57 protein-coding genes and 1 pseudogene (2 of these 58 only partly in view) are annotated in these 54,892 nt (G+C 67.7%); 23 read left to right on the forward strand and 35 right to left on the reverse strand.

Translation table 11 applies throughout. The features are described from left to right. Positions 1–1,052, reverse strand: partial view of an efflux transporter outer membrane subunit gene (locus tag C5O79_RS07115; RefSeq protein ID WP_131931299.1) — the 5' portion only. It extends 448 nt beyond the left edge of the window; the window shows 1,052 of its 1,500 coding nt (coding positions 1–1,052); its start codon is at positions 1,050–1,052; its stop codon lies beyond the left edge, outside the window. Positions 1,053–1,155: 103 nt separating this feature from the next. Between C5O79_RS07115 and C5O79_RS07120 the strand changes: the two genes are divergently transcribed. Together C5O79_RS07120 and C5O79_RS07125 are read left to right on the forward strand one after the other, a co-directional pair. After that, complete coding sequence (locus tag C5O79_RS07120; protein ID WP_039364066.1) at positions 1,156–1,992, forward strand: helix-turn-helix transcriptional regulator; 837 nt, start codon at positions 1,156–1,158, stop codon at positions 1,990–1,992. A 125-nt stretch (positions 1,993–2,117) separates the two neighbouring features. Continuing rightward, positions 2,118–3,485: a glutamate--cysteine ligase gene (locus C5O79_RS07125; protein WP_122473952.1), complete on the forward strand. Its 1,368-nt coding sequence runs from the start codon at positions 2,118–2,120 to the stop codon at positions 3,483–3,485. 19 nt (positions 3,486–3,504) lie between these two features. Here the strand turns inward: C5O79_RS07125 and C5O79_RS07130 are convergent, their stop codons facing one another. After that, positions 3,505–4,617 (reverse strand): 3-deoxy-7-phosphoheptulonate synthase, encoded by a 1,113-nt coding sequence (locus C5O79_RS07130; protein WP_122473951.1) that lies wholly within the window; start codon positions 4,615–4,617, stop codon positions 3,505–3,507. Between the two features lie 382 nt (positions 4,618–4,999). On the opposite strand from C5O79_RS07130, the gene C5O79_RS07135 reads away from it, so the two are divergent. Genes C5O79_RS07135 through C5O79_RS07145 form a run of 3 tightly spaced genes read left to right on the forward strand, consistent with a single transcriptional unit; the run spans position 5,000 to position 6,646 of the window. Then, a complete protein-coding gene (locus C5O79_RS07135) occupies positions 5,000–5,410 on the forward strand; it encodes an acyl-CoA thioesterase (protein WP_039354887.1) in 411 nt (136 codons plus the stop codon). Between the two features lie 28 nt (positions 5,411–5,438). Next, on the forward strand, positions 5,439–6,086 hold the full coding sequence (locus C5O79_RS07140; RefSeq protein WP_122473950.1) for a hypothetical protein: 648 nt from the start codon (positions 5,439–5,441) through the stop codon (positions 6,084–6,086). Further along, positions 6,083–6,646 carry a shikimate kinase gene (locus C5O79_RS07145; RefSeq protein ID WP_236862285.1) on the forward strand — a complete coding sequence of 188 codons (564 nt, stop codon included), beginning with the start codon at positions 6,083–6,085 and terminating at the stop codon, positions 6,644–6,646. The genes C5O79_RS07140 and C5O79_RS07145 overlap by 4 nt, the downstream gene beginning before the upstream one ends. Positions 6,647–6,785: 139 nt before the next feature. On the opposite strand, the gene C5O79_RS07150 is transcribed toward C5O79_RS07145, so the two are convergent. Next, complete coding sequence (locus C5O79_RS07150) at positions 6,786–7,064, reverse strand: hypothetical protein (protein ID WP_131931302.1); 279 nt, start codon at positions 7,062–7,064, stop codon at positions 6,786–6,788. 183 nt (positions 7,065–7,247) lie between these two features. Here C5O79_RS07150 and C5O79_RS07155 point away from each other — a divergent pair, with 183 nt between their 5' ends. Beyond that, on the forward strand, positions 7,248–7,955 hold the full coding sequence (locus tag C5O79_RS07155) for an SDR family NAD(P)-dependent oxidoreductase (protein ID WP_047850859.1): 708 nt from the start codon (positions 7,248–7,250) through the stop codon (positions 7,953–7,955). A 30-nt stretch (positions 7,956–7,985) separates the two neighbouring features. On the opposite strand, the gene C5O79_RS07160 is transcribed toward C5O79_RS07155, so the two are convergent. Then, complete coding sequence (locus C5O79_RS07160) at positions 7,986–8,951, reverse strand: LysR family transcriptional regulator (RefSeq protein ID WP_046545757.1); 966 nt, start codon at positions 8,949–8,951, stop codon at positions 7,986–7,988. 213 nt (positions 8,952–9,164) lie between these two features. Here C5O79_RS07160 and C5O79_RS07165 point away from each other — a divergent pair, with 213 nt between their 5' ends. The 5 genes from C5O79_RS07165 (at position 9,165) to C5O79_RS07185 (ending at position 11,503) form a co-directional block, all read left to right on the forward strand. Beyond that, positions 9,165–9,629, forward strand: a complete 465-nt coding sequence (locus C5O79_RS07165) for a RidA family protein (RefSeq protein ID WP_046545756.1) — start codon at positions 9,165–9,167, stop codon at positions 9,627–9,629. 264 nt (positions 9,630–9,893) lie between these two features. Next, positions 9,894–10,313, forward strand: a complete 420-nt coding sequence (locus C5O79_RS07170) for an organic hydroperoxide resistance protein (protein ID WP_011352035.1) — start codon at positions 9,894–9,896, stop codon at positions 10,311–10,313. Positions 10,314–10,379: 66 nt separating this feature from the next. Continuing rightward, positions 10,380–10,706 (forward strand): DUF4148 domain-containing protein, encoded by a 327-nt coding sequence (locus tag C5O79_RS07175; RefSeq protein ID WP_081421134.1) that lies wholly within the window; start codon positions 10,380–10,382, stop codon positions 10,704–10,706. Positions 10,707–10,767: 61 nt separating this feature from the next. Then, positions 10,768–11,097 carry a DUF4148 domain-containing protein gene (locus C5O79_RS07180; protein ID WP_046545754.1) on the forward strand — a complete coding sequence of 110 codons (330 nt, stop codon included), beginning with the start codon at positions 10,768–10,770 and terminating at the stop codon, positions 11,095–11,097. A gap of 76 nt (positions 11,098–11,173) precedes the next feature. Further along, the gene (locus C5O79_RS07185; RefSeq protein ID WP_122473949.1) at positions 11,174–11,503 is read left to right on the forward strand and encodes a DUF4148 domain-containing protein; all 330 of its coding nucleotides are present in this window, start codon (positions 11,174–11,176) and stop codon (positions 11,501–11,503) included. Between the two features lie 260 nt (positions 11,504–11,763). Here C5O79_RS07185 and C5O79_RS07190 read toward each other — a convergent pair. Continuing rightward, a pseudogene (locus tag C5O79_RS07190) lies at positions 11,764–12,384 on the reverse strand (methyltransferase domain-containing protein); the annotation flags it as partial. Between the two features lie 70 nt (positions 12,385–12,454). Here C5O79_RS07190 and C5O79_RS07195 point away from each other — a divergent pair. Then, positions 12,455–13,171 (forward strand): GNAT family N-acetyltransferase, encoded by a 717-nt coding sequence (locus tag C5O79_RS07195; protein ID WP_122473947.1) that lies wholly within the window; start codon positions 12,455–12,457, stop codon positions 13,169–13,171. 48 nt (positions 13,172–13,219) lie between these two features. Here C5O79_RS07195 and C5O79_RS07200 read toward each other — a convergent pair whose 3' ends face one another. From C5O79_RS07200 to C5O79_RS07220, 6 genes are all read right to left on the reverse strand, one after another. Next, positions 13,220–13,675: a MarR family transcriptional regulator gene (locus C5O79_RS07200; protein ID WP_039354918.1), complete on the reverse strand. Its 456-nt coding sequence runs from the start codon at positions 13,673–13,675 to the stop codon at positions 13,220–13,222. Between the two features lie 102 nt (positions 13,676–13,777). Next, complete coding sequence (locus C5O79_RS38795; protein WP_257791815.1) at positions 13,778–13,906, reverse strand: hypothetical protein; 129 nt, start codon at positions 13,904–13,906, stop codon at positions 13,778–13,780. Further along, positions 13,903–14,274 carry a GFA family protein gene (locus C5O79_RS07205; protein WP_122473946.1) on the reverse strand — a complete coding sequence of 124 codons (372 nt, stop codon included), beginning with the start codon at positions 14,272–14,274 and terminating at the stop codon, positions 13,903–13,905. The genes C5O79_RS38795 and C5O79_RS07205 overlap by 4 nt, the downstream gene beginning before the upstream one ends. 195 nt (positions 14,275–14,469) lie before the next feature. Next, positions 14,470–15,570: a nitronate monooxygenase gene (locus C5O79_RS07210; RefSeq protein ID WP_122473945.1), complete on the reverse strand. Its 1,101-nt coding sequence runs from the start codon at positions 15,568–15,570 to the stop codon at positions 14,470–14,472. Between the two features lie 277 nt (positions 15,571–15,847). After that, positions 15,848–17,104: an MFS transporter gene (locus tag C5O79_RS07215; RefSeq protein WP_122473944.1), complete on the reverse strand. Its 1,257-nt coding sequence runs from the start codon at positions 17,102–17,104 to the stop codon at positions 15,848–15,850. A gap of 278 nt (positions 17,105–17,382) precedes the next feature. Beyond that, on the reverse strand, positions 17,383–18,324 hold the full coding sequence (locus C5O79_RS07220) for a LysR family transcriptional regulator (RefSeq protein ID WP_122473943.1): 942 nt from the start codon (positions 18,322–18,324) through the stop codon (positions 17,383–17,385). A 231-nt stretch (positions 18,325–18,555) separates the two neighbouring features. On the opposite strand from C5O79_RS07220, the gene C5O79_RS07225 reads away from it, so the two are divergent. Next, on the forward strand, positions 18,556–19,188 hold the full coding sequence (locus C5O79_RS07225) for a 5-formyltetrahydrofolate cyclo-ligase (RefSeq protein WP_122473942.1): 633 nt from the start codon (positions 18,556–18,558) through the stop codon (positions 19,186–19,188). A gap of 152 nt (positions 19,189–19,340) precedes the next feature. On the opposite strand, the gene C5O79_RS07230 is transcribed toward C5O79_RS07225, so the two are convergent. Beyond that, positions 19,341–20,474, reverse strand: coding sequence for an AAA family ATPase (locus C5O79_RS07230; protein ID WP_122473941.1), 1,134 nt, complete (start codon positions 20,472–20,474; stop codon positions 19,341–19,343). Between the two features lie 41 nt (positions 20,475–20,515). Then, positions 20,516–21,385: an RNA ligase family protein gene (locus C5O79_RS07235; RefSeq protein ID WP_122473940.1), complete on the reverse strand. Its 870-nt coding sequence runs from the start codon at positions 21,383–21,385 to the stop codon at positions 20,516–20,518. A 732-nt stretch (positions 21,386–22,117) separates the two neighbouring features. Between C5O79_RS07235 and C5O79_RS07240 the strand changes: the two genes are divergently transcribed. The 3 genes from C5O79_RS07240 to C5O79_RS07255 all read left to right on the forward strand — a co-directional run bounded on the left by C5O79_RS07240 (position 22,118) and on the right by C5O79_RS07255 (position 25,720). Continuing rightward, positions 22,118–23,266, forward strand: coding sequence for an RNA ligase RtcB family protein (locus tag C5O79_RS07240; protein WP_122473939.1), 1,149 nt, complete (start codon positions 22,118–22,120; stop codon positions 23,264–23,266). Then, the gene (gene prfH / locus C5O79_RS07245) at positions 23,266–23,874 is read left to right on the forward strand and encodes a peptide chain release factor H (RefSeq protein WP_335900609.1); all 609 of its coding nucleotides are present in this window, start codon (positions 23,266–23,268) and stop codon (positions 23,872–23,874) included. The genes C5O79_RS07240 and prfH overlap by 1 nt, the downstream gene beginning before the upstream one ends. A gap of 382 nt (positions 23,875–24,256) precedes the next feature. Further along, complete coding sequence (locus tag C5O79_RS07255) at positions 24,257–25,720, forward strand: MFS transporter (protein ID WP_047850870.1); 1,464 nt, start codon at positions 24,257–24,259, stop codon at positions 25,718–25,720. Positions 25,721–25,844: 124 nt separating this feature from the next. On the opposite strand, the gene C5O79_RS07260 is transcribed toward C5O79_RS07255, so the two are convergent. The 6 genes from C5O79_RS07260 to C5O79_RS07285 all read right to left on the reverse strand — a co-directional run bounded on the left by C5O79_RS07260 (position 25,845) and on the right by C5O79_RS07285 (position 31,750). Beyond that, positions 25,845–26,903, reverse strand: coding sequence for a PhzF family phenazine biosynthesis protein (locus C5O79_RS07260; protein WP_236862284.1), 1,059 nt, complete (start codon positions 26,901–26,903; stop codon positions 25,845–25,847). A 199-nt stretch (positions 26,904–27,102) separates the two neighbouring features. Then, a complete protein-coding gene (locus C5O79_RS07265; protein ID WP_043182881.1) occupies positions 27,103–27,996 on the reverse strand; it encodes a LysR family transcriptional regulator in 894 nt (297 codons plus the stop codon). 96 nt (positions 27,997–28,092) lie between these two features. After that, on the reverse strand, positions 28,093–28,920 hold the full coding sequence (locus C5O79_RS07270) for an alpha/beta hydrolase (protein ID WP_122473936.1): 828 nt from the start codon (positions 28,918–28,920) through the stop codon (positions 28,093–28,095). 246 nt (positions 28,921–29,166) lie between these two features. After that, positions 29,167–29,550, reverse strand: a complete 384-nt coding sequence (locus C5O79_RS07275) for a VOC family protein (RefSeq protein ID WP_046545739.1) — start codon at positions 29,548–29,550, stop codon at positions 29,167–29,169. 22 nt (positions 29,551–29,572) lie between these two features. Continuing rightward, positions 29,573–30,535, reverse strand: a complete 963-nt coding sequence (locus tag C5O79_RS07280; RefSeq protein ID WP_047850872.1) for a hydroxymethylglutaryl-CoA lyase — start codon at positions 30,533–30,535, stop codon at positions 29,573–29,575. 24 nt (positions 30,536–30,559) lie between these two features. Next, a complete protein-coding gene (locus C5O79_RS07285; RefSeq protein WP_122474536.1) occupies positions 30,560–31,750 on the reverse strand; it encodes a CaiB/BaiF CoA-transferase family protein in 1,191 nt (396 codons plus the stop codon). Between the two features lie 250 nt (positions 31,751–32,000). On the opposite strand from C5O79_RS07285, the gene C5O79_RS07290 reads away from it, so the two are divergent. Then, the gene (locus C5O79_RS07290) at positions 32,001–32,966 is read left to right on the forward strand and encodes a D-2-hydroxyacid dehydrogenase (protein ID WP_122473935.1); all 966 of its coding nucleotides are present in this window, start codon (positions 32,001–32,003) and stop codon (positions 32,964–32,966) included. Between the two features lie 288 nt (positions 32,967–33,254). Here the strand turns inward: C5O79_RS07290 and C5O79_RS07295 are convergent, their stop codons facing one another. The 14 genes from C5O79_RS07295 to C5O79_RS07355 form a co-directional block, all read right to left on the reverse strand. Beyond that, positions 33,255–33,467: a hypothetical protein gene (locus C5O79_RS07295; RefSeq protein WP_006497261.1), complete on the reverse strand. Its 213-nt coding sequence runs from the start codon at positions 33,465–33,467 to the stop codon at positions 33,255–33,257. Between the two features lie 291 nt (positions 33,468–33,758). After that, positions 33,759–34,196 (reverse strand): hypothetical protein, encoded by a 438-nt coding sequence (locus C5O79_RS07300; RefSeq protein ID WP_047850874.1) that lies wholly within the window; start codon positions 34,194–34,196, stop codon positions 33,759–33,761. 122 nt (positions 34,197–34,318) lie between these two features. Then, entirely contained in the window at positions 34,319–35,242 is a 924-nt protein-coding gene (locus tag C5O79_RS07305; protein WP_122473934.1) for an ABC transporter permease, read from the reverse strand. Beyond that, a complete protein-coding gene (locus C5O79_RS07310; protein ID WP_046545733.1) occupies positions 35,242–36,114 on the reverse strand; it encodes a sugar ABC transporter permease in 873 nt (290 codons plus the stop codon). Before C5O79_RS07310 ends, C5O79_RS07305 begins: the two co-directional genes overlap by 1 nt. A 37-nt stretch (positions 36,115–36,151) precedes the next feature. Continuing rightward, a complete protein-coding gene (locus C5O79_RS07315; RefSeq protein WP_122473933.1) occupies positions 36,152–37,231 on the reverse strand; it encodes an ABC transporter ATP-binding protein in 1,080 nt (359 codons plus the stop codon). A 49-nt stretch (positions 37,232–37,280) separates the two neighbouring features. Continuing rightward, the gene (locus C5O79_RS07320; RefSeq protein ID WP_122473932.1) at positions 37,281–38,447 is read right to left on the reverse strand and encodes an extracellular solute-binding protein; all 1,167 of its coding nucleotides are present in this window, start codon (positions 38,445–38,447) and stop codon (positions 37,281–37,283) included. Between the two features lie 385 nt (positions 38,448–38,832). After that, on the reverse strand, positions 38,833–39,156 hold the full coding sequence (locus C5O79_RS07325) for a type II toxin-antitoxin system death-on-curing family toxin (RefSeq protein WP_226148157.1): 324 nt from the start codon (positions 39,154–39,156) through the stop codon (positions 38,833–38,835). Between the two features lie 63 nt (positions 39,157–39,219). Further along, on the reverse strand, positions 39,220–39,357 hold the full coding sequence (locus C5O79_RS38040) for a hypothetical protein (RefSeq protein WP_160310312.1): 138 nt from the start codon (positions 39,355–39,357) through the stop codon (positions 39,220–39,222). Between the two features lie 181 nt (positions 39,358–39,538). Next, positions 39,539–40,123 carry an alpha/beta fold hydrolase gene (locus C5O79_RS07330; protein WP_046545730.1) on the reverse strand — a complete coding sequence of 195 codons (585 nt, stop codon included), beginning with the start codon at positions 40,121–40,123 and terminating at the stop codon, positions 39,539–39,541. A 16-nt stretch (positions 40,124–40,139) separates the two neighbouring features. Beyond that, positions 40,140–41,468, reverse strand: coding sequence for an MFS transporter (locus C5O79_RS07335; RefSeq protein ID WP_122473931.1), 1,329 nt, complete (start codon positions 41,466–41,468; stop codon positions 40,140–40,142). Between the two features lie 169 nt (positions 41,469–41,637). Further along, entirely contained in the window at positions 41,638–42,693 is a 1,056-nt protein-coding gene (locus tag C5O79_RS07340) for a 3-keto-5-aminohexanoate cleavage protein (RefSeq protein ID WP_046545728.1), read from the reverse strand. Between the two features lie 120 nt (positions 42,694–42,813). Then, positions 42,814–43,662, reverse strand: coding sequence for a TauD/TfdA family dioxygenase (locus tag C5O79_RS07345; protein WP_046545727.1), 849 nt, complete (start codon positions 43,660–43,662; stop codon positions 42,814–42,816). Positions 43,663–43,672: 10 nt separating this feature from the next. Further along, positions 43,673–44,653 (reverse strand): quinone oxidoreductase, encoded by a 981-nt coding sequence (locus C5O79_RS07350; RefSeq protein WP_122473930.1) that lies wholly within the window; start codon positions 44,651–44,653, stop codon positions 43,673–43,675. Positions 44,654–44,671: 18 nt separating this feature from the next. Beyond that, positions 44,672–45,619, reverse strand: a complete 948-nt coding sequence (locus C5O79_RS07355) for a universal stress protein (RefSeq protein WP_122473929.1) — start codon at positions 45,617–45,619, stop codon at positions 44,672–44,674. A 243-nt stretch (positions 45,620–45,862) separates the two neighbouring features. On the opposite strand from C5O79_RS07355, the gene C5O79_RS07360 reads away from it, so the two are divergent. The 3 genes from C5O79_RS07360 (at position 45,863) to C5O79_RS07370 (ending at position 50,790) form a co-directional block, all read left to right on the forward strand. Then, the gene (locus tag C5O79_RS07360; RefSeq protein ID WP_131931304.1) at positions 45,863–48,565 is read left to right on the forward strand and encodes a LuxR C-terminal-related transcriptional regulator; all 2,703 of its coding nucleotides are present in this window, start codon (positions 45,863–45,865) and stop codon (positions 48,563–48,565) included. Between the two features lie 223 nt (positions 48,566–48,788). Continuing rightward, positions 48,789–49,913, forward strand: coding sequence for a porin (locus C5O79_RS07365; RefSeq protein ID WP_046545723.1), 1,125 nt, complete (start codon positions 48,789–48,791; stop codon positions 49,911–49,913). 172 nt (positions 49,914–50,085) lie between these two features. Next, a complete protein-coding gene (locus C5O79_RS07370; protein WP_046545722.1) occupies positions 50,086–50,790 on the forward strand; it encodes a glutathione binding-like protein in 705 nt (234 codons plus the stop codon). A gap of 179 nt (positions 50,791–50,969) precedes the next feature. On the opposite strand, the gene C5O79_RS07375 is transcribed toward C5O79_RS07370, so the two are convergent. Next, positions 50,970–51,887 (reverse strand): LysR family transcriptional regulator, encoded by a 918-nt coding sequence (locus C5O79_RS07375; RefSeq protein WP_122473927.1) that lies wholly within the window; start codon positions 51,885–51,887, stop codon positions 50,970–50,972. A 139-nt stretch (positions 51,888–52,026) separates the two neighbouring features. Here C5O79_RS07375 and C5O79_RS07380 point away from each other — a divergent pair, with 139 nt between their 5' ends. Both C5O79_RS07380 and C5O79_RS07385 read left to right on the forward strand, forming a co-directional pair. After that, on the forward strand, positions 52,027–52,791 hold the full coding sequence (locus tag C5O79_RS07380) for an SDR family oxidoreductase (protein ID WP_122473926.1): 765 nt from the start codon (positions 52,027–52,029) through the stop codon (positions 52,789–52,791). Positions 52,792–52,873: 82 nt separating this feature from the next. Beyond that, entirely contained in the window at positions 52,874–53,581 is a 708-nt protein-coding gene (locus tag C5O79_RS07385) for a pirin family protein (protein WP_122473925.1), read from the forward strand. A gap of 219 nt (positions 53,582–53,800) precedes the next feature. Here C5O79_RS07385 and C5O79_RS07390 read toward each other — a convergent pair whose 3' ends face one another. Next, positions 53,801–54,316, reverse strand: a complete 516-nt coding sequence (locus C5O79_RS07390) for a MarR family transcriptional regulator (RefSeq protein ID WP_047850883.1) — start codon at positions 54,314–54,316, stop codon at positions 53,801–53,803. A gap of 130 nt (positions 54,317–54,446) precedes the next feature. Between C5O79_RS07390 and C5O79_RS07395 the strand changes: the two genes are divergently transcribed. After that, positions 54,447–54,892: the 5' end (the start) of an MFS transporter gene (locus C5O79_RS07395; RefSeq protein WP_122473924.1), read on the forward strand. The gene runs 733 nt beyond the window's last position; the window shows 446 of its 1,179 coding nt (coding positions 1–446); the start codon lies at positions 54,447–54,449; its stop codon lies beyond the right edge, outside the window.

Genomic DNA, 54,892 nt, shown 5'->3' on the forward strand with positions numbered 1-54,892 from the left:
GCCTGGAACAGCGAGGCGCCGCCACGCGTCGCGAGCCCGATCAGCGCGGTGAGGCTGACGTTGGGCAGGAAATCCGCACGGGCGGCCGCGACGTTGCGGCTCGCGGCCTCGACCCGCCAGCGCGCGGCGACGAGGTCGGCGCGCCGGCCGAGCAGCGCGGCCGGCAGGTCGGCCGGTACCGCGAGCGCGGCGGCCGGCAACGGCGCGGGCCGCACCAGCGCGAGGCCGCGATCGGGGCCCGCGCCGAGCAGGATCGCGAGCGCGATGCGCGCGCTGTCGATCGCCTGCGCGGTGCGGGCCTGCTCGCGCGTCGCGGCCGCGCCTTCGCTTTCCGCCTGGCGCTGCTGCGCGACGTTGTCGATGCCTTTCGTGACGCGCTGGCGCGTGAGCGTGAGCGTTTCGTCGGCCCGCTCGTATTCGGCCCGCGCGACGTCCTGCTGATCGAATGCGTACGCGAGATTCACGTAGGCGCGCGCAACGTTGACCGACAGCAGCACGCGTGCGGCCTGCGCATCGACTTGCGCGGCGCGCGCTTCGCCGAGTGCGGCTTCCCACGCGGCCCGGCGGCCGCCCCACAGATCGAGATCCCAGCTCAGGCCGAGATTGATCTCGCGCGTGTGGCTGAAGAAGCCGCCGCCCTCGCCCGACGAAAACTGGGTGCCGGACAGCCGCTCGGCCTTCGCGCTCGCACGGCCGACGAGGTGCGGCAACCGCGCGGCCTGCGCCTCGATCACCAGCGCCTGCGCTTCGCGTGCGCGCGCATCGGCGGTCGCGAGATCGGGGTTGCCGGCGAGCGCCTCGTCGATCAACGCACTCAGTTGCGCATCGTTCAGCGCGCGCCACCAGTCGGCGGCCGGCCAGTCGGCGGCCGGCACCTGCGTGAGGCTGTGCGATGCGGCAAGCGTATCGGTGCCGCGCAGCGTGCCGGCCGGCGCGAGCCCGTCGCGGCTCGCGCACGCGCCGAGCATGACGAGCGCCGCGGCGACGGCGATTCGCGACATCGCGCGCAGTGCGCCGGCATCGCGTGTCCAGGGAGCAAGTGCTGCATGCATCGCATTCCTCTGCTTCGTATCGGTTTGAACACGACACGCATTGTTGGACGCCCCCGGACAAAGCTGATAATGTTGTTTAGACAAAAAATAATGAATTCCGGCCATGCCCATCCGAGACACTTCTCCCCCGCGTACCGTGCAGCGCGCCGACTCCGATCCGAGCGAGCGTGAGGACGGCCCGTCGCTGATCGCCGTCTGGGGCGAGGACGACGGCAGCAACACCTATCGGCTCGGCACGCGCGAGGTCGACTGGCACAGCCATCTGCGCGGCCAGGTGTTCTGTGTGGAAAGCGGTTTCGCGCACGTGCGCACGCCGCATGGTTCGTGGCTGCTGCCGCCGCATCGCGCGGGCTGGATTCCGCCGGGCGAGCAGCACAAGGTCAGCATCAGCGGCGCGTTGAGCGGCTGGAGCGTCGTGATCGCACCGGCCGCGAGCCGGCGAATGCCGGATCAGCCGTGCGTGATCGCGATCACCGAGCTGATGCGCGCGCTCGTGCGGCGCGCGGTATCGTGGGCCGACCAGGATCGGCTCGACATCGAGCAGGCGCGCATCAGCATCGTGCTGCTCGACGAGATGCGCCGCGCGCCGCACGAGCCGCTGCACCTGCCGATGCCGCGCGACAGGCGGCTGCTGCGCATCGCGAACGCGATCCTCGGGCAGCCGCACGACAGCCGCACTCTGGAAGCGTGGGCCGAATGGGCCGGGCTGTCCGCCCGCACGCTGAGCCGGTTGTTCGTCGCGGAAACCGGCACGAGCTTCGCGCAGTGGCGCCAGCAGGCGCGCCTGACGCACGCGCTCGAACGTCTCGCGAGCGGCGACAGCGTCGCCAACATCGCCGACGCGCTGGGCTATGCGACGCCGAGCAACTTCATCGCGATGTTCCGCCGCGCGTTCGGCGATTCGCCCGCGCATTACTTCGCGAAGCGCCGGCAGCCGTAGCCGTAGCGCAGTGCGGTGTTGCCCCGCCCCTATCACCCCTGCCAGTACAGCACCCGCACCGACGTCGCTATAGTCGTCTTTCGACCGACCGGTCGGTCGCTCAATGTGACTTGTGGAGGGTGTCGATGTCGAATGCCGTTGGGTCGGACCACACGCCGATCGTCTCCGAGCAACAGCTCGCCGATCATCTGGCCGCCGGCTGCAAGCCGGCCGCGCAATTCCGGATCGGAACCGAGCACGAGAAGTTCGTCGTCGCGCGTGCGACGCACGCCGCCGCGCCTTACGACGGGCCATCGGGGATCGCCGCGGTGCTCGCACGGCTGCAACGCGACGGGACGCCGATCGTCGATGCCGGACGGATCGTCGGCGTGATCCAGCGCGACGGCGCCGCGATCTCGCTCGAGCCGGCCGGCCAGCTCGAACTGTCGGGCGCGCCGCTCGATACGCTGCACGACACGCATGTCGAACTCCATGCGCACCTTGCCGCAGCTCGCGACGCGTGCGGGCCGCTCGGCCTGCGTTGCGCGCCGCTGGGTTTTCACCCTCACCTGGCGCGCGCGGCGCTGCCGTGGATGCCGAAGCAGCGTTACGGGATCATGCAGCGCTATATGCCGCGCGTCGGCACGCGCGGGCTCGACATGATGCAGCGCACCTGCACCGTGCAGGTCAATCTCGACTTCGCGTCGGAAAGCGACATGGCGCGCAAGATGCGCGTGTCGCTCGCGTTGCAGCCGGTTGCCACCGCGCTGTTCGCGAATTCGCCGTTCGCGGAGGGCCGGCCGACCGGCCTGCTGTCGACGCGCGCACACACGTGGCTCGACACCGACGAGGATCGCTGCGGGGCGCCGGCGCTGTTCCTGTCGCGCAGCTTCGGTTTCGAGCGCTATGTGAGCTGGCTGCTCGACAACGTGCCGATGTATTTCGTGCGGCGCGGCGACCGCTACACGGACGCGACCGGCTGGACGTTCCGCGATTTCATGCGACGCCGCATTCCGCACCTCGAGGGCGACACGCCGACGCTCGGCGATTTCGCCGATCATCTGACGACGGTTTTCACCGAAGTGCGGCTGAAGCGCTATCTCGAGATGCGCGGCGCCGATGCGGGCTCGCCCGCGATGATGGTCGCGCTGTCCGCGTTCTGGACCGGCCTGCTGTACGATCCGTCCGCGCTGTCGGAGGCCGAGACGCTGGCCGCCGCGATCGACCGCGGCGCGTTGCTGACCCTGCGTCGCGACGTGCCGCGCTTCGGGCTGGGCGCCTCGGTCGACAGCCGCCCGTTGCGCGCATTCGCGGCCGACGCGTTGGCGATCGCGCATCGCGGCCTGCGTGCGCGGGCACGCAGGGACGCGGCCGGCCGCGACGAATCCGTGTATCTCGCGCCGCTCGACGAGATCGTCGCCGGTGCGCCGACCCAGGCCGAGCATTGGCTCGCCCGCTATCGCGACGCGTGGGCCGGCGACGCGACACGGATCTACGACGAAGCCGAGATCTGACTGCGTCGTGCCGGGCCGCTCACGCGCAGCACGCGAGCAGCGGCTCGCGCGCGAACTCGAGGTCCGGCGCCGGCGCATGCCCGCGCCGGCGCGCCCGCACTGCGTAGGCGAGCATCTCGAGGAGTTGCGTGGTATCGGCGAACGACAGGCACGCATCGGTGATGCTCTGCCCGTAGCGCAACGGCATGCCGGGCACGAGATCCTGACGCCCTTCGATCAGGTTCGACTCGATCAGCACGCCGACGATGCGCGTGTCGCCGGCCGCGACCTGCGCGGCGACGGCCGTGCCGACGCCCAGTTGATTGCGGAACTGGCGGCGGCTGTTGCCGTGGCTGACGTCGATCATCACGCGCGGCGCGCATTGCGCGGCCACCATGCGCTCGCACACGGCATTCACGGCCGCCGCGTCGAAATTCGGTTCGCGCCCGCCGCGCAGCACGACATGCGTATGCGGATTGCCGGGCGACGCCGTCGCACATAGCCGCCCGCCCGCATCGACCGACAGGAAGCGATGCGCTCGCGCGGCTGCGCACATCGCATCGACGGCCACCTGGACGTTCCCGTCGGTGCCGTTCTTGAAGCCGATCGGAATCGGCAGCGACGACGCCAGCTCGCGATGCACCTGCGATTCCACGGTGCGCGCGCCGATGGCCCCCCACGCGACCAGGTCGGCCAGATAGCGCGGCGACAGCGGATCGAGAAACTCGGTTGCCGCCGGCATTTCCGCCCCGTTGATGTCGCACAGCAGCGCGCGGGCCGTATGCAGCCCCGCGTCGATCCGCTCGCTGCCGTCCAGCAGCGGATCGTTGATGAGCCCTTTCCAGCCGACCGTCGTGCGCGGCTTCTCGAAGTACACGCGCATCACGATTTCCAGCTCGTCCGCGAATCGCGCGCGTTGCAGCGCGAGCCGCGCCGCATAGTCGCGCGCGGCGGCCGGGTCGTGCACCGAGCACGGGCCGGCGATGACCACGAGACGGTCGTCCGTGCCGTTCAACACGTCGACGATCGCGTGGCGAGCCTGATGAACCGTGCGCGACGCGCGCAACGCAGGCTGCAGCGCGCCGGCCAGATCCGCGGGAGACGGCAAGCGCAGCACGGCGTCGCGGTGCGTCGTCCAGGTATTCGCATGCATGGGGACTGCCCTCCTGTCGATAATTCGGTGGATTTTTTACTACAGCGCGACTGTATTGAATGGCTCTTTCCGAGCGCAACTAACATATTTACCAGTTTCCAATTCATAACCTTATGAATGACAGAAATAAACAGGAATTCCAGAAATCGAAGGCATCGCCTTTGCCGGTTTTGAGATGTTTGGCGGGGCGGAAATTCGATTTCCAGCGGGGAACCCGGGAGTACTTGCTCTGGTCGGGGATGCGGAGTGTGTGGTGCTTCCCGGCGGATCGCTATTCGTTCTGATAGTGGCGTCCCGATAGGCGTTCGATTAATTTTCAAATTCCTGACGGGCCAATCAGGAACAAATATATAAATCAACCCAGTCATTGCGGAGAACCACCATGTCGAAGCGTCATTACGAAACGCCCATTCACGTCAAGTATCGCGATACGGATTCGATGGGGCATGTGAGCAGTCCCGTCTATTACGATTATCTGCAGCATTCGTACCTCAGCTACATGTTCGATCTCCTCGGACTGCCGCGGAGCGAGAAGCTGCCGCACATCATGGTGAAGACGCAATGCGAGTACCTCGCACCGGCGCAATTCGGCGACAACCTGACGATCCGGTCGAGCATCGTGCGTTTCGGCAGCAAGAGCTTCGATCTCGAACACCTGATGGAGCGCGACGACCAGACCATCGTCGCGCGCGGCATGTCGACGCACGTGATGTTCGATTACGCGAACAACACGACGCAGGCCGTGCCCGACGAGTTCAAGGCACGCGTGCTCGAATTCCAGGGTTCGCTGTGATGCGCGCGCGCCATGTCGGGAGCGGTACGTGAGCGCCGGGGTGGCGCGCGCCCGGCGCCGGATCGGCGCGATCGTCGAGCGTCGCGACGATCGCGCGATCGTCATCGTCCGGCAAGCCGCGCAGGCATTGCTCGAGCCGGCCGCGCTCGAGCGGCACCGTGCGCTCGTCGAACGTCACGAGGACGAACTCGAGGTGCTGCTGCAGCCATGCGGAGGCGCGCACGACGGGGTGCGGCCGCTGCTCGGGCGGTTGCGGGATGCCGGCGTGACCGTCGCGCTCGACGCTGCGACGCTCGCTCACGACGCGTCGCTGCTCGAGTTCGCGAGCTGGGTCACGCAGTGCGCGACGCCCGGCGACACGGCGGCGCCCGGCGATGACGCAACCGTGCCGGGCGGCGGGCTGTTCTGCGGCCTGGTCGTGCGATGGCGCGACCTGCGCAACGGATGGCGGCGGCCCGAACGCGACGAGGCGCCCGCGCGCACGCCGCACATCATCGCGGCGGATGCGGCCGAGCACATCGCGGCCGGCGATCCGGGCGGACAGGTGCTCGGCGCGCTGCTCGACGCCGACGACGCAACCACCGGCGCGGCGCTCGACACGCTGTCGGACGCGGTGCGCGCGCGGCGGATCTGTGCGGCGACGCGGGCCGGCTGGCCGCTCGCGCGGCGCCTGTGAGCACCGTCGTCGCGGCGGCCGGCGCGCGCGCCCTGCCCGCCCGCGCAATCCTGGTCGGCATGATGGGCGCCGGCAAATCGACGCTCGGCCGCGCGCTCGCGGCGTCGCTCGGCTGGACGTTTGTCGACAGCGACGACGAGATCGAGCGGCGCACCGGACGTTCGGTCGCCGCACTGTTCGATCAGGTCGGTGAAGGCGGCTTTCGTCTGCTCGAAACGCAGATCGTCGACGAACTGACGCAGCGCCCGAACGCCGTCGTGGCGACCGGCGGGGGCGCGGTGCTGAATCCGCGCAGCCGCGCGCGCCTGAACGAGCGCGGTTGCGTGATCTACCTGCATGCGGACCCGGACGCGCTGTGGCGCCGCACGCGCGACGACCCGCGCCGGCCGCTGCTGCAGGTGGCCGACCCGCGGCAAACGCTTGCCGCGTTGTACCGCTTGCGCGACCCGCTGTATCGCGAATGCGCGCATGCGCTCGTCGATACGACGTCGCAGAATGTCGCCCGCGCGACGGCCGATGTGCTGATGGTGCTGCTGGCGCGGATCAACGCACCGGATTGACGGCGTGCACGACGAATGTTCGCTTCCCTGCCCTCGGTTCGGCGGCGAGAAGCACGAAGGCGGCCCGGACGTCGGGCATCAGACGCGTTTTCGAATCGACGAGTTTGGATTATTCATAGTGCTATTGTGATAAGAAAAGTTATCCGAATAGGCGTGATGATTTATCCAAGTGCGTGTTTTGTGGCAGATGAATCGGCTCGTCAAGCCGCAGGAAAATCGTTTCTTTCGGTGAGGTCGCGCCACGCTTGAGCGTATCGAGGGCGACGTCGAGCGCCGATCGGGCGAGCAGCAGGCACAGCGGCGGCGCATCGCAGTTCAGCCGCGAATGTCGCGGGCATGTGAGCCGGCCTCCCGGTGAAGAGGCCGAATGCGTGCAGTCGGGCAACACAGTGCCGATGCCCGGCGTCGGGCCGTCCACTCCACGCGCCCACGAGCCTGACTCGCAACCCGCCACCCCTCCCCGCATTTGTTCCCCCGACGCAAGACTGTTGCTCCACGGTGGGTATTCGAGATCGCAGCCGGCGCGCCTACAGTTCGCCCATCGGATTCACGGATCCGGTCGGCACCGAAGCCGAGAACCCTTCACCCATCGAGGCAAATCATGAGCGCATCCAAAGTCATCATCGTCACCGGCGCATCGCAAGGCATCGGCGCGGCAACGGTCGACGCATTCCGGGCCCGCGGCCATCGCGTCGTCGCAACGTCACGTTCGATCGGGCCGTCGAACGATCCCGACCTCGTCACCGTCGCGGGCGACATCGGCGACGCGGCCGTCGCACGGCGCGTGGTCGACGCCGCCATCGAACGCTTCGGCCGCGTCGACACGCTCGTCAACAACGCGGGCATCTTCATCGCGAAGCCGTTCACGCAGTACACCGCGGACGATTATGCGCAGATCACGAACGTCAACCTGAGCGGCTTCTTCCACGTCACGCAGCATGCGATCGCCGCGATGCAGAAGCACGGCAGCGGCCACGTGGTCAGCATCACGACGAGCCTGGTCGATCACGCGAACAGCAACGTGCCGTCGGTGCTCGCGTCGCTGACGAAAGGCGGATTGAATGCGGCGACGAAGTCGCTCGCGATCGAGTATGCGAAGGCCGGCATTCGCGTGAATGCGGTGTCGCCCGGGATCATCAAGTCGCCGATGCACGCGCCCGAAACGCACGCGACGCTCGCGTCGCTGCATCCGGTCGGCCGCATGGGCGAAATGAGCGACATCGTCGACGCGATCCTGTACCTGGATTCGGCGCCGTTCGTCACGGGCGAGATCCTGCATGTCGACGGCGGCCAGAGCGCCGGGCATTGACGCGCGGTGTCGAAACCGCGAGCCGGCGGCCTAGCGCGATGCGCCGGCTCGTTTGGCGCGTGTCCCGGCCGGCTGGCTGGCCGGCGCACGCGCCAGATGCTCGACGAGAAAGTCGACGAACACGCGCACGCGCGACGACAAAAAGCGCGCATGCGGATACAGCAGCATGAACGGCCGCGACCGGCCGCCGAGGCCGGGCAGCACTTCCACGAGCGTGCCGGCCCGCAGATCCTGCTCGACGATGAAGCGATACGTCTGGAACAGGCCCGCACCGCTGCGCGCGAGCGTCACACCGGCAAGATAGTCGCCCGACGTGCCATAGCTTCCGGTCGTTGCGACGTCGATCCCGTCCGATCCATCGTTGAACAGCCACGGGATCGTTCGCCCGCTGCTCGGCAGCTCGAACTGGATGCATTCGTGTGCATGCAGGTCGTCGACGGCGGTCGGCATGCCCGCGCGCTTCAGGTAGCCGGGCGTCGCGACGATCACGAGTTCGGCATCCTCCAGCTTGCGTGCGATCAGGTTCGAATCGGCCGGCGCGCTGCCGCGGATCGCGAGATCGTAGCCTTCCTCCGCGAAGTCGATGTTGCGGTTGCTCAGGTGGGTGTCGACGCGCACGTCCGGATACCGCTCGCGAAACGCCGGCAGCAGCGGCAGCACGCGATAGTGCCCGTACGGTGTCGGCATGCTGATCCGCAGCACGCCGGCGGGCGTCGCCTGCTGGCCGGTCGCCTCGCGCTCCGCGTCGACGAGTTGCGACAGCGCGTCGCGACACTGCTCGAAATAGCGGCGGCCGGAATCGGTCAGGCGGATCTGGCGGGTCGTGCGCACGAACAGCCGCACGCCGAGACGCGCCTCGAGCCGCGCGACCGAACGGCTGACCGCGGCCGGCGTGACGCTCGCCGCGTTGGCCGCCAGCGTAAAGCTGCCGAGTTCGGCGGCGAGGCAGAACAGCTCGATGCTGCCCAGCAGCAGATCGTCGAATTGTCGTTGCATGAGGCGATTCCTGCCGTCTGCGGCGCGTGGCGCGCGATGACGCCGAGTGTGCATGAATCTCGCGGCGGAAACCAGCGGGCGTATCGGGCGCGATTCGTTACACCGCGTCGTGAGTCAATTGCGCTGCCGACATTTACCGGCTTCGGCCGCATGACTACAGTGACTCACAGGCAGCACCGATCGCCCGAACCCTTTTCCCTCAAGGAGCACGACATGACCGTCGAACAGAAACTGGCCGACCTCGGCCTCGCGTTACCCGAGCCGCCGAACCCGCTCGGCAGCTATACGGCCGTCAGCGAAGCCGGCAACCTGCTGTTCGTCTCCGGACAACTGCCGCTGGTCGACGGCAAGATTGCCTGTACCGGGCGCGTCGGCGAGCAGTTGAGCGTCGACGAAGGCAAGCATGCCGCCCGGCTCGCGGCGCTGAACGTGCTTGCACAGATCCGCCGACACCTGCGCGGGTTCGAGCGCCTGCGCAAGATCGTGCGCGTCGAGGGGCACGTGAGTTCGGCCGACGGCTTTTTCGGGCAGCCGGCCGTGATCGACGGCGCGTCGGACCTATTCGCCGCCGTGCTGGGCGAAAAGTCGGGCCACGCGCGCTCGGCGTTCTCCCAACGCCAGTTGCCGGCCGACGCGGCCGTGATCCTCGTCGTGATCGCCGAGATCGACCCGGCCTGACCGATCGGCCGCCCTGCGGGGTGGCCAGCCGTTTCCGCGGCGTTTTCACCTGCCCTGCCCGGATTCGTTGACTCGCGAATATCAGGGATCGATCGCTGGAAATCCTTGTCCGGCAAAGCGGTACACGTTCCAGATACATTGAAATACAAAATATCGCATGCGATTTAATCGAATACGCTTGACGGAGAGGGTCGTCTCGACGAAACTCCATCGCATGCGATCGAATCGCATCTGAAACAAACCACCCAACCGACGGAGCAAATGATGAGCAAGATCGAAAAAGTGCTGTACACGGGCAAGACGCATACGACTTCGGGCGGCCGCGACGGCGCGGCGCGCAGTTCCGACGGCCGCCTCGACATCCAGTTGTCGTCGCCGGGCAGCGCCGGTACCGGCACCAACCCGGAACAACTGTTCGCGGCCGGCTGGTCGGCCTGCTTCATCGGTGCGATGCAGCTTGCGGCGCGTGCCGCGAAGGTAACGCTGCCGGCCGATCTCGCGGTCGACGCCGAAGTGGATCTCGGCACCGCCGGCAATGCGTACTTCCTGCAGGCCCGGCTGAACGTGAGCGTGCCGGGGCTCGATCGCGACGTCGCGCAGCGCATCGTCGATGCGGCACACCAGACCTGCCCGTATTCGAAGGCGACGCGCGGCAACATCGACGTCGACATCCGTATCGCTTGAACGATGCATCAGGCGGCCTGGCGCCGCCTTGCCGAATGCCCGATTTCTTTCTTATTGAGGTGAATGATGAATACCCGACTGATCGCCGCCTTTCTCGTCGCTGTTTCGGCCACGGTTGCCGCACCGGCGTTCTCCAGCGAATCCACCGTGACGCGTGCGCAGGTGCGTGCCGAGCTCGCGCAGTTGCAACAGGCCGGCTACCCGCTGAATCGCGCGACCGACGCCACCTATCCGAATGATCTCCAGGCTGCACTCACGCAGATCCATGCAACCGATGCGGTCGCCGGCAACGATCAGGCGTCCGGCTACGGCAGCGACGGTGAGGCGGCAAAGCAATCGGGCCGCCGGCACGCGGTCAGCGTGGCCGACCGCTCGGTGTATTTCGGTCATTGAGCGCAGCGCATCGTCGATACGTGAACGCTGAAGCCCTTCTCTTTCTCTTCTGTCGAGGTAAATGATGAAAACCCGATTGATCGCCGCCCTTCTCGTGGCCGTTTCCGCATCCGCTGCCGCACCGGCGTTCGCCGACGCAGCTACCGTATCCCGCGCGCAGGTGCGTGCCGAGCTCGTCCAGCTCGAACAGGCCGGCTATCGGCCGGGCCGCGCGAACGATCCGCACTACCCGGACGATCTGCAGACCGCACTGACGCGCATTCACGCGAACGACACCGCAGTGGCCGAAGCCGCGACGTCCGGTTACGGCAGCGACGCCGCCGCCGCGACGCAGTCGGGCAGCCGGCCTGCGACGCGAATCGCCGAACGCTCGATCTACTTCGGTCATTGAACGAAACCGCGAACGGCGCCGGTGGCCGGCGCATGGTGCGCAACGACTGAATCCCCCCATTTTCTTGTCGAGGTGAATGATGAAGACCCAACTGATCGCTGCCGTTCTCGTTGCCGTGTCGGCAGCCGTTGCCGCACCGGCGTTTGCCGGTGACAGCACCGTGACGCGCTCGCAAGTGCGTGCGGAACTGGCCGCGCTGCAGAAGGCCGGCTACCTGCCGAACCGGCCCAACGACCCGAACTATCCGGACAATCTCCAGGCTGCGCTGCGCCGGACCCACGACACCGATGCAATCGCGGCCGAGTCGCAGGCATCCGGTTACGGCAGCGACGCCGGCAGTGCGACGCAGTCGGGCCGCCGCAGCGTGGTTCGCACGGCCGAGCGCTCGATCTACTTCGGCCATTGAGCATGGCGCGTCGGAATCGTCGCGCCGATCCGGGCAGTTCGGTACGGGGTGTGAGAAACGGGAGCGCGCGAGTACGGCGCGCTCCACGCCGGTCGTCGGTGACAAACAGCGTTGCAGGTCGGCACGCACCACGTGCTCGTGTCGGCCCGGGATTCGACGGTGCGCCGTGCCGATGCGGCTGTCGGCGCTCGCGGCTCGTGATCGTCGAAACAGAAACATCAGCCGTGGCAGGCCGAACAGCAACCCGTACCCGAGCGCGTTCACGACGGCGCACTTCCCTCTGTCGATGGCCGCATGCCGCTCGAATCGAGTGATGGCATGGCATCGAAGCCCCGCAAAATAGCGGCTTCCACGACCGCATCGCGCAACGGCCGCGCAACGGGCCGCTGATGGCCGGCCGCATCGATCCGGCGTTCGAAGCGATACACGATGGCGGGCGGGAAGTTCATCCACGCGACACCCACCCGGACGGCGCGAATGCGCAGGGGCTCCAGGTCGCGCGCCGGGATCGGCCAGCGCGGCACATACGTGAACTGGTAGAACGCACCATCGGCAGCGAGGTGGCGCGCAAACGCGCAGCGAACGATCGCGACGGCCCGTTCGGCCGGCATCGCGACGAGCGGCAACCCGCTCACGATCGCATCCGCACGCGCCCCGCCGAAGAAGTCGCCCGTCATGCCGAGTTGCGCCGCATCCATCTGCATGACCCGCAGCGCGGGAAACTGATGCCGCAGCGTGTTCGCGAAAGCGGGATCGACTTCCACCGGCACCAGCCGGTCGCTCGTGACGCCGCGTGCGAGCAGTGCCCGCGTGAACACGCCGGTGCCCGCACCGAGCTCGATCACGGTGGCGCCGTCGCGCGGGATATCGGCGGTGATCAGCGCGCCGCGCCCTGCCCGTCCGATCCCGGTCTATGCTGTGCCACCGACACCTTCAATCGAGGAGCAGCTCATGTCCGATGCAACGACCGGAAACGCGGCAGGCAGTGCGCACCCGCTCGACCGTGTGGTGTGGAATGCGCTGACGGGCAGGCAGCGCCGCTTTGCGCTCGGTCATGGCCGAGCATGGCGGTTTCCGGTAGCCGTCGCGCCGTTTGCCGCGATGGAAGATACGAGCGCGGCGTCGTTCGACGCATTGCGTACATTGATCGCGGCTCACGGGCCGACTGCGCTGGTCACGCCGGACGAGATCGAGCTGCCGGCGGGATTGTCGGCGATCCGGCGCGCGAACTTGTTGCAGATGGTCTGGCAAGGGACGCTCGGTCCCGCACCCGAATCCGGCCATGTCACGCTCGCGGAAGCCGACGTGCCCGAGATGCTCGCGCTGACCACGGCCGCGCAGCCCGGCCCGTTCGGTCCGCGCACGTTCGAGCTCGGCCATTACATCGGCATCCGCAGCGAAGGCAGGCTGGCCGCGATGGCCGGCGAGCGGATGCAGGTCGACGGGTACACGGAGATCAGCGCTGTTTGCGTCGATGCCGCGTTCCGGCGGCAGGGGCTGGCGGCGCGCCTGATGCGGTCGCTGATTGCGGAGATCGATGCGCGCTCGGATACGCCTTTCCTGCACGTCCTCACGTCGAACCGGGTGGCGATCGAGCGCTATCTCGCACTCGGTTTTGTCGTCCGTCGCGAGATGCACCTGCTGGTGCTCGGCGACGGGCACGCATGACGACACGGCCGGCACGATGGACGTGCCGGCCGCGGGTGGTTCGCGTGTTCATTCGTCGGTCGAGCGGATCAGGTTGCCGCGCAGCGTGACGATCGCCTTCTGCATCTTCGCGAATTCGTCCGGCTTCAACCCGGTGGCTTCGACCAGATTCATGTCGAGCCCCTTCTCCCTCACGCGGCGGCCGGTCTTCGTCAAGCTGACCAGCACCTGGCGCTCGTCCGACGGATCGCGGTGCCGTTCCAGGTAGCCCATCGCCTCGAGCTTCTTCAGGATCGGCGTCAGCGTATTGGATTCGAGGAACAGCTTCTCGCCGAGCTGGCCGACCGTCTGGTTGTCCTGCTCCCACAGCGCAATGATCGTGATGTATTGCGTATACGTGAGGCCGAGCTCCTCGAGAATCGGCTTGTAGGCCTTGCCGAACGCGAGGTTCGTCGAGTAGATCGCAAAGCACAGGAACTCGGACAGCTTCGGCGCGGCGGCGGATGGGGCTTCGGTCGGTTTCATGAACGTCCTCCAGCGGCGCGAACGGCCGCAGATGGACGCATTATATATCGCGTGCGATCTTATCGGAAGCATGATAATCGCTCGCGATGAACCAGCGCGCCGTCAGCCCGCCCTGCGGCGCTTGCCGGTCTGTGTACGGCTGACCGACAGCAGCGAGCATTGCACCGGATGCGCGATTTCGGTTGCGAGCCCGCCTGCGGCAAACAGCAGGATCATCAGCCAGCGTTTCATGCGTCCTCCACGACCGAGAGACTCGCGCCGTTCGCTACCGTTGCATCGAGCGCATACGGGTCGACGCCGTCGAGGCAGCCGAGATTGACGCGCCAGCAGGCGGGGTCCTTGCGCGTCTGATGGAACGGATAGATGCCGCAACGGCTGCAGAAATAGTGACGGGCCGTGCGTGTGTTGAACTGGTAGCACGTCAGCGCGCCCTCGCCCTCGACGATCTTCAGTTCGCCGGCGGCGAACATCGGGCTCATCAGCGCGCCGCGCCGGCGGCACATGCTGCAGTTGCAGCGAGTCGCCGGCGTCAAGGCCGTTCTGACTTCGAATTTGACGGCCCCGCAATGGCAGGACCCTTTGAACCAGGTTGCAGACATGATGGACTCCCGAATCGGTCATGCCTGCTTTATAACGGACGCTCGAGCGTGCTTTGTATCGCGATGTATCCGGGGTTCGTGCAGATACAGAGCATTGCAAATCAGCCGCGGGTGGCGACGTATCGATTCGGCGATCGGGGTGCGTTCACCGATCGCCGCTATATGCCTGCGGCTAGCCGCCCGCGAATCGTGCGATCAATCCAGCACGTGCTGCAGCCGCTCGATCGCCGCCCGCGTCTCGCGTTCGAGCGCGGCGAACAGTTCGGCCGCCGGCAGCGACCGCGCGAGCGGCGCCGCCTGCCCGGCCCACTGTGCGCCGTAGCCGAATTCACCCTTCGCCTTCGCGGCCGCGTGCAGTGCCTTGCCGGCGTCGTACGCGATCGGGTAGGCGGGCGTGGCCGGCGCGTGCGGGTCGTCGCCGAGCGCGGTCAGCCGGTTCGCGAGGCCGCGTGCGATCCGGCCCGAGATCGCGGCCGTGAACGTCGTGCGGCGGGCCGCGTCGCCCAGCAGCGCGCGGCGATAGCCTTCGTCGATCGACGTCTCCGGGCACGCGACGAACGCGGTGCCGAGCTGGGCGGCCTGTGCGCCGAGCGCGAGCGCGGCGGCGATGCCGTCGCCGTCCATGATGCCGCCGGCGGCGATCACCGGCAGCGCGCATTCGCGCACGATCAGGCGCGTGAGCGCGAACGTGCCGAGGCGGTCGTCATGCGCGGTCGAATCGAACACGCCGCGATGCCCGCCCGCTTCGATCCCCTGCGCGACGATCGCGTCGATGCCGGCGGCGGCAATCTGGCGTGCTTCGTCGAGGTTCGTCGCGGCCGCGAACAGCGTGACGCCCGCGCGCTTCAGCGCGGCGATCACGTCCGCGGACGGCAGCCCGAAATGGAAGCTGACGACGGCCGGCTTCTCTTCGACGAGCATCGCCTGCATCGCATCGTCGGCGACGAAGCTCGTATAGATCTCCGACAGCGATGCGGGCGGCGTCGCGCCATATTCGCGGAACGCCGGCGCGAGCCATTCGAGCCACGCGCGTTCGACTGCCGCGTCGGCGTGCGCCGGCTGGTGGCAGAACACGTTGATGTTGAACGGCCGGTCGGTGAGCGCGCGCGTGTCGCGGATCATCTTGCGGGCGCCGTCGGCGTTCGTCGCGCCCACGCCGAGCGAGCCGAGCCCGCCCGCATTCGACACGGCGGCCGCCAGCGCCGGCGTGCTGACACCGGCCATCGGCGCCTGGACGATCGGGGCGCGCATGCCGAGCATGCGCAGCAGCGTCCGGTTGTCGGTCGATTGATTCATGTCGCTTGCCTCCTGCAAGATTCGTCATCGAAATGCGTCGGCCGGATGCGGGCCGAAGCGCGCGGGTCGGGTTCGGATCGGCGCGCGTTCGTCGTGCCTTGTGCGCGACCGGTCACATGAAAACCATGTCGAATGCGATGGGTAGCCGCCGCGCGGTGCGGTGTCTGCCATGACGGCAAACGCATCGCGCGACGAAGGGGTATGGTGTCGTCGTTTTCCGGTGCGCCACCCGCAACTGCGCCCATCCTACGCCAGCCCGCGATCCGCCGGCCAGCCGCTATCGGCCGCGCGCCCAATGCGCGAGCCCCGCGCAGGCCGCCAGCAGCGCGCCCGTCACGAAGAACACCGAATGCAGCCCCAGCGCGACGCCGATCTGCCCGCCGATCACCGGGCCGACCACCTGCCCGCTGAACTGCGCGGACTGCAGATAGCCGAGCATCTGCCCGGTCGCGCGCTCGTCGACCGATTGCCGCACGAGCTTGCCGATCGACGGCAGCAACCCCGCGAGCGACATGCCCATCAGCCCGCGCAGCGCGGCAAGCTGCCACCAGTGCGTGACGAACGCCTGCGGCACCATCGCGAGCGCGGTCAGCAACAGGCAGCCGATGATCACGTTCCAGCTGCCGACACGGTCGGCCAGCGCGCCGAGCCGTGCGGCGGTCAGCATGCTGCCGAGCGCCGAACACGCCATCACGACGCCGGCGACACGCGCAAGATGGTCGCCGCCCACGCCGAGGCCGCCGATATAGACGGTGATGATCGGTTCGATCGACATGTTCGCGAGCAGCACCATCATCGCCGTCACCAGCAGCGCGGCGACCGCCGCGCGATTCGTGCGGTGCGGCGTGCCGGCTGCGGCGCGCGAGGTGCGTGTGCGGGCATCGGTGGCCGCGTGGAAGTCTTCCTTCACGACGAAGATCGTCAGCAGCGCGGCGACGGCGATCATCGCGCCACCGGCGAAGAACGTGCCGCGAATGCCGAGCCAGCCCGGCAGCAACCCGCCGACGAGCGGCCCGACCAGGTTGCCCGCGAGCGCACCGGTCGACAGGATCCCGAGCGCCCAGCCCGCGCGCTCGCGCGGCGCCTGGGTGCCGACCATCACGGTCGACGCCGATGCATATCCGCCGACCAGCCCCGCGAGCAGCCGCAGTGCGACGAGTTCGACCACGTTGTGCGCGACGCCGATCAGCGACATCACGATCGCCATCCCGATCGCGGCACGCACGAGCATCGGCTTGCGGCCGAAGCGGTCTGCAAGGCGGCCCCACAGCGGCGCGGTGACGGCCGTGCCGAGAAACGTCGCGCCGAACGCGATGCCCGACCACTGGATCACGGCCGACTGCGCATCGACGCCGAGTTGCCGCACGTACAGCGGCAGGAACGGCAGCAGCATGCTCAGGCTGACGAGCGTCGTGAACGACCCGAACACGCAGACGGCGAGATTGCGCCGCCAGTAGCGCGCGTTGCGTTCGGCGTAGCTGGCGGCGGGCCGTTCGGCCCGTGCCGCGACGGGCGCATGCGAGATCGTGCTCATTGCGTGCTCCCCGTCGCGGTCAGCGGTGCGGGAAGCCCCGGCGTGACGAATCTTGCCGATGACGGTACGCATGCGAAACGGGCCACGCCGATGCCTGACACCACGCGGTGCGTCAGTCCGAACGCACGGGCGCGAGGCTGGGCGGAAAGCGCTTGATGCATGTTGACCTCCATTCGCTGAACGGGCGCCATGCGCGTCCGTTGGTTGAAGGAAGTCTAGATTGACCCGATTATCGAGTGAATCCCTGTCGCACGAAAGCCATTCTTCCGCGTTTCGGTTCAATCGCCGTCAGTTCGATCGCCGTCGGTAATGGCTGCCAGCCGCGCAAAGTGTTCGCGCAGGCGCGGCGCTGCGAAATCGACGAATGCGCGCACCTTCGGCACCGAAAGGCGTCCGTAAGGCGTGACGAGATGGATGGGTAGCGGCGCGTGTTCGCTGTCGCGCAGCACGATCCGCAGCGTGCCGTCCCTCACCGGTTCGGCCACGTGATACGAGAAGAGCCGCGTGACGCCGTGCCCGGCGACGGCCGACGCGACCGCGCCGCGGATCGTGTTGATGATGAAGCGCGGTGCGAACTGAACGACCTGCGGCAGCGCCGACGGTGCGGGCGGCGGAAAGCTCCACGAGTCGAGGCCGAAGTGCGTCATCGAGATGATCCGGTGCTGTGCGAGATCGGCCGGCGTCTCGATCGCCGGATGCTTCGCCAGGTAATCGGGCGACGCCACGACGACCCGCCGCACCGCGCCGACCGGAATCGCGACCAGCGTCGAATCGGTCAGGTGCGCGATCCGCAGCGCGACGTCCATTCCTTCGTCGATCAGGCTGACGGGACGGTCGAGCAACTGCAGCCGGATCGACACGGCCGGATGGCGTTCGATGAATTCGTCGAGCAGCGCGCGCAACACGTCCTCGCCCGCGGCGACCGGCGCGGTGACCGTCAACAGGCCGCGCGGCGCCGAGCGTTCGTCGGCGACCAGCATGTCGGCTTCCTCGAGGTCGGACAGGATGCGGCGGCACGCGGCCGCGTAGCGTTCGCCGGCCTCGCTGAGCCGGATCGTCCGCGTCGTGCGGTACAGCAGCGCAGTGCCCGTGTGCTCTTCAAGGAACGCGATCGCGCGGCTTACCGCCGCCGGCGAGCGGCCGAGCTTACGGCCCGCGCCCGCGAGGCTGCCCTCGTCCAGCGTGGCGACGAACACCTTCATCGCATCGATTCGATCCATGGCGTATCAGCGGCGGCGAGCGGTCGTGCAGTGGGCGGTGGGCAAGCGAGCGTGCAGTCTACCGCACGCGGGTGAGGCGCTTTGCCGGGGGATACTGCGCTTGCCGTTTTGGCCCTACAATGCGCAGGCGAAGAAACCGCATGATCGGCCGTCAGGGTGCCGCGTTCATCGAACGCAGCGCCCGACATTCAAGCGGTTCCGCTGAATAACCAACAACATCCAACAGCACACATGAAAAGAAGAACATTTCTCGCGCTGCCCGCCGTGGCAGCGTCCGGCATGCTCGCCGGCTGCTCCAATTTCGGTCCCGTCACCAAGGCGTGGATGAAGGATTCGGAATACGACGAAACCTTGTCGACGTTCCTGATCACCGCGGACGGCAAGCAGCTCGTCGTGCTCGGCAAGAAATATCACTACATCTTCGAGATGCCGCCGAGCCTGGCAACGGTGCTCAACGCGCCCTATCGCCCCAAGATCCACACGGCGTTCAACGATTTCGAGGCGCACGGGGACGAGATCACCGGTCGATACACGATGAGGCTGGACGACTCGGATGCGCCGGCCGGCTCGGACGTGCGCGAGCGCGCGCTCGCGGACGGTTTCAAGCAGAAGCGTGGCGACCTGACGTCGAAAGGCGCGATCAGCGGCAAGCGCTATCTGCCGAACGACGTCACGCCTTCGTCGGTTCCGCAGGCGTTCAATCGGCCGTACGAGGTCAAGGTGACGGACAAGCTGACGGCTGTCGGCCGCGGCGCCAAGCTGGCGTTGTCGCCGATCGCGATGGCAGCCGACGGCGCGTTGGGCCTGCTCGGCCTCGCGCTGTTCCCGATCGCGCTCACCACATTCATCATCGTGGCGAGTTGAGGCCGGAATTCATGACGAAATCTGCTGCTCGAAGCCTGTTCGGGATCGGCTGCGTGCTCGCGCGACGCAGCAGAATCCCGCGCTGAAAATGAAACGAGCCGGTACGCCGCGGCGAATTGCGGCGTACCGGCTCGTGTCGCGATGTCGCCGCATCACACTTCATACCGCACCGCATGCGCTTCGGTCGGCAGCGGCAAATCCCAGCGCAGCAGCATCGACTCGAGCGCGCGATTCGTCAGCGACGTGTCGCGCCGCGCATTGCGGCGCAACAGTTCCGCGCGCGGCTGTTCGACGTAGACGAGCGTCACGTCGGCGTTGTACGCAAACAGCAGGTCGAGCGTCTTCTTGCGCATCAGCGGCGACAGGTTCGTCGCATTCCACACGAACGGTTGTTGCGCGCGCAACAGTGTTTTCGCGGCGTCGACCGCATGGTGCGCGACGGCGCCCTCGTTCTGCCCATGACGCAGCCCCAACGCATCGCGCGCATCGTCGAACGACACGACCGGCAGATCCGGATGATGCCGTGCCACCCACGTGTTCTTGCCCGACGCGGGCAGGCCCGACATCACGACGACCCGCGAGCCCGGCGTACGGAACAGCGGATAGTCGGGATGCACGTCCGCGCCACGGAAGTAGCTGAGTGCGGTGTGCGCGTCGGCGAACGCACGCGGCTGGCCGTAGCAGCCCTCTTCCCGCGCCAGTTCGCGCAACAGTTCGATGTTGTCGAGCACGCGCTGCGTGTCGTCGCAGATGCGCCCGCGGATATCGGCTTCGGCGAGCAGGCACAGCAGCGGCAGGCCGACCTGCCACGACAGCTCGCGTGCGATGAACTCGGGCGTGCCGCGGCGCGACCCGCTCATCGCGAAGAACGGCACCTGGTGCACCGCGATCATCCGGCAGATCGCCTCGCGCACCGCGAACGGCACGCCGGCATCCCACAGTGCGATCCGCGCGTCGATCGCGCCCTTGCGCGAATGGCCGGGATGGCCGATCGCACCGGTAACGGGATCGACGACCGTCGTGCCGTGCTTCGCGATGTCGTGCAGCAGCGCGGCCAGGAACACGATCTCCTGGTCGGCGCGCGACGCGGCCTGGTACTCGGGCAGCGCGAGCAGCGCATCGATCACCATCATCGTATGCGTCCACACGTCGCCTTCGCCGTGGTGCGCGGGCTCTTGGGGTGTTGCCTTTGCGTGTTCGAGCGCGGGAAATGCCGCGAGACACGCGTGATAGTCCGGCTGCCGGCCGGGTGCGGGCACGAGTGCCTGCAACTGTTCGTACTTCATGATCAAGACTCCTCTCGAAACGGTGCTTGGCCGTTCCGCATTCATGTGTTCGGGTGAGCAGCGCGGCGCGAGGCCCACGTTACGGTCGGGCGCGGCGCATACAGGTCGACACCCGGCGCGAGCAGGTTCGGGATGAACGGCTGCTCCGAGTGATGGCGCGCCGATTCGAGAATGGCCTGCACGAAATCGTGGCGCACCCACTTCAGGCGCGCGGTCGTCGTGTCGTCCGTCTCGACCTTCACGTAGAGCCCTTCGGAGCGCTCCGACTTGTCGCACTGCTGCCATGCGCGCGCGAGATCGAGCCCCTGCCGCCGCACCGTTTCCTCGAACGCGCGACGCCAGTCCGGCGTCTTCGCGAGCGACGGCCCGAGCATGGCCTTCAGGTCCGCGAGTCGCGCCGGCGCGATGCCTTCGTACAGCACGGGCACCGACAGCACGGGCCCGTCGGCGAGCAGCGCGCGACGCGCGGGTGTCGACAGGAAACGGCCCGTCGCGCGATCGAACACGTCGAACTCGAAAAAGTGATGCGGCAGTGCGTCGTAGAACACCGCGTGCTTCTTGCTCATCGTCTCGCCGTACATCACGTAGCGATCGCCGAGGCGCTCGAGCAGCCAGCCGGCATGGGCGGCGGCCCAGGTCTTCATGAACCCGAACTGCCGCTCGCGGCCGCCGCCGGCCAGATAGTGGCCGCGTGACTGCAGCAGCAGTTCGCCCGCGGGGCTGAAGCTGATGCCCGTGTTCGCGCCGTCGAGCTTTTCCTCGACGACGAGATGGGCGCCCGCGAGGGTGCGATAGGAAACGTGGTCGTGACCTTCGTCGCCGTCCTGCAGGCGCGAGCCTTCGAGGTGCGGCGTGCGCGGGTAGCGGGCGAGGTCGAGCGATTGCGCGTAGGCGCGAAAATCCAGCGTCATGGTCTTTCTCCGGAAATATCAGAAAAAGCCGACGACGGGAACGAACGATGGGGTGTGCGTTGCGGTGTCAGTGCGTGTCCGGACGCGGCCCTGCGACACTGTTCCGAAGCCGCGAGGCAGACGGGAATGGGCAGGACGGTACGCGGCCGGGACGGCAGTCGTCGGCGTATCAGGCGAAGGGACGAATGTTTGCGGGCACTTGGATCACCGGTTCGATGAGGGTTCAGGGATGAAGCAGGCGGATGCTACGAAACGGTATTTGTGCTGTCAAGCGTGGCCGGATGCCTCCGCTGCGGGTGTCTGCGTGCGTCGGATGCCTGCCGCTGCATAGCGCACACGCCTTCGATGACAGAATGATCTGGATTCCTATATGTGCGTTTTTCGCAACATCGAACGACGATTCGCTAGGCTATGGCCCGCCCCCCGCTTGCTGCGCCCGTTGCGCGCATGCTAGAGTCGCCGCCATTCCGATCAACCCCTCACTCGCAAGGAGAAAAAATCATGACGTCACGCCAACACTTCTCCCGTCGCGGGTCGTAGTTCGGTTTTTTCGCGTCCGTTCGTTTCATCGTTCACGCCACGCAGCACCACGTATCGCCGTCACGGCGATGAGCCGGGTCGTTCCGATCCGGTCGTGCCGCCCTCTTCCCGACTTCCGATGTCGGGCAGCGCATGTGTGCGCTGCCTGCGCCATGGCCCGCCGTTCTCCTTTTTCATCGAACGGAAACCTCCATGGGCAATTCCATGCAATACCTGGGCGAGCGCATCACGTTGTGCGCTTGCGCCACCACCTGGATCGAAGGTGAGGCCATCCGGCAGCTCGAACACGCTGCCACCCTCCCCGGCATGCGGCGCGTCGCCGGCATGCCCGATCTTCACCCCGGACGCGGCTACCCGGTGGGCGCCGCGTTCTTTTCGACGGGCCAGCTGTATCCGGCGCTGATCGGCGGCGATATCGGCTGCGGGATGGCGCTGTGGCAAACCGCGCTCGATGCGCGGCGCGTCAGTGCGTCGAAGCTGGCGAGCCGGCTCGGCTCGATCGACGCCCCGCCCGATGCAAGCTGGCAGCCGCTCATTGCGGCCGCCGGGTTCGCGGATCACGCGTACGCGGCATCGCTCGGCACGATCGGCAGCGGCAACCATTTCGCGGAAGCGCAGCGGATCGATGCGGTGTACGACACCGAACCCCTCGCGGCGCTCGGTCTCGATCCCGATCGCCTGCTGTTGCTCGTGCATAGCGGATCGCGCGGCTTCGGCCAGTCGATCCTCGAGCAACACGTGCGCGAGCACGGCTACAACGGCCTCGTCGACACGGACGCCGCATGCACGGCGTACCTCGCGCGTCACGATGCGGCGTTGCGCTACGCGATCGCGAATCGCGACCTGATCGCGCGGCGCATGCTGGCACGCTGGCGCACCGATGGCCGGTGCGTGCTCGACGTGAACCACAACCTGGTGAGCCGCGCGAACGTCGACGGCGAGCCGGGCTGGCTGCATCGCAAAGGTGCGACGCCGGCCGACGCGGGGCCGGTCGTCATTCCCGGCTCGCGCGGCGACTACAGCTACCTCGTCGCTCCGGTGCGGCCCGACGATGCGGCCAGCCTGGCGTCGCTGGCGCACGGTGCGGGCCGCAAGTGGGCGCGCGGCGATTGCAGGGGGCGCCTCGAACGGCGCTTCACGCCGTCGCAGCTCACGCGCACGCCGCTCGGCAGCCACGTGATCTGCGAAGACCGCGAACTGCTGTACGAGGAAGCGCCGCAGGCCTACAAGCCGATCGACAGCGTCGTCGACGCGCTCGAAGCGGCCGGGCTGCTGCGCAAGCTGGCGCGGCTCGCGCCGGTGCTGACCTACAAGACGTCCGGGGAGGCTGGCCGATGCTGATGCAGATTTCTTCGGCGCACGGCCCGCTCGAGTGCCAGCTGGCCGCGGCCAATGCGTTGCGGCGCCTGCAGGCGGAAGCCGATACGCAGCGCGTCGTCGTCACCGTGCTCGATGCTCAGCCGGGCGAACGGCCCGGCACGCTGCGCTCGGCGTTGCTCGATCTCGACGGCGAAGGTGCGCAGGCACTCGCGGACCGCTGGACGGGCACGCTGCAATGGATTTGCGCGAGCCCGTACCGGTTGCGTCATCCGCGCAAGAACTGGTTCATCGGCGTCACGCGCTGCGCCGACGCGCGGCCGCTGCCGGATGGCGACGTGCGGTTCGAAGCAATGCGCGCGCGCGGGCCGGGCGGCCAGCACGTGAACAAGACGAGCTCCGCGATTCGTGCGACCCATGTCGCGACCGGCCTGTCGGTGCGCGTGGAAAGCGAGCGCAGCCAGCACGCGAACAAGCGTCTGGCGCTGCAGTTGCTGCAGGTTCGCCTGCAGCAGGAGGCCGACCGTCACGCGTCCGATGCGCGCCGGCAGCGGCGGATGCAGCACGTTGCGCTGGAGCGCGGCAACCCCGTGCGCGTGTTTTACGGGGCGGCGTTCGTGCCGGCTGATTGAGCACGAATGCCTGGCCGCCGGTAGTTTTCGCGCCGGCGGCCAGGCCACCGGCCTCATGGTTTTCCCGCCCTGCCGGTTGCGCGAGCGCGCCATCGGCTCCGATGCGTGACCGCGCGCCAGGCCGGCTGCGCGGGCCTGCCGCGTGCATGCCGGCTCCCGCATGTTCCGCACCCTTTCTGCGCGGGAAAGGACGCTTGAAGCATCCGCAATTATCGCGTGCGGCGGATTTGCCCACCATGTGTCGAACGATCGGTACAGCCCGCCTGTCCGGCCCTTTCACCGGCCTTGCGGTGCCTGCCGCCGCGTCGTGCGACCGGATGCACCGCGCCGGTCGCGAACGGCCGGGCCTCGCGCCACGGCGGATCGATAATCAGGAGACACGATGAACAGCCATTCCCTCGATCTCGGCGGCAACGCGGGAGGACCCGCTTCCGCACGACCACCGGCCGCTGCCGCCGGCGTCGGTGCCGATGCGTCGGCCCGCCCCGCCCGCCGCGTCACGCTCGGCGATTTCATGGACGACCTGCCCGTCGGCGCGTTGCACCGGTTCGTCGTGTGGGTGATCGGTATCGGGCTGTTCTTCGACATGTACGAGATTTTCCTCGTCAGCACGATCGGTGCCGCCTTGCAGAACGAATACGGGCTGAGCCGGCAGAGCACCGATTTCAAGCTGCTGCTGGCATCGGCGTTCATCGGCATGTTCGTCGGTGCGATGTGCCTCGGCAGCCTCGCCGACCGCATCGGCCGGCGCAAGGCCTTCCTGCTGACGCTCACGTGGTACAGCGCGTTCTCGCTGGTCGGCGCGTTTTCGGTGAATGCCGACATGCTCGTCGCATGCCGGTTCCTGACGGGTATCGGCGTCGGCGCGATCTATCCGGTTGCCGACAGCTTCCTGTCCGAGATCCTGCCGAAAGAGAAGCGCGGGCGGCTCGCCGCGTGGGCCTACACGACCTCCTATGTCGCGGTGCCGCTCGTCGGGTTCCTCGCGCTGTGGCTCAACCCGTTGCATGTGGGCGGCGTAGCCGGCTGGCGCATCATCCTCGCGATCGGCAGCCTCGGCGCCGTGTACGTGCTGCTCGTCCAGCATCGGCTGCCGGAGAGCCCGCGCTGGCTGCTCGCGCAGGGGCGAACGGCCGATGCGTACGCGGCAGCGCGGCGCTTCGCGGAAGGCACCGGCGTGCGCGTGCCCGAGCAGTTCGCGGAGCCGGTCGAGCCGCAACGGCCGCTCGGGCTCGGCGAGCGTATCGCGCTGCTGCGGCGCGAACCGTACGGCGCGCGCTACCTGATGCTCGCGATCTTTCACCTGTTCCAGGGCTTCGGTTATTACGGCTTCGGTACGCTGGCCGGCACGGTCGTGAAAAGTCGCGGCTTCGACGTGACGGACAGCACGCTGTTCATCGCGCTGTCGTTCATCGGCTATCCGGTCGGCTCGCTGCTGTCGATTCCGCTGCTCAACTGGATCGAGCGCCGCACGCTCGTGATCGTGTCGATCCTGTCGATCGCCGTGTTCGGGCTGTGCTTCGCGTATTCGGGCAATACCGTGCTGATCGTCGGCTTCGGGTTCCTCACGACCTGCGCGTCGAACGTGTTCAGCAACGCGTATCACGTGTACCAGGCGGAGATTTTCCCGGCGCGGGTGCGCTCGACGGCGATCGGCAGTACCTATGCGCTGTCGCGGATCGTCAGCGGTGCGCTGCCGTTCGTGTTGTTGCCGGTGCTCGTGCGTGATGGTGCAGGTGCGATGTTCGGGGTGATCTCGGTCGCGCTCGGTATCGTCGCGGTCACGCTGCGCGTGCTCGGGCCGCTGACGACGCGGCGCAGTCAGGATGAGATCAATCCGGTTTGAGCGGATGTCGAGGAGGAAGCGCGGAAACGTGCTTCCTCGTCACGATTGATGTTTCACGGCATCTGTCGCTTGCCGATCCATTGAGGTCGCTCGGACTACCGGGAAGCGGACGCTCGACGCAACATCAGATCTCGACCGTGATCGACCGCATGACAACCCCTGAACCGCCGGCCATCAATCGCGAGATCTTGCCACCGTCGACATCAAGGAGGACCTTGACGACGCTCGGCGAAGGTTGCGGCATCAAGTGCCCTTGTTCAATGGTGATTTCCGTGTCGGCTGCCGCCATCCGCTCGTACAGCAAGCACGCCAACGGCCCGGCTGCGGTTCCTGTCGCCGACTCCTCGGCAATGCCGAAACGTGGCGCGAACATGCGGGCTCCTGCATGGCGACCGGGTATTTTCGTCGTCGTCGAGAATACGTAATAACCAATCAAATCAAGATCGTCGCTGATCGATTCAATCGCGCGCGGGTCCGGACGAATCGCGGCCACGGACTGCTCGTCGGGCAATGCGATCATCAGAAAGCTGTTGCCGGTATTGACGACGGTCGGGCTTTCGACACCATGGATCGCGGCAGTCGATACGCCCAGAGATTGAGCGATTTTCGCGGAGAACGGGGAGTCCGCTCCGATTGAGCGATAAGTTGGGGAACGCTGCTCCATCAGAACGGTGTCGCCATCGATCACGATGTCTCTGCATCCGTCGATCGTCTCTTTCGACAACTTGCCGTCACCTACCCTGCCGATTGCTCTCAAGAGGGAAAATGTGGCGATCGTGGCATGGCCGCAATGGGCGATCTGCCGAGTCGGCGTGAAAAATTCGAGCTTGGCCGTCGCGATATTCGATTTCGATACGAATGCGGTTTCTGACAAGGCGGCCTGCCGGGCAACATGCAGCTTCTGCTCTGCCGTCAGCGCATCGGCATCAATCACCACGCCAGCAGGATTGCCCCCGGCTTTCCCGTCCGTCAAAGCATTGACGATCTGAACTTCAACTCGCACTAGTCCTCCCGATGAACGAACCTCAAACGAAGAGCGACGAACACATGCGTTCGTGTCATTGATCGACGATCTTACGGTCGGCGCCGACTGACTGCAACCGGGCAAGGCGGCGCGATCGCGCGAGACCTGCCAACCGGTACTTTCCTTCCTGATCGTTGCTCGTGGCGGGGCGGCAGCCATGCAAGCTGCGAGTCGACCCGTTCGCAGCCCGCGTTCGGTCGACACTGACAGACGGAATCTCGTGAATTCACGAGCGGAACGTCAATCCTGATTCGAATAATCGACGTGTTTTCGATTGACCGTGTACCGCAATCGCGTTGAGAACCATTGAATGCTCAAAGCATCTCGTCGGAAACAGGGACCCGCATTCAACCCCGCCTCACCGCGCCGACATGAAATCGAACAGCTTCGCGATATCAGTGGTCAACACACTACCCGCCTTCACCCCCACCCACAGCGTGCGCGTCGCCCACGCATCGTCGAGCTTCACGACCCCGAGCCGCGCCGCGCGCTCACCCGTCACCGCATCGCGCGGCAGAATGCCGATGCCGAGCCCGGCCTCGATCATCCGGCTCACGCCGTCGAAATTCGATACCTGGATCCGCAGCTTCAGCGAGCGCTCGACCGCGAACGCCGCGTCGGTCATGCGCGCGAGCAGCGAACTGCCGTCGCTGAGCCCAACGTAATCCTCGTCGAGCGTATCCGCGAAGCGGATGCTGTCGCGCGCGGCGAACCGGTGCGTGCGCGGCACGAGCAGCACGAGCTCGTCGCGCCGGTACAGCCGCCGTTCGATTCCGGGCGCCGGCACGTTGTCGGCGAACACGCCGAGATCGGCCTTGCCGGACGCGAGCGCGTCGACGATCTCGTGGCTCAGCCGTTCCTCGAGGCTCACCTTGATGCCCGGATTGTCGGTGAGGAACGCGGCGAGATCGGCGGGCAGGAACTGGACGATCGCGGACGTGTTGGTCCACACGTGGATGTGGCCGCGCACGCCGGCGACGTAATCGCTCATCTCGTGCGCCATTCGGTTGACCTGCTCGATCACCTTCGCCGCATGGTCGAGCAGCGCGCGGCCCGCGGGCGTCAGCTCGACACCGCGTGCATGACGGACGAACAGCGCGCTGCCCGTCACGCTCTCGAGCTCGGCGATGCGCTTGCTGACCGCGGACAGCGTGAGCTGGCCGTGTTCGGCCGCTTTCGTCAGGCTGCCGTGCTCGGCGACGAGCGCGAACACGCGCAGCGACTGCAGATCGAAATGAAGCGGGTTCACCATGTCGTGGGTCCTGGGAAGGCCGTGCCGGCGCATGCCGTCAGCGCGGCGGGCTGACGCCGATCATACGCCCGGCCGCTCCCGCGCGATACGGCGAGCCTAGCGCGGCGCGATCGACAGCAATGCGGTGAGCATCGCACCGTCCGGCTTCTCGAGATCGTCGAGCACGTCGAAGTGCTTCATGCCGGGCAACCCGACATGGGCGATCCGTTCGCCGGCCGCTTCGCACGCCGTCGCGTAGTCGCGTGCCTGCCGGACGAGTTCGGGCAGCTCGGCATCGCCGACCGCCACGACCGTCGGCGCGCCGGGCCCGACATGGCACAACGGGCTGTACGCGTCGACCTCGTGCGCGGTGAGCTGCAGCTTGTCGTTCAGGCAGCACAGCGAGATCGGTTCGAGATCGACGAGCGGGCTGATCGCGAGCGCCGACACGACGGCCGGATGCGCGCGGTGCACGGCCGTCAGGTGGCCGCCGGCCGAATGGCCGCTCAGGTGGATCGGCCGCTTCGCCGTACCGAGGCCGTCAGGGTCGTTCGCCAGGTAGTCGAGCAGCGCGCCGATTTCGCCGACGATGCCGGTCATCGTCGCGATCGGCGCGAGCGTGTATTCGGCGAGTATCACGTCGAAACCGCGCGCGAGCGGCCCGCTTGCGGCGTAGGCGAAATCTTCTTTCGCGCAGTGCTGCCAGTAGCCGCCGTGAATGAACACGAACAGCGGCGCATCGGGCTGACCGCACGACAGCCAGTCGAAACGCTGCGCGGGTTGCGCGCCGTAACGCAGGTCGCGCCTGACGGATGCAGCTTCATAGAGCGCTGCGCTGCGCGCCTGCATCGACGCCAGCAACGCGGGGAAATCAGGTACCACCTTCGTGTTCAGATAAGCGGCGTCGAGCGCCGCGCGGTCCATGCCGCGATAGAGAATCGTCATCGGGAGTTGCCTGGGTCGGGTTGCGGAAGCGCGGACGCAAGCGTTGCGCCCGCTGCGAAGGCGGCTTCTCAGTCGCCGATGCCTGCATTATCCGCAGCGCGGCACGGGCCGGCTATCCGGAATCGGCGGGCGCGGAAACCGGCTGTCCGATTTCGGCGGGAGATCGGCGCGGCATGCAGCCGCACCGTGTTCAGGTCCGCACACGCGAGTGCGAAGGCGCGATACGGCGCGGTGGTGCACCGGTGCTCAGATCAACTCGGAGATCTCGATCAGGTTCAGGTCGGGATCGCGTACATAGACCGACCGGATCTTCTGCGTCGCGCCCGTGCGCTCGACCGGCCCCTCGACGATCGGCCAGCCGACGCGCTTCAGGTGCGCAATCACGTCGTCGAGCGGCACGGACGCGATGAAGCACAGGTCGAGCGCGCCTGGCACCGGCACATGCGCTTTCGGTTCGAACTCCGCGCCACGCACGTGCAGATTGATCTTCTGGATGCCGAAGCGGAATGCGATCCGGCCGGCGCCGAAGGTTTCGAGCTGCATCTGCAGCACCTCGGTATAGAAATGCGTGGTCCGGTCGGGATCGACGCAGGTCAGCACGAGATGGTCGAGATGGTCTATCAGCGCCATGAGGTTCGCTCCTGTTCGTGGTTCATGAGAACGCGCGCTGCGCGGGCATGTCGCCGGCGTCTGCGCGCGGCGGCGGATGAAGGTCCGAGCGGCGCCCGGCCTTCAGGATCTGGCTCGGCACGTCATGCCCGATCAGCGCGGGCAGCCGTGCCGACGCGGCCAGCACGGCCGCGAGATCGATGCCCGTATCGTAGCCGTCGAGTTCGAGCATGTGCACGAGCTCTTCCGTGCACGCGTTGCCGGTCGCGCCCGGTGCGTACGGGCAGCCGCCGAGCCCGCCGAGCGACGCGTCGAAGCGGTCGATCCCCGCGTCGAGTGCCGCGAGCGTGTTCGCGAGCGCCATCCCGCGCGTGTTGTGGAAGTGCAGCGTGAGCTGCAGCGCGCCGAAGCGCTCGCGGGCCCGTGCCGACAGGTCGCGTACCTGCGACGGAAACGCCATGCCCGTCGTGTCGCACAGCGTGAAGCCGTGCACGCCGAGATCCGCGAAGCGCTGCATCCAGGCGAGTACGCCTTCGGCTGCCACATCGCCTTCCATCGGGCAGCCCATCGCGGTCGACAGCGACACGTTGATCGCGACACCGGCGCCGCGTACCGCGTCGATCACGTCGTGCAGTTGTGCGAACGACTGCTCGCGCGTCATCCGCAGGTTCGCGCGGTTGTGGCTTTCGCTCATCGACATCACGAGGTTCACTTCGTCGACACCGCACGACAGCGCACGCTCGGCACCGCGCACGTTCGGCACGAGCACCGTATAGACGACGCCGGGTGCGCGCGCGATGCCGTGCATCACGGCCTCCGCGTCGCGCAATGCGGGGATCGCCTTCGGCGACGTGAACGACGTGACCTCGATCTTCGCGTAGCCGCACGCGCTCAGCGCGTCGACGAGCGCGATCTTGTCGTCGGTGTCGACGAATGCCGCTTCGTTCTGGAAACCGTCGCGTGTCGCGACTTCGTGGAGGTAGAGCCGTTTGCGTTGCCCGTTCATGTTGTCTGCTCCTGTTTCCGCTTCTCAGATCACGCCGCGCGTGCGCCAGTCGCCGCGCGTCGCCGCATCGATGCCGAGCGATTCGAGTACCGCGTCGGTATCCGCGCCGAGCGCGGGCGCCGCGTGGTCGATGCGCCCGGGCGTCGCGCCTAGCTTCGGCACGATGCCCGGCACGAGTACCGGCGTGCCGTCGGGCAACGCGGCATCGACGAGCATGTCGCGTGCGCGGTAATGCGGATCGGCCGCGATGTCGGCCACGTCGTAGATGCGCCCGGACGGGATGCGCGCGTCGTTCAGCGCGGCCAGCACCGCATCGAGATCGTGCTGCGCGCTCCATTCGCCGATCGCCGCGTCGATGCGTTCGACCTGCGCGACGCGCCCGTCGTTGTGCGCGAGCGCGGGATCGTTGCCGAGATCGGGCCGGCCGATCAGCTCCATCAGGCGCCGGAAGATGCTGTCGCCGTTGCCGGCGATCAGCGCGTACTTGCCGTCGCGGCAGCGGTACGCATTGGTCGGCGCGATGCCGGGCAGGCTGCTGCCGGCCGCCTCGCGCACGGCGCCGAACGCCGAGTATTCGGGCAGCAGGCTTTCCATCATGTTGAATACCGACTCGTACAGCGCGACGTCGACGACCTGCCCCTTGCCGCCCTGCTGCTCGCGATGCCGCAGCGCAAGCAGCACGCCGATCACGCCGTGCAGCGCCGACAGGGAATCGCCGAGCGAGATGCCGACGCGCACGGGCGTGCGGCCGGGCTCGCCGGTCAGGTGCCGCAGGCCGCCCATCGCCTCGGCGATCATGCCGAAGCCGGGACGGTCGCGGTACGGGCCTGTCTGCCCGAAGCCCGACACGCGCAGCATCACGAGCCCCGGATTGATCGCGGACAGCGCGTCCCAGCCGAGCCCCCAGCCTTCGAGCGTGCCGGGCCGGAAGTTCTCGATCAGCACGTCGGTTTGCTCGACGAGGCGGCGCACGACGTCCTGCCCTTCTGGCGTGCGCAGGTCGAGCGTGAGCGAGGTCTTGTTGCGCGACTGCGCGGCCCACCAGACCGACGTGCCTTCATGCAGCAGCCGCCATTTGCGCAGCGGGTCGCCGAGCCCGGGCGGCTCGACCTTGAGCACGTCGGCGCCGAATTCGGCGAGCATCCGGCCCGCGAACGGCCCGGCGATCAGTTGGCCGAGTTCCAGCACGCGGATGCCGTCCAGGGGGCGTGTCATGGCTGTCTCCGATGAAATCGTGTTGTCGATGAAGGCGATCATGACGGCGTTCGCGACCGGCGAAAATCGATCGATGCTCAACCAGCCTTTCCGTTTCGGAAAGGCGCGTGTCGCGCTTCTCATGGAGACGTTGCGTCAGACTTTCCATCCGGGAAAGCGCGCTCGCGCAACGGTCAAACGACTGCACGCACGCCGCCGGCAGAATCGAACCCGTTCCGCGCCCGCCGGGCGCCTGTCAGCGAGACCCGCCATGTTTTCTGCTTCCTCTCCCGCGAAGATCGTGTTTCTCGACCGCGCGACGCTGTCGCCGCACACCGTGCTGAAGCCGTTTCCGTTCCCGCACCTGTTGCAGGCCTTCGACCGGACCGCCGCGCACGAGCTGGCCGCGCGCATCGGCGACGCGGACATCGTCGTGACCAACAAGGTACGGCTCGGCGCGGCAGCGCTCGCCGATGCACGGCGCGTGCGGATGATCGCGATCGCCGCGACGGGCACCGACATCGTCGATCTCGACGCGTGCGCGGCGCGCGGCATCGTCGTGAGCAATATTCGCGAGTATGCGGTTCGCACGGTGCCCGAGCACACGTTCGCGCTGATCTTCGCGCTGCGTCGCAGCCTCGTCGCCTACCGCGACGCGGTGCGTGCGGGGCGCTGGCTCGACAGCGGGCAATTCTGCTTTTTCGATCATCCGATTCGCGACCTGGCCGGCTCGACGCTCGGGATCGTCGGCGACGGCGTGCTCGGACGCGCGGTGGCCGGCATCGCCCGCGCGCTCGGCATGCGGGTGCGGTTCGCGGCGCATGGCGATGCGTCGGGGGACGACTACGCGCCGCTCGACACACTGCTGCGCGACTGCGACGTGATCACGCTGCACTGCCCGCTCACGCCGGCGACGCGGCACCTGATCGACGCGGCCGCGTTCGCGCGGATGGCGCGCCGGCCGCTGCTGATCAATACCGCGCGCGGCGGGCTCGTGGATGAAAGCGCGCTCGTCGACGCCTTGCAGTCGGGGCAGATCGCGGGCGCGGGGTTCGACGTGGTCACGCAGGAGCCGTTGCCGGCCGCGCATCCGTTCCACGCGATCCTGTCGCATCCGGCATTCATCCTGACGCCGCACGTTGCGTGGGCGAGCGACGAAGCGATGCAGGCGCTTGCCGATCAGCTCGTGGACAATGTCGCCGCGTTCGCGGGCGGGATGCCGCGGCACGTGGTGTGACGCGCGTGGCGCATGGCGCTGCGGAAGGTGATTTGAACCGCGCAAACGGAACGGCCCCGCTCGATGGCTCGAAGCGGGGCCGGCTGAATTCGGGGGCTGCTTACGCCAGCGACTCGGCACGTTACGGGTTCGTGCATCCGCCCTATCTTGCGGCCGGTTTCTGAATTCCTGACGGGCTCTACTTTAAGGAATCCAGACGACCAGCGATATAGGACAAGTCCGAAACTGAGTGGGGCCGATTCTGGAAACGCGCGTTTCGATCGCAGCGCACCACGACCGACGCGAATCTCAGTAAGCCGACATCTCGACGCAAGGATCGACCTTGGACGGCGAGCAGATGACCGAGTACTTGGCACTCTCGCGCATCAGCGCTTCGCCTTCGTGCAGCGCGATCTTGATCTCGGGGTGACGTTCATACGCGAGGAATGCCGAGCACACGACCGCGGACATCACGACGAGGGAAAACACAAATTTTTCAAGGGTTTGGAAACGTTCAGGCATGGTTCTGACCTATCTCTTAGGCCATGATTATATCTCGAAATAAGGGTTTTCCCTATAACCCGGCCCGCATACCGAGGATGCGTTCGGTCTTTAGGGAGCAGGTGTTCGAACCCCTTTTCGGTGAATCGGTGTCGAACACAGGTCGCGCCGGTCGGATGGCGCCGCCCCGCCGGCCGCGGTCGTGCGTGCACGGGCGATGGTCATCGATGGCTTGAAGAAACGAGGCAATCGCGGCCCGCCAGGGCGAAGCCGCGCGCCCGCGGAATCAGCGAGCGCCGCGCCGCCGGCGCGTTACTGCGGCGCCGACGCGCCGCTTGCCGCGTTGCCGGGCCACGCCTTGCCGATCTCGTCGACCAGCGATTTCGCGGCGCCGGACACGATCGCCGCGTCGACGCCGGACGTCTGCCACGAGCCGTCGGCGGCTTTCACGAAGGTCAGGTTCGCGCGCGAAGGCTTGTAGTCGGCATTGCGCCACGTGACCACGACGTCGCACGAGTAGGTGCGATCGCCGAGCTTCTTGCAGTCGCCGTCGGGCTTCGCCGATACGACATCGGCCGAGACCGGCAGCGGCTGGCCGAACAGTGCGTTCAGGCCGCCGTGGTTTTCCGCCTCGAGCGCGCGGCGCACGGCGGCGTCGACGTCGCTCGAACCGGGGCCGTCGTGGAGCAGGTTGCAGGCGGCCAGCAGCGTCGATGCACCGGCGAGTGTCAGCAGCGTGTGGAGCTTCATGGATATCCGTGATCGGGTGAACGCCGCGTAGTCTGCAACGTCCGCGTGTCGCGCGCGGTATCCATTTGTAACCAATTGCACGGATGCGCAGGCGGCATCGCGCACCCGCGCGTTGCCCTTGCCTACTGCCGCTCCTGCTTCACGCGGCTCACGAGCTGCGTCGGGCTCACGAACTGCAGTGCGATCACGACCCACACGAGCGTGATGGCCATGTAGATCATCGCCATCGCGTCGATCGACTGCGGCGCGCGCACGCCGGTCGAGAACACCGCGTAATACAGCGCGACGACGAGCGTCTGCGTGCTCGGTCCCGCGGTGAAGAAGGTCAGCTCGAACATCCCGATCGTGCGCACCAGCACGAGCAACCCCGCCGCGAGCATGCCGGGCACCAGCAGCGGCAGCAGCACGTAGCGGAAATAGCGCCACGTGTTCGCGCCGAAGATGCGCGCGGCGGCTTCGAGATTCGGGTCGATCTGCTCGATGAACGGCGTCATCACGAGGATCACGAACGGCAGCGCCGGCACGAGGTTCGCGAGGATCACGCCGGGCAGCGTGCCCGCGAGCCCGACCTTGTACATCACGGTGGCCATCGGGATCCCATACGTGACGGGCGGCACCATCAGCGGCAGCAGGAACACCAGCAGCGCGAAGCGCTTGCCGCGAAACTGCACGCGCGCCAGCGCATACGCGGCCGGCACGCCGAGCGCGATCGACAGCAGCACCACTGCGCCGACGACCTCGACGGTCACCCACAGCACGCTCGCGAGCTGGAAGTCCTCCCACGCCTTCGCGTACCAGTGCAGCGTGAAGCCCTGCGGCAGCGGCGTGCCGAACCAGCGGGTCGCGATCGAGTTCACCGCGACGGTCGCGATCAGCAGCATCACGTTCAGCAGGAAGAACGCCATCAGCCCCCACACGAGCGCCTTCCAGGCGCGGCCGGCGAGATTGCCTGTCATCTTCTGTGGTTTCCTCGCGTCGACGCGGTGCGCATCGGGCGTGTCGTGCTTCGGTGGCCACGTGCGCGCGGCATGATTGTCGGTCGCCATCAGCCCTTGCCTCCCGTCACCGCGCCCGTATAGAAGAAGCGGCGCGCGCCGAGCATCGACGCGACCACCAGCAACTGCACGAAGCCCATCACGATCGCGATCGCCGATGCGAGCGAATAGTCGTAGCTCTCGAACGCGGCCTCCGCCGCCGCGATCGAGATCACGCGCGTGGGCCCGGCCGGCGCGCCGAGCAGCACGGCCGACGGGAACACCGAGAACGCCTGCACGAACGACAGGCACGCGGCCATCGTGAGCCCCGGCACGAGCAGCGGCAGGTAGATCTGCCGGAACTGCTGCCACGGGTTCGCGCCGAGCGTCGCCGCCGCGCGCGCGAGCGTCGGGTCGATGCCGCTGATGTACGACAGCATCAGCAGGAACGCGAACGGAAAGCCCGACACGATCAGCGACAGCAGCACGCCCCAGTAGTTGTGCGTGAGGCGCACTTCGTCGGTGTACAGGTGCAGCCCCTGCAGCGCCTGCGGGAACCAGCCGTTCGGCCCGAAATACGTGAGCATCCCGTCGGCGACGAGCACCGTGCCGAGCGTGACGGGAATCACGAGCAGCGTCGTGACGAACTTCTGGTACGGCGAGTGGCGGCGCAGCGCGAACGCGACGGGCACCGCGATGCCGACGTTGAGCAGCGTCGCCGGCACCGCGAGCTTCAGCGTGACGAGCACGGTCGGCCACATCGCGGTGTCGGTGAAGAACTGCACGTAGTTCGCGAGCGCGCCGCCGCCGTTCATCGGCTGGAACGACAGCACGAGGCCGTACGCGAACGGATAGACGAACAGCGCGACGATGAACCCGAGCGCGGGCGTGACGAGCCAGGCTTTCGCGTCGCGCGGCGTGCCGCCGGACGCGAACGTGCTCATGCGGCCTCCCGGTGTAACCGCGCCGCGGCTGCGCCGCTCATGTCGGCGCTCCCGGGTAGACGAGCGTGCGCGACGGCGCGACGCGCAGCCGCAGCGGCTCGCCTTCCGTGAATTCGCCGGCCACGCGCGCCCAGATCGGGCCGAACGGCGTGACCGCGCGGATCAGCGAATCGCGGCCGCCGTACTCGACCGTTTCGACCGTTGCGTCGAACGTGTTGTCGCCGCCTTCGTCCGCGCGCTCGATGTCGTCGGGTCGCAGCGCGACCACGACCTCTTTCGCGTCGAAGCCTGCCATCGGCACGCCGGTGACGCGAACGCCACCGGCCGCCACGTTCACATAATCGCCGGCCATCCCTTCGAGCGTGAACGGCAGCACGTTGCGATAGCCCATGAAACGCGCGACATGGAGGTTGTACGGGCGCGTGTAGACGTCCTTCGGCGTCGCGACCTGCTGCACGACGCCCTCCTTCATCACGACGATGCGGTCGGCCATCGACAGCGCCTCGTCCTGGTCGTGCGTCACGTAGATCGTCGCGCGTTCGAGCTGCGTGTGGATGCGGCGGATCTCGGCGCGCATCTCGATGCGCAGCTTCGTGTCGAGGTTCGACAGCGGTTCGTCCATCAGCACGAGCGGAGGCTCGATCACGATCGCGCGCGCAATCGCGACACGCTGCTGCTGCCCGCCCGACAGTTGCCCCGGCAGCTTGCCTTCGTGGCCGACGAGCTGCACGAGTTCGAGCGCCTGCTGCACGCGCCGCCGCATTTCCTGCTTCGGCACGCCGCGCATCTTGAGGCCGAAGCCGACGTTGTCGAGCACCGACATGTGCGGAAACAGCGCGTAGTTCTGGAACACCATCCCGAAGCCGCGGCGCTCGGGCGGCAGCACGTCGATGCGCGTGTCGTCGAGCCAGATGCCGCCGCGCGTGAGCGGCTGCAGCCCCGCGATGCAGTTGAGCGCGGTCGACTTGCCGCAGCCCGACGGGCCGAGCAGCGCGATGAATTCGCCGCGCCGGATCTCGAGATCGAGCCCGTTCAGCGCGGCGACCTGCGCGCCTTGCGCATTGGTGAAGCTGCGGCACACGCCATCGAGCCGCAGCCGTTCGAAACTGTGCTTCATTGCGCGAACTCCCTCGACGCGGGCGCCGCGGCGCCCGCCGGACCATGCGTCACTTCGCCTTCTGCGCGCCGATCTCGCGATCCCACTTCTGGAACGCGGCGACCATCGCCTGCGCGCTGAGCGGCTGCACGTGCGGGCGATCCGCGAGCAGCTTCGCGTACTCGGGGCGGCCGAATTTCCTGATCACTTCCTGGCTGTGCGCGGGCGCCATCTCGAGCGTCACGCCCTTCACCGCTGGGCCCGGATAGAAATAGCCGTCGTCGTAGGTCATCGCCTGTTGCGCCGGTTCGAGCAGGAAGTTCATCAGCTTGAACAGCACGTCGAGCTTTTCCTTCGGCACGCCCTTCGGGATCACCATGTAGTGCGCGTCGTTGACCCACGTCATGTTGTCGAACGCCTGGACCCTGAACTCGGCCGGCACGATGCCGAGCGCGCGCGGGTTGAGATCCCAGCCGGTGACGGTCACGGTCATGTCGCGCGTGCCCTCGCCGAGCTCCTTCATCACCGCCGACGTCCCGCCCGGGTAGTACGGCACGCAGTCGTTCAACGCCTTCAGGAACGCCCAGGTCTTGTCCCAGCCGTTGATCGGATCCTGCGGATTCTTGTCGCCGAGCACGTACGGCAGCCCCATCAGGAACGTGCGGCCGGGGCCCGAGTTCGCCGGGCGCGCATAGATCAGCTTGTTCGGGTGCGCCTTGCACCAGGCGAGCAACTGGTCGGGCGTCCTGGGCGGGTCGCCGACCTTCGCCGGGTTGTATTCGAGCAGCGGGCCGGCCGGCATGTAGGTGACTTCGAGGCCGTAGCCCTGCGCGAGATCCTGCATCTTGCGCGGGCCGGGTGCGTATTTGTCGAGCACGCCGGGGAACGCGGCCGCGTCGTCGGGCAGCAGCTTCTGCCACAGGTTCTGCTCGATGCCGGCGGCCAGCGCGTCGGTGCCCGTCAGCACGAGGTCGATGTCGGCGCGCCCCGCCGCCTGCATCGCCTTGATCTTGCCCGGCAACTGCGGCGCGGGCGCGTTCGTGAACGTGACGTTCGAGACGAGGTTCGGGTTCTTGTCCTTGAAGGCTTCGATGGCCTTCTGCGTGAGCTGCAGGTTGCCCGCGACATCGACGATGTTCAGCGAGACGGGGGCGGCGACGGCAGCCGCGGCCGACAGCGTGAAACCCAGGGCGAGTGCGATCCGGCGGACACGGCGAGCGATCGGGGTGGCGTTCATGTCTCCTCACTTCGGTCGGTGGATGGGACCTTTCTTTTCGGGAAATCATGACGGCGTTATACGATGTCGGTCAACAAAAAACCGCGGTGCACAGGGCGGGACTTTCCCTGACAAACAGCTTCCGGCGGACAGTAATTTGGTTACTAAACGATATGGTTCGAGGAATTGTTGTTGGAAGAGGAATCGTCTTGTGACGTCATATCTCCTGGGATCCATTCCTGATGGAGTGGATCCGACGCGCATCTGATATGGATTGGCACGCGTCAGCCTCAGGCATTGCGTTGGCCGGAGCGGTCGGAAATGAATTGGCTGGCGGGAGCTTGTATGAGGCAGCCGCGTTGTTGGCGACACGCATGCCCCGTAGCGGCTTGGTAGAGGGGCGATTTCAGCGAGTCAACGAAGTTTCCCAGATTGCGCTGAAATATTCGGCCAGCTCTTCGCTGGTGACGGTGCCGTCGGCTACGTCGACCATCAAATCTTCGAGATCGGCGAGGCGAGGAATCGAAATGCCCTGCCGCTCCATGTACGTCAAAGCGCAAGTCAGGCCGGTACGCTTGTTTGCGTCATTGAACACGTGGCCGCGTGCAATCGCGACGGCGTAGGTAGCGGCAATGCCAAACACGTCGTCAAGGCCCGCGTAATGGACATGATTTTCGACGCGATGGAGGCGGCCTCGACACCGCCCCGGCCAGCATGCGCGAAACCGCAGAGGCCGCCAAGATCCCGGATGATCTCGTCGTGGATGGTGATGACGTAGTCAAGATCCAGCAAATTAGCGGTCCTTCAACGCGATCAGCACGTCCCGGTGTTCGGAAATGACTTTTCGCGCCGCGCGAAGCACGTCGCTTTTCTCGGCTTCGGTCGAAGCCTTGACCTCGGTGGTGGGACGGATGATCGTACGGGGTTTCAACTCAACCCCGTACAGTACCTTTCGTTTGGGAGCCGTGACAGCGTTCCGCCTAAAAAATCGATAACAATCAGCCGCTTATCCTGTCAACGGACGGCAGCTGCACGTCGCTGTCAATCATAGCACCCGATGCGCAGGCGAAGGCAGCCCAGGGCCGGCAAACGTTGCTCGACTAACAGCCCTATCAGTCGGAACCCTTGTAACCCAACATGGCCACTTCGTCGATCAGCCGCTCCGCATCCTGCCACTCGCCATACCCGGACGCCGGGTTAAGGTGCCCGACCTCCCCCAGATCGACGAGCGTGCTGCCCCACCCGGCCGCCAGCGCTTCAACGCGTTCGAAACGTGCGAGCGGATCGTTGCGGCTCGCGGCGACGATGCTCGGAAACGGCAGCCGTTCGATCGGCACCGGCGTCCAGCCGTTCGCGGCGATCGCATCGGGCGCCGGATAACCGGCGGGCATCGGCGACTCGAGATCGGCCGGCGTCGCGAGCAGCGCGCCGTGGATCCGGCGCGTGGCCTGGCGCGCCCAGTGCACCGTGATCATCACGCCCGCGCTGTGCGCGACGAGGATCACGGGGCCGTCGATCCCGGCCAGCGCCGCATCGAGCGCCGCGACGCGCGCGGCGCGGCTCAGCTTGTCGGCTTCGAGCGGCGCGACGGAGCGCGCGTTCGGCAGGCGCCGTTCGAGGTGGGTCTGCCAGTGGTCTTCGACGTGATCGCGCAAGCCGGGCACGATCAGGATGGTGGGTGCGGTCGTCAGGGTCATGCAGTCTCCGAAGCGTTCAGGAAGGTTGGGACGCGCGCCGTTCGCGTTCGACGCGTGCGAGGTCGGCCACATAGCTCGCGCGGCCGATGGCGAACAGCACGGCGGCCATCAGCGGCACGACGGGAATCCATTGCAGCGCGCCGACGAGCCCGGCGCGATCGGCGACCCACCCCGTCAGCAGCGGGCCCGGCGCCATGCCGAGCAGGTTGTTGGCGAGCGTGAGCGTCGCGAACGCCGATGCGTGGATCGCCGCCGGCGTCAGGTTCGCGACCATCGCGCCCGACGCGCCGGACGCACCCGCGCCGACCAGCATCCCGGCGCAGATCAGCGCGAGCTGCAGCGGCCCGGGCGGCAACCGGAATGCAATCCCAAGGCACACGCCCGTGAGCACGCAATACGCGATCGCGGTCAGCCACTTGCGCTTGCCGTCGTTCTTGCCGACGCGGTCGGTGACGATCCCGCAGCCGACCATCCCGACGCCCGCGAGCAGCACGAAGCCTGCCGCGAGCACCGCTGCGCGGTCGGGCGCCATCGCGTAGTAGCGGTTCAGGTAGCTCGGCAGCCACGCGAACAGCGCGCCCGGCACGAACAGGTGCAGCCCGCTGCCGAGATACGCGCAGATCACCGAACGCGACGCGAACAACCCCGACATCAGCGCGCGCACGTTGCCGCGCAGGTCGCGCGGCGCGCCGGCGTCGCGCCGGCACGGTTCGATCCGGTACGCGGCGAGCCGCCGTTCGGTCACGACGCAGCGATACGCGACGAGCAGCACGATGCCGAGCGCGGCCATCACGCCGAACGACCAGCGCCAGCCGAGATGCGCGCCGACCAGCCCGCCGAGCGCCATCCCGAACACGGAGCCGAACGCGCCGCCGGCCATGAACGCGCCGGTCAGCGTCGCGCGCAGCCGTGCCGGAAAGATGCTGAGGATCAGCGCGACGCCGACGCTGCCGTACGCGGCTTCGCCGAGCCCGACGAGGCCGCGCGCGACGAGCATCTCCGTGTAGTTGGTCGACAGCGCGCAGCCGAGCGTCGCGACGCTCCACAACGCGGCCATCAGCACGATGCTGCGCACGCGCCCGAAGCGGTCGGCGAGCACCGACAGCGGAAACGTCAGCAACCCGACCAGCAGCGCGACGACGCCGGACAGCGAGCCGAGCTGCGTGTCGGAGAGCGCCCACGCGTGCTTGAGCAGCGGGAACACGGCGTTGAGCACCTGCCGCGACATGTAGTCCGACAGCAGCAGGCCGACGGTCAGCCCGAACACGAGCCACGCATACGCGGGCGCGCGCCGGCCGGCGGCGGCGACGTCCTGCATCGACGGCTCGACATGGTGGATCAGCATGCGTGTCTCCTCCGGCGCCGGAGGTCGTGCTCCGGCGCGGCTTGCGTGGCCCCGCTCCGTTGGCCGGAGTCAGCCCCCGCGCCTTGCGAGGGGATGGGTGCCACGCCATTACGATCGGCGGGCGGCGTCCAATGCGGCCGCTCACCCGGATGCGCGAACGCGCAGCGCGTCAGGCGGCCCGCAGCGGCACGTTCACCTGGCCGGAGCGGCGGTTCGGCGCCATCCCGAGGTGCGCCAGCGTCTCGTCGATGCCGTCGTACTGCACGCCGATCCGGTAGATCGCCTTCGCCTCCTTGCCGCTGGCGATGTCGCGGCCGAGTTCGCGCGCGATCCGTGCGCACTGCTCGACCTGCTGCACCGACGTCATCCGGTTGCCCTTCTGGTCGATGATCGTGTCCTCGATCCCGCAGCGCGGATGCAGGCCCAGCGCCATCGCGACCGTGTTGATCGGCAGTACGTTCTTCATCAGCGATTCGAGCGTGATGCACGCGCCGTCCGGGCAGCGCCGCACGAATTCCATGAAGTTGTACGGATTCGGGCCGTCGAAGCCGCCGCCGATGCCGACCCACGTGACGTTCAGCGGGCCGCGATAGACGCCGCGGCGGATGATCCGTTCGAGCGTTTCCAGCGCGTGCATGCCGGTGAGCTGAAAATGCGGCTGGATGCCGGCCGCCTGCAGGCGGCGCAGGTGCTCGTCGACCCAGCCGGGGCCGGCCGGCACGGTCATCTCGCGGTACGCGTCCCACAGTGCGGCTTCGTTCAGCGACGTGCCGGCGATGTCCCGGCGGTCCATCAGCTCGGTGATGTTCATCTGCACGGTGTTGATCGCGACCGTCACCTGGTCGGGCTTCGGCGTCAGCTCGGCGAGCATGTGGCGCGTGTCGTCGGACAGCCATTTCGCGTCGGCGCCCTCGCCTTCCGGCGCGAACGAGATCGAGCCGCCCACCTGCAGGATCATGTCGGGCACCGCCTCGCGCAGCCGGCCGAGCAGTTCGTTGAACTTCGACAGCCGCTTGCTGCCCTTGCCGTCGAGCTCGCGCACGTGCATGTGCAGCACCGTCGCGCCCGCGTTGTAGCAGTCGACGGCCTTCTGCACGTGCTCGTCCATCGTCACCGGAATGTCTTCCGGAAAATCGGCGGGCATCCATTCGGGGCCGTACGGCGCGACCGTGATGACCACCTTGTCCTGGTTTTCCGGGTGCAGCGAATCGTCGAGAAATTGCATGTCGTCCTCCAGTGGAAATCGTTGTATTTCGGGTGTACGGGCGTGCGTATCCCGCCGCGCCGGGCGGCAGGCCCGGCGCGTTGCATGGGGTTTCAGAGATGGGCTACGGTGCCGGCGGGCTCAGAACGGCACGTCGCCGACGATGCCCGCGCGCTCCATCTGGCGCACGCACGGCGGGTAGTCCATCACCGCGTAATGCTGGGTGCTGCGGTTGTCCCAGATCGCGACGCTGTGCTTCTTCCAGCGCCAGCGCACCTGGTACTCGGGGATCATGGCCTGGCTGATCAGGTATTGCAGCAACTGGCCGGCGCCGGGATTCGCGTCCTGCCCGAAGCGCACGCGCGCCGGCGTGTGGAAATTCGTGAAATGCGTGGTGAACGCATTCACGTACAGCACCTTCTCGCCCGTTTCGGGATGCGTGCGCACGACCGGATGCTCGGCGTCCGGGTACTGCGCCTTCAGCGCGAGGCGCTTGTCGATCGGCATCGCCGCGCCGAAGCTCGCCTCGATGCTGTGGCGTGCACGCAAGTCGTCGATCTGCTGCTTCACGTGTTCGGGCAGGCGTTCGTACGCGAGCACCATGTTTGCCCACATCGTGTCGCCGCCAACCGGCGGACCGTCGATGCAGCGCAGCACACAGCCGAACGGCGGCGCCACGCGCCAGCTCGCATCGCTGTGCCACGCATTCTCGTAGCGGTCGTTCGGCTGGTCGGGCGACTTGTAGATCCGCACGAGCCCCGGGTGCTCGGGATCGCTGCCGGCCACCGGATGATCCTCGAGCTCGCCGAAGCGCCGTGCGAACGCGACGTGCTCGGCGCGCGTGATGTCCTGGTCGCGCAGGAACAGCACGCGATGCCGGATCAATTGCGCGCGGATCTCGGCGAACAGGCCGTCGTCGTGCACGGCGTCGGCGAGGCTCACATCCAGCAGTTCCGCGCCGATCGCGCAGGTCAGGGGTTCGACTCGCATGCGCGTCTCCTCAGACGATGAACACCGACGAACCGGTCGTCTTGCGCGATTCGAGATCGCGATGTGCCTGTGCGGCGTCCTGCAGCGCGTAGCGCTGGTTGATCTCGATCCGGATCCGGCCGGCCGCGACGTGGGCGAACAGCTCGCCGGCCAGGTCGTTCTTTTCGGCCGGATCGGCGATGTAGTCGGCCAGCGCCGGGCGCGTCAGGTACAGCGAGCCCTTCATCGCGAGGCGCTGCGGATCGAACGGTGGGATCGGGCCCGATGCGGTGCCGACGCACACCATCAGCCCGCGCCGCTTCAGCGAATCGAGCGAGCCTTCGAAGGTGTCCTTGCCGACGCTGTCGAACACGACGTCGACGCCCGCGCCGTCCGTCAGTTCACGCACGCGTTTCGCGACGTCCTCGCGGCTGTAGTCGATCGTGTGGTCGCAACCGTGTGCGCGGGCGATTTCGGCCTTATGCTCGCTGGAGACGGTGCCGATCACCGTGAGCCCGAGCAGCTTCGCCCATTGCGACACGATCAGCCCGACGCCGCCGGCAGCCGCGTGCAGCAGGATCGTGTCGCCCGGCGCGAACGCGTGGATGCGGCGCAGCAGGTAGGCCGACGTCAGGCCGCGCATCGTCATCGCCGCGGCCGTCTCGCACGCAATGCCGGACGGCAGCCGCACGAGCGGCGCGGCGGGGATCAGCCGTTCGGTGCTGTACGCGCCGAGCGTGTTCAGGAAGCCTGTGTACGTCACGCGGTCGCCGACGGCGACGTTCGTCACGCCGGGGCCGACCGCCTGGACCACGCCGGCTGCCTCGACGCCGAGGCCGGCAGGCAGCGGCACCGGATACAGGCCGCTGCGGAAATACGTGTCGGCGAAATTCAGGCCGACCGCGTCGTGCCGCAGGCGGACCTGGCCGGGGCCCGGGTCGCCGACGTCGACTTCCTCCCAGCGCAGGACCTCGGGGCCGCCGGTTTCGTGGAATCGCACTGCATGTGCCATGGTGTTCTCCGTAGGGTGTCAGTCGGATGCGCGTCGCGCATCGTCGGGTTCGTTCGGTTCGTTCGCGCGTGGCGGCGTCGCGGCTGCGCCGTCCGCCAGCGATTCATCCAGTCCGGCCCAGTCCGCGTCGCCGAGATAGCGCCGCGCGGCCGGAAAAATCACGCCTTCCATCCGCCCCATCTGCTCGAACGCGCCGTGCGCGTAGCGGGCGAGCGCCGTGTCGAACGCGGCCGACGGCAGCCCTTCCGCGGCGATCCGCATGAGCGCATCGAGCGCTTGCGCGTCGCGCTGCCGCTGGCGGTCGAGTTCGTCCAGTTCGGCCGCGACGCACTCCGCACGGTCGCGCAATGCCGCGAAAAGGCGCGCTTCGGCGGCCGTGCCGACCCGGGCGTGCTGCAGGGCGGCGAGCGATGCCAGCGCCTCCTGCGGGTCGGCCGCGTGCTGTTGCGGCGCGTCCACGCCCGTGTGCAAGCTCGCGGCCATCAGCGCACGCAGCCACCCTTCGACCGCACGATGCGCATCGAGGCAACGCGCCATCACACGCACCTCGGCAGGCGTTCGCCGCGACGTGCACACGAGCACCGGCACGCCGCTCGTCGCGAGCAGGTGCTGCCGTTGTGCGCAGGCCGCCGCGTCGGCATCGGGCGGCAGCGCCGCGACGCCGATCAGGTCGCAACCGAGTTCGGCCGCCAGTGCGCCGGGGGCTATGTCGCCTGCCCCCGGATGGCCGGCCCCAGGATGGCCTGCCCCCGCAATCACATGGGACAGCCCCTGCGCCCGCGCGGCCGCTTCCACTTTCGCACCGTGCTCCGGCAGCCGCGCTCCGGATAAACGCGAGTCCGGCGCGGCGCCGGCCAGCACGAACGTGACCCGGGCGCCGACCGCGCGCGCCAGTTCGAGCGCATGGCCGATCGCGTCGATGCCGCCGGGCGTGCCGTCGACCGTCACGAGCAGATGGCGGTACATCGTGCCGCTCCGCTTATCCGGCGAATGGCGCGCTGCGCCGCGTGCCGGTCGATACGATCTTCATGGGTGGGCTCCTCGTGGTGTTCGTCATGCATCGGAACCCATGCTATCGATGCGGTGCCGGTGCGGCCCCACTCGTCGCGGGGGGGATTGACGCGCGAACGCGGTTCGACCGATCCTTCCCCCCACACCCACCCCGGACGCTGGCCCGCATGGCACCGCCGGATTCCGACTGCTGCCCCGATGGCCCACCCCCCCGATCGCGCCGACGCGCCGCCCACCGAACTGGTCCTGAAGACGACCGCGCCGCGCGTGCCGGCGCAGTTGCTCGCCCGCGCGCGGCTGAGCCTCGCCGCGCCCGCTTTCGACGGCCGGCCGGTCACGCTCGTACAGGCGCCGGCCGGTTACGGCAAGACGTCGCTGCTCGCGCAATGGCGCCGCGAAACCCTCGCGCTCGGCCGCGCGGTCGTATGGCTGTCGGCCGACGAGCGCGACGATGCGGCGCGGTTGCTGCAGGGGCTCGTGCAGGCGGTGCGGACCGGTTGCGCGCGGCCCGGCTTCGGGCGCCTGATCCCGGTCGGTGCGGCCGACGCGGCGCGCGCGCTGGAAGGCGTGACCGCGTGGCTGGCTGAGGTCGCGCAGCTGTCGATCGATGCGCTGCTGATCGTCGACGATGCGGAGCGGCTGCCGCCCGCCGGCCTCGATGCGCTGACCTACGTGCTGCACAACGCACCGCAAAACCTGCATGTCGTCGTCGCCGCGCGGCGCGGGCTCGATCTCGTGGCCGGCGATCTGCTCGCCGGCGGGCAATGCACGCTCGCGGGCCCCGACTGGCTGCGCTTCACGCTCGACGAGACGATTGCGCTGGCCGGCGCGCGCTTTGCGCAGCGGGTCGACGCCGACGCGTGCGCGCGGCTGTTCGAACGCGTCGACGGCTGGCCGCTCGGCCTGCAGCTCGCGATGGCCGCGATGGCGCGCTCGGCCGATCCGCGCCAGGCGGTCGACGCACTTGCCGCCCGCGTGGACGGCACGCGCGACCGCCTCGTCGAGCTGCTGCTCACGAACCTGTCGGCCGACGACACCGCGTTCCTGATCCGCACGAGCGTCGCCGATCGCCTGCATCCGTCGCTGTGCGCCGCGCTGCTCGACGACGCAGACGCAGCCGACCGCCTCGCACGGCTCGCACGCGACACGCCGCTGTTCATTGCGTCGGACGATTCGGACTGGTGCCGGCTGCATCCGCTCGTGCGCGACACGCTGCGCGACCGCCTGGCCGCGGGCCCGGAAGCCGAGCGCAGCACGCTGCATGCGCGTGCTGCCGCGTGGCTCGACGCGCACGGGATGACCGAGGAAGCCGCCCGCCACGCATACGCGGCCGGCCAGTTCGAGGTGGCGTATGCGCTCGCGCAGCGCTGTCTCGAGGATGCGATCAAGCAGGGCCGCATCAACGACGTGCTCGACTGGCTCGCGCTGCTGCCCGACGCGGAGCTCGACAAGCGCCCGACGCTGCGCGTCGCGGTGGCATGGGCGCTGGCGCTCGGCGAGCGCCATGTCGAGGCACAGCGCCAGATCGCGGGCATCCTCGCGGATCCCGGCACGCCCGCGGCGATGCGCTACGAATGCGCGCTGATCCTCAGCGCGGCCGCGTATTACGCCGACGAAATCGACCGTTTCGTCGAGCTGTTCGAACCGTGGGCCGACTTCACGCCGCCGGCGGCGACGTGGCTCGCGCAAATGCACGCGAACCGGCTGTCGGCGCGCGCGATCATCGTCGGCGAACCGGCGCAGGCGCGCCGCTTCCAGCACGCCGCGCCGCGCGGCGAGACGGCGGCCGGGTTCGGCTACGTCGCGCGCTGGGGCGAGCTGATCACGGGCCTGAGCTACCTGCGCGAGGGCCAGGTCCGGCTGGCCGACGACACGCTGTCGCCGGCGCTGGCGCGTGCGGAAGCCGATCTCGGGCGCCGCCATCCGCTCACCTGCATGCTCGCGGCGATGTGCGCGGCGCTCGCGTACGAGGCCGACCGCGTCGACCAGGCGGCCGCGTTGCTTGCGAACCGCCTCGACGTGCTCGAACACGCGGGCACGCCCGATACCGTGCTGCTCGGCTATCGCACCGCCGCGCGCATCGCGCTGCTGCGCGGCGTCGAACACCGTGCAATCGACCTGCTCGAAGCGCTCGACGCGATGGGGGTCGCGCGGCGCCTGCCGCGCCTGTCGGTCGCGAGTCTCGCCGAACAGGTGCGCATCCACGCGGCGCGCTATCGCGAGGCGACCTGCCATGCGCTCGTCGAACGGATCGATGCGATCGCCGCGGCCGAGTTTCCGTCGCACGGGCCGCTGTGGCGGCGCCCCGTCGTGCTGCTGCAGGCAACCGCGCACGCGGGCGCGGCGCTGGCCGCGCGCCGCTGGGACGACGCAAGCGCCGCGCTCGACGAAGCCGCCGTGCTGGCCCGCGAAATGAGCGTGGGGCAGGCGCGCATCGAGATCATGGCGCTCAGCGCGTTCGCGCGCGAACAGTCGGGCGGCGGCGGGCGCGCGTTGCTCGACGAAGCGATGAACCTCGCGGATCTGTTCGGGCTGACGCGCACGCTCGCCGACGCGCATCCGGCCATCGCCGACTGGGCGCGCCGCGCCGGCGACGAAGCGGCCGCCGGCACCGGCCCCGCGCGGCACGCGCTGCCGCAACCGCGCATCGTGCCGCCTGCCCCGCGCGCCGCGGCCAGCCCGCGCGCGGTGCCGAGCGTCGTGCTGACGCCGCAGGAGCGCGCGATTCTCGAGCTGCTCGCGCGCAACCTGTCGAACAAGGAGATCGCGGTGGCGCTCGCCGTCGGCGAGGAAACCGTGAAGTGGCACCTGAAGAACCTGTTCGGCAAGCTCGACGCCAGCTCGCGCAAGCATGCGGTGCGCCGCGCGCTGGTGCTCGGCCTGCTCGAAAGCGCGCCCTGACGCCGTAACGCTGGTTTTGCCAGTCGGGCGCATCGTCGCGCCCGCCTTTCTCCGATTCTCCGCAACCCTGCCCCCCGCGCATGGGGGGGAGCAGCCGCCCGCCGTTGCGTAGTCTTTCAGCACGGCTCACGCGGGCGTCGCCTGTCACACCTTCCCGCTAGCCTCCCTGCTTCACCCGGACGGGCTCGATCCCGTCCGGTCCAATACGACCCCGGAGACTTTGATGAAGACGAAACTGGCCGCGCTCGCGGCGCTTGCCGGCTGTTCGGCGTTCGCGCACGCGCAATCCTCCGTCACGCTCTACGGCGTGATCGACTCGGGCCTGCTGTACCAGAGCACGTCGGCGGCGTCGTTCAGCCCGACCGCGCCGAACACCGGCAAGGTGTTCCGCATGAAGGACGGCGGCATCTACTCGAGCTTCTGGGGCATCAAGGGCAGCGAGGACATCGGCGGCGGCTACAAGGTCAACTTCAAGCTGCAGGGCTCGTTCGACAGCGGCACCGGCAAGCTGCAGCTGAGCGATACGCCGGGCGCCGTCGCGATCTTCAACCAGGTTGCGTCGCTCGGCGTGTCGGGCCCGTTCGGCGCGTTCACGGCCGGCCGCCAGATCGTGCCGATGATCTACGCGATGGCCGACACCGACGTGCGCAACGCGCAGTTCTTCGGCAGCGTGCTGACCGCCTGGCTCGGCCTGAACACGGCGGCCGGCTGGCCGGGGACGAGCACCAACGGCGCGATCGGCGCGCTGTACGACAGCAATGCGCTCGTCTACCAGTCGCCGACCTTCGCGGGTGCGTCGATCGCGCTCGAATACGCGCCGGGCGGCGTGGCCGGGCAGTTCCAGGGCGGCACGCGCGAATCGGTCGTGCTCAGGTATGCGAACTACGGGCTGAACGCATCGGCCGTCTACTACAACGGCCACGACACCAGTCCGGCGCCGGGCGTCGCGCCGACCGGCGTCGACAACAACCGCTTCATCTACTTCGGCGCGAAATACACGATCCACGATTTCTCGGTGTCGGCGTCGTACGGCAACGGCAGGAACCCGTCGCATGCGGACAAGGTGAACCTCGACATGCTGTCGGCCGGCATCGGCTATCGCTTCACGCCCGCGCTGCAGGTGACGTCCGCGGTGTATTACCTGAAGGACCGCAACGTCTCGGCGAACAAGTCGACGGCGGTCGTGCTCGCGGCCGACTACAGCCTGTCGAAGCGGACGATGGTCTATGCGCAGGTCGGCCACGTGAACAACCGCGGCACGATGGACCAGATGCTCGTGTACGGGCAGCCGGTCGCGCCGGGCGTCGGCACGACGGCTGCGATGATCGGGCTGCGGCACAACTTCTGACGGCTTCCGGTCGTGCGGCGGCGGTCGCGCGCGGCCGCCGTCGGCATCGATCGCCGGGATCGGCTACAGTGGGCGTTTTCGGCGCGCTCCGCCCTGCCGTCCCACCATCGACCGTGGCGCGTGTAGCAGCAGGAACGGGGCGCGGATCCTTCACTTCGACGAGCGACCCTCCATGTCCGACCTGTCCGCCTTCCCGATCACGCAAAAGTGGCCGGCCCAGCATCCCGACCGTCTCCAGCTCTACTCGCTGCCGACGCCGAACGGCGTCAAGGTGTCGATCATGCTCGAGGAAACCGGCCTGCCGTACGAGCCGCACCTCGTGCGCTTCGACACGAACGACCAGCTGTCGCCGGCATTCCTGTCGCTGAACCCGAACAACAAGATCCCGGCGATCATCGATCCGAACGGCCCGGACGGCAAGCCGCTGCCGCTGTTCGAATCGGGCGCGATCCTGATCTATCTCGCGGACAAGACGGGCCAGTTGATCCCGAAGGATCTCGCGGGCCGCTACGAGACGATCCAGTGGGTGATGTTCCAGATGGGCGGCATCGGGCCGATGTTCGGCCAGGTCGGCTTCTTCCACAAGTTCGCCGGCCGCGATTACGAGGACAAGCGCCCGCGCGACCGTTACGTCGACGAGTCGAAGCGTCTGCTCGGCGTGCTCGACGCGCATCTCGCGAACCGGCAATGGGTGATGGGCGATACCTATACGATCGCCGACATCGCGATTTTCCCGTGGGTGCGGAACCTCGTCGGGTTCTATGAAGCGGGTGATCTCGTGGGCTTCAGCGAATTCCGGAACGTCAAGCGGGTGCTCGACGCGTTCGTTGCGCGGCCAGCGGTCGAGCGCGGGCTCAATATTCCCGCGCGGGGTTGATGGGTCAAGCGGGTGCACGCCGTGCAGGCCGCGATCTGAAGAACCCGCCGCATTGCGCGGCGGGTTTTTTTATTTGAAGTCTTCGCGAATTTTTCGGGAACGCCGGGAAGACTGTCGGTGTCCGGCGCGGCGGCGAAAGTTCGAGTTGCCGAGGTTGCGGTGCCAGTTGCATCAGCGCGTCACTTGGGCCACCGCCACGAGGGATCGGACAGGTGTTCCGCAAAGTAATCGGACAGCGCAGCCACCTTGGCGGGACGGGCGCGCGCTGATGGCGTGACGAAGTAAAGGCCGCCCTTCGTCAAGGACCAGTCGGTAAGGAGCGCTTCGAGGCGGCCATCGGCCAGATATTCACCGGCGATGAATTCGGGCAGTTCCGCAATCGCGAGGCCATCGAGCAGCGTGGGCAGCAATGCATCGGCATTCGTCACGCGCAGCGGTCCGGTCGGCATGACCGGTTCCTCCTCACCCGCGCCGTTCGTGAACCGCCACACATCGCCGCGTGCGCGATACGCATAGGAAAGGCACGGCCGATCCACCAGATCACGCGGGTGGGCGGGCCGCCCTTCCCGCTTCAGATACGCCGGCGACGCCACCACGAACTGGGTGACCGCGCACAGCCGTCGCGCGACCAGCGAGGAATCCGGCAGCGCGGCGATGCGCAGCGCGGCGTCGAAACCGTCGGCCACCAGATCGACCGACGCATCGGAAAGATGCAGGTCGATCGACACCTCGGGATACGCGCGAAAGAAGCCGGGCAACAGCGGGGCAACCCAGCGCAGCCCGAACGACATCGGCACGGCGAGCCGCACCAATCCGCGCGGCTGCAACGACATCTCGCGCGCGGCACTTTCCGCTTCCTCGGCCCGGCGATAGATCTCGCCGGCCGTCTCGCAAATGGTCCGGCCGAACTCGGTCAGCGCGAGCTGTCGCGACGTGCGATTGAAGAGCCGCGCACCCAACCGGTCTTCCAGACGGGCGACGCCACGCGAGACTGTCGCGACGGACACCCCCATCGCACGCGCCGCCGCCGCGAACGATCCTTCCTCGGCGACCTTCGCGAACATCGCGAGTCCTTCGAAATCAGGCAGCTTTGCCATCGCCCCTCATCTTTTCATTTATGCAACGTTGGATTGCAATCAATTCTATTTCGAAATGATCGGGGCGTCGATATTCTCCTTACATCGCAGCACGCAACACCGAACGCAGTCCCACTTATCGAACGGAAGGAGAAGCAACATGGCACGCAAACTCGACAGCAAGATCGCCCTCGTTACCGGCGCAACCAGCGGCATCGGCCTTGCCACCGCCCAACGCTTCGCGGCGGAAGGCGCGCACGTCTACCTCACCGGTCGCCGTCAGGCCGAACTCGACGCCGCCGTGAACGGCATCCGGGCAGCTGGCGGCAACGCGACGGGCGTCCGTGTCGATTCCACGAAGCTCGATGAACTCGACGCGTTGTACGCGCAGATCAAGGAAGAACAGGGGCGCCTCGACGTGCTGTTCGCGAACGCCGGCGGCGGTTCGATGCTGCCGCTCGGCAGCATCACCGAAGAACACTACGACGACACCTTCGATCGCAACGTGAAGGGCGTGTTGTTCACGGTGCAAAAAGCACTGCCGCTGCTCGCCGACGGCGCATCGGTGATTCTCACCGGTTCGACGGCAGGTAGCGCCGGCACCGCTGCCTTCAGCGTGTATTCGGCATCGAAAGCCGCGGTGCGCGCCTTCGCACGCAGCTGGATTCTCGACCTGAAGGACCGCCGCGTCCGCGTGAACACGATCAGCCCGGGGGCGACCCGCACGCCCGGCCTGCTCGACCTCGCCGGTGACGACGCCGCCCAGCGCCAGGGTCTCGCCGATTACCTGGCGGCCCAGATCCCGATGGGACGCCTCGGCGAGGCTGGCGAGATCGCGAGTGCCGCGCTGTTCCTCGCCTCGGACGACGCGAGCTTCGTGAACGGTGTCGAGCTGTTCGTCGACGGCGGCCAGCAGCAAATCTAAGCGTGGCCCCGGGCGCGCGGATGCGATCGTCGACGATCGAACCCGCGCCCGGCGCGGACGCGCGTTTGAACCCGGACACATCATGATCGAACATCGATCGTTTCAGTTGCTTGGCGCGACCCGGAGCGACTGGCGCGACACGCGGATGCATTTCCGCCTCGGCGCCTGCGGACGCCCCGATCATGGTTCACTCGGCGCGCTCAGCGCCTGGAACGACGAAGCGATCGCGCCGCATGCCGGCTTGGGTCTGCACGTTCACCGGAACGTCGAGATCGTGACGTGGGTGCGCTCGGGCGCGATCACTTTCGAAGATGACGCGGGCAATCGCACGCGGCTGGTCGCCGATTCCATCCAGGCGATGCGTGCGGGCGCCGCTCTCCACGTTGCCGAGCGCAACGAGGAGAACGTCCCCGCGCGGCTGTTCCGGATCTGGCTGCATCCGCGCACGCCAGGCGGCACGCCGCGTTGGACGACGCGAACCTGTTCACGCGAATGTCGCGAAGGCCGCTTCATCACGCTGGCGAGCGGCGACGCCGATGACGTGCGCGCGGGTGCGCTGCCCATCCACGCCGACGCGCGCGTGCGCATCGCGACGTTACGCGAAGGCACGACGGTGCATCACGTATTGCCGGGGGCAGGCGTGGCGTACCTGGTTGCAGATCATGGCCGGCTTGATGTCGGCGAAGTCCGGCTCGCGCCGCGCGACGGCGTTGCCGTCCGCGGCGAATCGCGGCTCACGCTGGTGGCGCGAGACGACACCGATGTCGTGATGGTCGAGCTTTTGCGGTAAGGAAACCGTACCTTCGGGCTCTACCTCAACGACATGCGTCAATGGTTACGCGTCGTACGAAAAGCCGCGGTTGGCCACTTGATTGGCCGTTTTGCGGTGAGGGGCAGGCGTGGATTCCGCGTGACGACGCGTCCGCCACGGCTCGGCAAGCGACGTCAACCACCATTCACGACGATTGTTTCGTCCGCCTCGCGCGTTCGCATCACGCTTTCTGCGGCGCTACTTTCCGTCCGCTGCGTTCGACGCCCCGTCTCCCAACCCCGCCAGCAGCTTTCCCAGCAGTTCCGACAACTGCGCCTGTTCCGCATCCGACAGCACACCCAGCAACTCGCGCTGATTGTCGATATGCGCGACGACTGCCTCGTCGATCAGCGCGCGGCCGGTCTCCGTCAGCGCGACGAGCGTGCCGCGCCCATCCGCCGGGTTCGGCCGGCGCTCCACCCAACCGGCCTTCTGCAACCGGTCGATGCGCGCGGTCATCCCGCCCGACGACATCATCAGCGCGTCGTACAGCGCCGTCGGCGTCAGTGCGAACGGCGCCCCGCCGCGCCGCAGCGTGGCCAGCACGTCGAATTCGCCCGGCTGCATCCCGTAGCGCGCGAACAGCGGATTGAGACGGTCACGCGCGATCACGAGCGCCGCTTCCTGCAGCCGCCCCATCACCACCATCGACGACGCGTCGAGATCCGGGCGCTCGGCGCGCCATTGCGCGAGCGCATGCGCGGCTCGATCCATTAACCCTCCTCGGCTCACCAGTTATCTTGACGTCGAGATAAATCAGCATTTATCTTGATGTCGAGATACTTTACATGAAATGCGCGCGGCGTCTCACCGGGGGCCGCGCACCGATAACGAGGGCCTTGCAATGAATCGCTTCACTTCTCCCGGATGGCGGCTCGCCGCCATCGTCCTTGTCGGGCTGAACCTGCGGCCGGCGCTTGCCGCGGTCGGCCCGCTGCTCGACATGATCCAGCGCGCGACCGGCCTCAGCGACGGCGCGGCCAGCCTGTTGACGACGATCCCGATCCTGTTGATGGGCCTCGGCGCACTGAGTGCGCGGCGCCTGCAGCGCCTGACCGGGATTGCGGGCGGCGTCTGGCTCGGCGTCGCGCTGATCGGGCTCGCCTGCGTGTCGCGCATCGGCGCGCAGCACGCGTGGCTGCTGCTCGCGAGCGCCTGCTGCGCGGGCGTCGGGATCGCGATGGTGCAGGCGCTGCTGCCCGGCTTCGTGAAGGCGCATTTCGCGACGCGGATCGGCGGTGCGATGGGCGTCTATTCGACGTCGATCATGGGCGGCGCCGTGCTTGCGAG

Origin of the sequence: Burkholderia sp. SRS-25, from assembly GCF_004343765.1 — a bacterium.
Taxonomy (GTDB): domain Bacteria; phylum Pseudomonadota; class Gammaproteobacteria; order Burkholderiales; family Burkholderiaceae; genus Burkholderia; species Burkholderia contaminans.

Excerpts from the sequence above, each read along its gene's own strand:
- C5O79_RS07285 (WP_122474536.1), bottom strand. The coding sequence starts at position 31,750 with ATGACACGCCCCCTGGACGGCATCCGCGTGCTGGAACTCGGCCAACTG.
- C5O79_RS07185 (WP_122473949.1), top strand. The coding sequence starts at position 11,174 with ATGATGAAGACCCAACTGATCGCTGCCGTTCTCGTTGCCGTGTCGGCA.
- C5O79_RS07210 (WP_122473945.1), bottom strand. The coding sequence starts at position 15,570 with ATGAATCAATCGACCGACAACCGGACGCTGCTGCGCATGCTCGGCATG.
- C5O79_RS07390 (WP_047850883.1), bottom strand. The coding sequence starts at position 54,316 with ATGGATCGAGCCGCGCATGCGCTCGCGCAATGGCGCGCCGAGCGCCCG.
- C5O79_RS07120 (WP_039364066.1), top strand. The coding sequence starts at position 1,156 with ATGCCCATCCGAGACACTTCTCCCCCGCGTACCGTGCAGCGCGCCGAC.
- C5O79_RS07165 (WP_046545756.1), top strand. The coding sequence starts at position 9,165 with ATGACCGTCGAACAGAAACTGGCCGACCTCGGCCTCGCGTTACCCGAG.
- C5O79_RS07385 (WP_122473925.1), top strand. The coding sequence starts at position 52,874 with ATGATCGAACATCGATCGTTTCAGTTGCTTGGCGCGACCCGGAGCGAC.
- C5O79_RS07215 (WP_122473944.1), bottom strand. The coding sequence starts at position 17,104 with ATGAGCACGATCTCGCATGCGCCCGTCGCGGCACGGGCCGAACGGCCC.
- C5O79_RS07130 (WP_122473951.1), bottom strand. The coding sequence starts at position 4,617 with ATGCATGCGAATACCTGGACGACGCACCGCGACGCCGTGCTGCGCTTG.
- C5O79_RS07125 (WP_122473952.1), top strand. The coding sequence starts at position 2,118 with ATGTCGAATGCCGTTGGGTCGGACCACACGCCGATCGTCTCCGAGCAA.
- C5O79_RS07260 (WP_236862284.1), bottom strand. The coding sequence starts at position 26,903 with ATGGCTGCCGCCCCGCCACGAGCAACGATCAGGAAGGAAAGTACCGGT.
- C5O79_RS07235 (WP_122473940.1), bottom strand. The coding sequence starts at position 21,385 with ATGACGCTGGATTTTCGCGCCTACGCGCAATCGCTCGACCTCGCCCGC.
- C5O79_RS07160 (WP_046545757.1), bottom strand. The coding sequence starts at position 8,951 with ATGCAACGACAATTCGACGATCTGCTGCTGGGCAGCATCGAGCTGTTC.
- C5O79_RS07135 (WP_039354887.1), top strand. The coding sequence starts at position 5,000 with ATGTCGAAGCGTCATTACGAAACGCCCATTCACGTCAAGTATCGCGAT.
- C5O79_RS07380 (WP_122473926.1), top strand. The coding sequence starts at position 52,027 with ATGGCACGCAAACTCGACAGCAAGATCGCCCTCGTTACCGGCGCAACC.
- C5O79_RS07300 (WP_047850874.1), bottom strand. The coding sequence starts at position 34,196 with ATGAAGCTCCACACGCTGCTGACACTCGCCGGTGCATCGACGCTGCTG.
- C5O79_RS07200 (WP_039354918.1), bottom strand. The coding sequence starts at position 13,675 with ATGAAACCGACCGAAGCCCCATCCGCCGCCGCGCCGAAGCTGTCCGAG.
- C5O79_RS07205 (WP_122473946.1), bottom strand. The coding sequence starts at position 14,274 with ATGTCTGCAACCTGGTTCAAAGGGTCCTGCCATTGCGGGGCCGTCAAA.
- C5O79_RS07275 (WP_046545739.1), bottom strand. The coding sequence starts at position 29,550 with ATGGCGCTGATAGACCATCTCGACCATCTCGTGCTGACCTGCGTCGAT.
- C5O79_RS07255 (WP_047850870.1), top strand. The coding sequence starts at position 24,257 with ATGAACAGCCATTCCCTCGATCTCGGCGGCAACGCGGGAGGACCCGCT.
- C5O79_RS07295 (WP_006497261.1), bottom strand. The coding sequence starts at position 33,467 with ATGCCTGAACGTTTCCAAACCCTTGAAAAATTTGTGTTTTCCCTCGTC.
- C5O79_RS07340 (WP_046545728.1), bottom strand. The coding sequence starts at position 42,693 with ATGCAATTTCTCGACGATTCGCTGCACCCGGAAAACCAGGACAAGGTG.
- C5O79_RS07370 (WP_046545722.1), top strand. The coding sequence starts at position 50,086 with ATGTCCGACCTGTCCGCCTTCCCGATCACGCAAAAGTGGCCGGCCCAG.
- prfH (WP_335900609.1), top strand. The coding sequence starts at position 23,266 with ATGCAGATTTCTTCGGCGCACGGCCCGCTCGAGTGCCAGCTGGCCGCG.
- C5O79_RS07240 (WP_122473939.1), top strand. The coding sequence starts at position 22,118 with ATGGGCAATTCCATGCAATACCTGGGCGAGCGCATCACGTTGTGCGCT.
- C5O79_RS07230 (WP_122473941.1), bottom strand. The coding sequence starts at position 20,474 with ATGAAGTACGAACAGTTGCAGGCACTCGTGCCCGCACCCGGCCGGCAG.
- C5O79_RS07375 (WP_122473927.1), bottom strand. The coding sequence starts at position 51,887 with ATGGCAAAGCTGCCTGATTTCGAAGGACTCGCGATGTTCGCGAAGGTC.
- C5O79_RS07280 (WP_047850872.1), bottom strand. The coding sequence starts at position 30,535 with ATGAACGGGCAACGCAAACGGCTCTACCTCCACGAAGTCGCGACACGC.
- C5O79_RS07265 (WP_043182881.1), bottom strand. The coding sequence starts at position 27,996 with ATGGTGAACCCGCTTCATTTCGATCTGCAGTCGCTGCGCGTGTTCGCG.
- C5O79_RS07320 (WP_122473932.1), bottom strand. The coding sequence starts at position 38,447 with ATGAACGCCACCCCGATCGCTCGCCGTGTCCGCCGGATCGCACTCGCC.
- C5O79_RS07345 (WP_046545727.1), bottom strand. The coding sequence starts at position 43,662 with ATGCGAGTCGAACCCCTGACCTGCGCGATCGGCGCGGAACTGCTGGAT.
- C5O79_RS07180 (WP_046545754.1), top strand. The coding sequence starts at position 10,768 with ATGATGAAAACCCGATTGATCGCCGCCCTTCTCGTGGCCGTTTCCGCA.
- C5O79_RS07305 (WP_122473934.1), bottom strand. The coding sequence starts at position 35,242 with ATGGCGACCGACAATCATGCCGCGCGCACGTGGCCACCGAAGCACGAC.
- C5O79_RS07155 (WP_047850859.1), top strand. The coding sequence starts at position 7,248 with ATGAGCGCATCCAAAGTCATCATCGTCACCGGCGCATCGCAAGGCATC.
- C5O79_RS07350 (WP_122473930.1), bottom strand. The coding sequence starts at position 44,653 with ATGGCACATGCAGTGCGATTCCACGAAACCGGCGGCCCCGAGGTCCTG.
- C5O79_RS07315 (WP_122473933.1), bottom strand. The coding sequence starts at position 37,231 with ATGAAGCACAGTTTCGAACGGCTGCGGCTCGATGGCGTGTGCCGCAGC.
- C5O79_RS07220 (WP_122473943.1), bottom strand. The coding sequence starts at position 18,324 with ATGGATCGAATCGATGCGATGAAGGTGTTCGTCGCCACGCTGGACGAG.
- C5O79_RS07175 (WP_081421134.1), top strand. The coding sequence starts at position 10,380 with ATGAATACCCGACTGATCGCCGCCTTTCTCGTCGCTGTTTCGGCCACG.
- C5O79_RS07310 (WP_046545733.1), bottom strand. The coding sequence starts at position 36,114 with ATGAGCACGTTCGCGTCCGGCGGCACGCCGCGCGACGCGAAAGCCTGG.
- C5O79_RS07195 (WP_122473947.1), top strand. The coding sequence starts at position 12,455 with ATGTCCGATGCAACGACCGGAAACGCGGCAGGCAGTGCGCACCCGCTC.
- C5O79_RS07355 (WP_122473929.1), bottom strand. The coding sequence starts at position 45,619 with ATGTACCGCCATCTGCTCGTGACGGTCGACGGCACGCCCGGCGGCATC.
- C5O79_RS07330 (WP_046545730.1), bottom strand. The coding sequence starts at position 40,123 with ATGACCCTGACGACCGCACCCACCATCCTGATCGTGCCCGGCTTGCGC.
- C5O79_RS38795 (WP_257791815.1), bottom strand. The coding sequence starts at position 13,906 with ATGAAACGCTGGCTGATGATCCTGCTGTTTGCCGCAGGCGGGCTCGCA.
- C5O79_RS07365 (WP_046545723.1), top strand. The coding sequence starts at position 48,789 with ATGAAGACGAAACTGGCCGCGCTCGCGGCGCTTGCCGGCTGTTCGGCG.
- C5O79_RS07225 (WP_122473942.1), top strand. The coding sequence starts at position 18,556 with ATGAAAAGAAGAACATTTCTCGCGCTGCCCGCCGTGGCAGCGTCCGGC.
- C5O79_RS07335 (WP_122473931.1), bottom strand. The coding sequence starts at position 41,468 with ATGCTGATCCACCATGTCGAGCCGTCGATGCAGGACGTCGCCGCCGCC.
- C5O79_RS07360 (WP_131931304.1), top strand. The coding sequence starts at position 45,863 with ATGGCCCACCCCCCCGATCGCGCCGACGCGCCGCCCACCGAACTGGTC.
- C5O79_RS07290 (WP_122473935.1), top strand. The coding sequence starts at position 32,001 with ATGTTTTCTGCTTCCTCTCCCGCGAAGATCGTGTTTCTCGACCGCGCG.
- C5O79_RS07270 (WP_122473936.1), bottom strand. The coding sequence starts at position 28,920 with ATGACGATTCTCTATCGCGGCATGGACCGCGCGGCGCTCGACGCCGCT.
- C5O79_RS07170 (WP_011352035.1), top strand. The coding sequence starts at position 9,894 with ATGAGCAAGATCGAAAAAGTGCTGTACACGGGCAAGACGCATACGACT.